This window comes from Gimesia sp., assembly GCF_048262075.1.
In the GTDB taxonomy this organism is placed as follows: domain Bacteria; phylum Planctomycetota; class Planctomycetia; order Planctomycetales; family Planctomycetaceae; genus Gimesia.
The window spans coordinates 1-41,654 of sequence record NZ_JBLXFK010000026.1; the positions used below are offsets into that span (position 1 = coordinate 1).

Below are 41,654 nucleotides of genomic sequence, written 5' to 3' on the forward strand. Positions count from 1 at the left end.
ATCGGTTCCCGTTGTGGTGTGATACTGGTGCGAAGCATGTCAGGCAGACAGGTGGTTCCGTCCTTATGGCTGGGTAGATTGGTTTCGTTGATCTGGTTTGAACGGCTGCTCTGACAGTTTCCTGTTGTCTGCGACAACCTCGGATTATATCCGAGGCTACCCGCTTTTTTTGTTCACATCAGCCGCGGTTCTGACATAGCTCGGTAAAAGAACCGGAGCTAAGGCTCTGCGGCTAATCTGGGACACACTTATTCATCTTCCAGCGGTTCGGGATTTTCATCTGCGGGGGGCGGATAAATAAAGGTGTCCGGAACGAAAAAATGTTTATGATTCATTGCCAAGACCAGGCTATGTTCCTGGCTCAGTCCATCTGTTTCGGGAGGTGGCTTCTAAGACACAGCGTATGGTGGATGTCAATTCCGCGGGCGGACATGTAAGTGCTAATGGCAGATTGATAGCCTGAGACCTGATTATGCGGTTTCACTGACAGCTTCCTGTTGTCTGCGACAACCTCGGATTGCATCCGGGGCTACCTCAATTCTGTTTTAGTGGTTCGGGGTTTTCATCTGCGGGGAGCGGGGCAATTCGTTGTGAAATGTGCAAGGGACGTTAGCACCAGCACTGTCCGGTCTAAATAGCTTGTCCGGCCGTGCCGAATGAGAATGAGAAGCCCGATTCTGGAAGTAACGTTTCAGCTGCGACCTCCTGCTCGCTGAGCTCGGCCCGAATTGCATTCGGGCTCACCCCCTGTTCCCTTTTGTTGTGAGACCTCTGATTCAGCACTACTGATTTATTTTCAGCTCGGTGTGTGCGCGGCGGATGGTTATGATGGGGCGTTTCACTTCGGAGGTCTCTGGACGCTTTTTACCAGGTGCCTGTGATGCGTGTTTTTTTCGCCGTGTGTCGGGAGGGTTTGATCGTGGGGTTCGGTTTATTTTTCTCTTTGTCGTTCACTTTGTTTCTGGCTACTGTCTGGGTTCGGGTGTGGGAGAACCTGGGTTTGACTGTGAATTTGACTGAGTTTGATTTTCGGGAAGGGCGTGAGGGGGTCAAGGGGGATCTGAAGAAAAGGAGGTGGCGATGTTTGTTGATATGGTCACGATATGAGGCCATGGTTTGGCGGTTTTGTGGTGAAGGGTTACGAAGTGTGGCGACCCGCAGGCATACATTGCGAACGGGTGCGGTTTCAGGCAGTGCAAATCTGGAAAAAAAGGACTCATTTGTAGTGAAGACCGGGAACAAATGCGTGGTGTTTCAGTGTCTGTAAAACTGAGCACGCGCGCGACTCAAAACAGCGCTTATCGCCAGCGGCGCGGCGGGGTCAAGTTCAGAATGGTCAGTATGACTTTGTGAATCCCCCGTTTGTGTGCGGAATTTACACTTTCCCTTGCAGGGGGCTTACCGTTAAGATGTGTAGTATATACTTGTATTGTTTAAGTCGAGACAAATGGTACATTTCGTACAAACGACAGGGGAAAAGGGGGTTCAGAGGGAGAAATCCTGAGAATGCCGTTTCTTCCGAGACTGTTATCGATTAAATTCAACTCCTTGTATCATCCCGTTTTATAGTGATCTTTGACTGGAATCCCGGTCGACCTGATTTGATTATCAGCCCAATTTTGAGGAACAACAGCGTGAAATCTATCTGGGCGTATCTGTTCGTCTTTTTATGTGTGGTGCTGTATTCGCTGGATCTACCTGCGCAGACGGAACCGAATGGTGATGGTGGTAATCAGGAACAGACCGCGCGGACTGCCACCGTTGCTGCTGCACAGGGGCAATATCCGCCGCTGCCGGTTCCTTTTTTTCGAGGGAATGACCCGCGGTATGTGAACATGCAGGGCTTTTATTTCAGCCTGTGGAAGTTCATACCGGTCGTGCTGCTGTTTCTGCTGTGGGCGAAAACTTCGTACTGGGTAGATGATGACAGCCGCAGTCTGAAGTGTAATACGGAATTCTGGAGTTCGCTGATTCTGGTTGTGGGTGCACTGGGTTTTCTGTTTGTGTTCTGTATGCCCAGTTTTGCATTTGGATTTTTAGTATTGATGCTGACCTATGGGGGGCCCCTGGGTTTTTATATCCATGAGCGCAATGGGAAAGTTCCTGCTTCGGGCCGGGTGATGACTCCCAACCATATTCGGAACATGACCCTGCGATATCTGTCAAAGATGGGAATTCGCGTCGGCGGCAAAAAGACGCAGCAGGCGGCGATGGGCCCTGATATCCGTTTCGTCGGCAGATCTGCTACCGGTCGCGGTGATGACCCGGCCAGTTCGCGGCGTGTGGAAAATTCACGTGGTTTTCTGGCTGCCAAGGAACTGGTTTACGATGCGATTATGCGACGTGCGACGGACGTGCATCTGGAGCCAAAAGAAGATGAGTTTGGCGTACGCCTGCGTATTGACGGGGTGATGTATCCCACCGAGGGTTTTGACCGGGGTATTGGCGAAGCGGTGCTGAATATCTGCAAAGTGCTGGGGGCGATGGACATTACCGAGAAACGGCGTCCGCAGGACGGGAGTTTCCGGGCGATCATGCCTGACCGTGAGATTGACTTTCGTCTGGCCAGCCAGGGAACGCGTCACGGCGAAAAGATGAGTTTACGTATTCTGGACCAGACAAATTCCATCGCATCGCTGTCCGAATTGGGAATCCGCAAGCAACTGGTCGACAAGCTGGGCGCGATCGTCAAGCAGCCTCATGGTCTGTTTTTATGCTGCGGTCCGACTGGTGCCGGTAAGTCAACGACCCTGTTTGCCGCTTTGCATGAGATTGATCCTTACCAGCGGAACATTATTACAATTGAAGATCCGGTCGAATATCGGATAGAGAACGTATCGCAGATTGAGATCAACCAGAAAGCCGGTCAGACGTTTGCGGAGTCGTTAAGAAGTATCCTGCGTCAGGACCCGGATGTGGTAATGATCGGGGAAATTCGCGATGCGGAAACCGCTCGGATTGCCTGTCAGGCAGCGAATACCGGTCATATGGTATTTTCGACGGTTCACGCGAATGATACGTTTACCGCCTTGTATCGATTGATTGACCTGGAAGTGGAGCCGTTCATGCTGGCGAGTTCGCTGTCGGCATTACTGGCGCAGCGTTTGGCGCGTCGGCTGTGTCCTGACTGTAAAGAAGAGTACCAGCCGAATCCCGAGTTTTTGAAGAAGGCCAATCTGCCTCCCGATAAAGTGAAGTCTTTTTACCGGCAGCCTAAAAATCCGGAAGGGGTCTGCCCGACCTGTGGTGGTCTGGGCTACAAGGGACGGATCAGTGTGGTCGAGCTGCTTGAGTTTAACGAGCGGATGCGAGATATGATCCGGGATATGGCGAACATTTCTCAGTTGAAAGCTCAGGCCCGGAAGAACGGCATGTTGTATATGAAAGAAGAAGGTTTAAGGCTGGTCGTTAAAGGGGTGACATCCATTGACGAATTACTGCGGGTCGTGAAGTGAAAAACGTTTATTGAGTTTTTCCTTGCATCGTCGCATTCATCAATATTTTCATTGAACTCACTGTTATTCATTCTGGACTTGAATCATGATCGACATCTTACTGCTGGCCATTCTGGGGATCGTGACCTGGTGTGTTGCCAGTGAAGGCGCCTGGGGAGCAGGTTTTATCTTTGTTTCCGTCCTGCTGTCAGGTCTGCTGGCGATGAACTTTTTTGAACCTCTGGCGACGTTCCTGACCAATAATATTGCGAGTTCCGGAGCCTGGCAGCTGCGCTGGGACTGTATTGCCTTGATCGGGTTATTTGTAGGCTTCATATTTCTGTTTCGCGAAATTACCGTTCGGATTGCGCCCGCGTACATGCAGGTGCATCCGCTGGTTCATGAAATCTCCCGCTGGGGTTTTGCCGTGATGACCGGTTACATTGCGATGGCGTTTCTGCTGACCGCATTGCACACCACACCACTGCCTCGCGAGTTTGCCGGGTTTACTCCTGAGCGGAAAAACTTTTTTGGCGTGATCGCGCCGGACCGGGAGTGGCTGGGTTTCACGCAGTATGTCTCTGAAAAATCCATGCGAAAAGGTGCGTTTGGTCATCTGTTTGACGGGCCGGAATACTCGTTTCCCCAGCAGGATAATCACGTCTGGCCTTCGTTTCCCATTCGCTATGCAACGCGAAGAGGAGAGGGTGGTGCAGTGGGAGCCGCAGCGAAACCGTTAACCGATGAGAAAGCAGAGCGTTCATTCTGAAGCAGAACTCCCGGAAATCCGGGTTTAACGGTGCGATCTAAAGCGCATCACATTTAAGTATCGCGTCTCTCAATTTAATATACTCGGGTCAAACAGCCCTGGAGACGCTACAGTAAAACTGGACACAGTCTAGCTCTGTTGATGTTGAAGCAATCGAACCAGTCGGGGGATGAAGCGTTCAAACGCACGGGCACGATGGCTGAGGTGCTGTTTGACAATTGGCGCCAGTTCTCCAAATGTTTTATGCAGCTCGATAATTTCGAAATAGGGATCGTAGCCGAACCCGTTCTGTCCGCGAGGGGCTGCAGTCATACGTCCCCGGCAACGGGCTTCGACCTGCAGTTGGATTTCTCCTGTGGGATCTGAGAGCGCGACGTGACAGACATAGGCGGCGGTTCGTTTTTCCAGGGGAACGCCACTCAGTTCCTGCAGCATCTTTTCGTTATTCTTTTCATCGGTTGCATCCTCACCGCTGAAGCGGGCGGAATAGATTCCCGGGGCACCATCCAGGGCATCAATCATGAGCCCGCTGTCTTCGCCAATCGTCCAGTGGGAAAGGGTGCGCGCGGTCTGGGATGCTTTTTTAGCAGCGTTCTCCCCGAAGGTACTGCCATCTTCGATGACTTCTTCTGCAGCCGGGAAATCAGCCACGCTCTGAACCTGAATGCCATGCGGGGCCAGCAGCTCTGAAATTTCACCCGCTTTTTTCTGATTACGACTGGCCAGAACGATGATGGGATAGTGAGACATGGAACCGTTTTCAAAAGAGACATCAATCCAGGAATGCGAACACGGGAAAGCACGGCGCAGAAAAAAAGCCTTCCCGAATTCTGGCACTTTATCATGCCTGATTAGTGGAGGGAAGGCTGCTGCGCTGATTGATCGACTGGATCCGGAAGCTTATTTTGCTTTGGGAACCTGCATCAGAGTTGGTTTGGGATCGAAGACCCAGGACGCCAATGGTGGTGCGCCCGCTGAATTGCCGGGAATGATGAAGTACTCGGAAGTCATGGCTTCGACACCTGTTTCCGGGTGTGGTCTCATTTTCGAGCCAAACAGTTTGGCATAGGCCTCAATGCGGGGATCGTCGGGACCTTTGAAAGAACCCACGGTGACAATGGAGCGATATTTTTCGTGCAGAACGTAGGCATCAATGTCTGTTGCATTACCGGCGGGGAAGCCATATTTTTTCGCTTCGCGTAAGGCCTTCGTTAAGAGCCACGCATTTTGTGCGGCTTTGTCCAGGCTGTTGCTGACTTCTTTTGATTCAGAAGCATTGGTGAATCGTGAAGTGGCTGTTTCTGTAACCGAATTTCCATAGAAGGAAGCGATGACCAGAGAGTAATTGCCTTTGTTATTCAGCAGTGAGTATTCCACGCCGGAGTTCAGCTTGGCGATCAGCGGATCCTGTTTTCGCTGGGCGACTTCCTGAGGTGAGAGCAGCGGGTTGATTGTGAGGAATGCCCCACTCAACGGTCCCGGTTGACCGGGAGTTTTTTTGTAGACGCCATTTTCGGTAATGACTTCCGGTTGAAAGTGCTTAATGTAATTGAGTGTTTTCTGTGCGACTTCGTCTTCGCTGTCAGAATAGTTACCGGCGATTACCGAAATCATGGCGCGCTGGGCGGCATAGCTGCGGCGTTCTTCGCGCCCCAGACGGTCAAGCGTATTGAACCGCTGGATGACCGATTCCTGGCTGAAGGTATAAGCTGGGATGCCGCGTTTACGAAGTTCGTAAACCAGTTCATCGGCTGCTTCCTGGGCACTTAAGCCTTTGGAACGCCTGCTTTCAGGAATGTCCCGCAGACTGGCGACCATGATCATCCACGGTCCATGCCGTTTGGTCAGCTTGTATTTCTTACCTTTGACAGCTTCGATCCGCGCCTCTGCGACAGGCAGAAAACTGGTCGCGCAGACCGTGATTGCGATGGTAATAATCAGACATTGTTTAAACAGTTGCATGGTCCGCATATCAGTATCCCTTCTGAACAGCGTCCGAACCGGATGGATGTAAATTGAATGATTGAGGCTTTGTTTCCGGCTTCATCCTGAAGGGAAACAGTTGTCTAAAGTTTAGACTGGGGTCGTGATAAAGTTGAGCTGCCTCAGACATGCGGCGGGAGTCTAGCAGTTCTGCAAAAACGAGTCCAGAGCTGATTTTTCCTGCTCGAATTCCGTAGCTGAGGGGGGTAAAAAGGAGCAGGATCGGAGTTGTCTGCTGGAAATGGTTTCCCATGTCTGGCGGCTTGTCTATAATCTAAGTAGCTGTGAAATAATAAGATAACGGATTTCTTCGTTCCGGGTGATGATGTATGCGTGTACTTGTAGTATCAGATATCCATTCCAACTGGGTGGCACTCTCCTCGATTCAGGAAGAGTTCGACTACTGTCTGTGCGTCGGGGATCTGGTCGACTACGGGACCGAACCACTGCCTTGTATTGAATGGATTAAAGAGCACGCCACTGCCTGTGTGCGCGGGAATCACGATCATGCTGTCGCTCAGAGGGTGGAAGCAAAAGGTTCCACCGGATTTCGCAGGCTGGCATGTGCGACACGGCCTTTGCATTGGGAGTTGCTGGATCGCGTCAGAATGAAATACCTGGCACGCTTGCCGATCTCACAGCAGATTACGATTGAAGGGGTCACCTTCTATCTGGTGCACGGCACACCCCGTGACCCACTGGATGAATATCTGGGGGATAATGAATCAGCGTGGACAGCTCGCCTGCAGGGCATCAATGCAAACTTCATCTGTGTGGGGCATACCCATATACCGTTTCACCTGGAGCTGGGTGACAAGCAGGTGATTAATCCCGGCAGTGTTGGACAGCCCCGGGACGGGGATCCACGGATTTCTTACGCGATCGTTGAGAATGGCACGGTGACATTGAAACGTCAGGAGTACGACATTCAGGCAGCCATTCGCCAGATGGAAACAGCGGGCCTGTCAGGAGAAACACTGGAGATGGCTTCCAGTGTGCTCCTTAACGGCCGTATGATTTCTTAGCGGTTGGCTTTTGTTGCTACGCTTGCGGTTCCGTCATGCTCATTGGATCCAATGCTTCCTTGAGCGTTTCTGCAGGCAGGATTTCCTGTTCGGTGCACAGTTCTCGAATCGTCTTGCCTGACTTGAACGCTTCTTTCGCTAATGCGGAAGCTTTTTCATAGCCGATGTGCGGATTCAGGCTGGTCACCATGGAAAGACTGTTTTCGACAGCTGCGTTACAGGCTTCCTCGTTGGCTTCCATGTTGTCGGAGCAGAGCCGCACGAACTCATTGCTGGAATTGGCCAGCAGGTGAATGCTTTCCAATGCGGTGAATCCCATGACGGGCATCATGATATTCAGCTGGAACTGACCACCGGCTGCCCCGGACATGGTAATGGTCTGGTCGTTGCCGATGACCCGGGTTGAGGCCTGCATCATGCTTTCGCACATGACCGGATTTACTTTACCAGGCATAATGGAACTGCCGGGCTGCAGGTCGGGAATTTTAACTTCATAAAATCCACAGCGGGGTCCTGAGCCGAGCCAGCGGATATTATTCGAAACATTAAACAGTGTTGTAGCGATGGTTTTTAAAATCGCGTGGCATTCTACCAGCCCATCCCGCTGTGCATTGGCTTCGAAGTGATCGGCTGCTTCGACGAATGCGATGCCGGTCAGCTTTGCGAGTTCTGCACTCACGCGGTGTCCAAATTCCGGATGCGTATTGATACCGGAACCAACGGCAGTGCCTCCCACGGGTAATTCATAAACAGCAGATGCTGCCTGATAGGCGCGTTCCACACTGAGTTCGAGTTGGCGGGCGAAACCACCAAACTCCTGCCCCAGTCTGAGGGGAGTGGCGTCTGCCAGGTGGGTGCGGCCGATCTTGATGATCTGATCCCAGTCTTTGGCTTTTTGCGCCAGGCTGGCGGCCAGTTTCTCCAGTCCTGGAATCAAATGATTGTGAATGCTGGAGGCGACAGCAACATGAATGGCGGTAGGGAAAGTATCGTTGGTGCTCTGTCCCATATTCACATGGTCGTTGGGGTGGACGGACTTTTCGGGGGCAAAGCGGTCCTGTCCCAGAATTTCGATCGCGCGATTGCTGATCACTTCATTCACGTTCATGTTACTCGAAGTTCCGGAGCCGGTCTGGTAGACGTCAATCGGAAACTGATCGTCCAATTTACCGGCGGCGACTTCGGTGGCAGCGTCGATCAGTGCTTTGATCTGCTCGTCATTCAGCGGATTCTTTCCAGTGCCGGAAAGCTTTCCGATGTCGCGGTTCGCATGGGCGGCGGCCAGCTTGACCTGCCCCATGGCGTGAATCAGACTGGGAGGCAGCGTATTGCCGGAGATCTGAAAATTCTCAACGGCCCGCTGTGTCTGTGCACCGTAGTACGCTTCTGCTGGAACCTGTACTTCACCCATCGAATCACGTTCGGTTCGAAACCCCGACATGGTCTGTTTCCTGTCTCGTTTAAAGTTGTCAATTGTGAAAGTAAAAAGAGCCGGCTCCCATTCAGTGGGAAAGCCGGCTTCAATTCTAGCAAGTTGTCCTGGTTTCTCAATCGCCGCCCGGTTCGGGGGGAGTAAATGCTTAAGGCAGAGGCTGGGAACTGCGGAGATAGCTGAATAGATCCCGAATTTCTTTCTCTGAAAGTCGATCGAGCAGACCTTCGGGCATCAGCGATTTCTTCTGCGGCAGCATTTCGTCAATATTGTCGCGTTCCACGGTAATACTTTGTCCGTCGGCACTGCGGATGACGATCACATTATTATCCTGGTCGGCAAGGAATCCGTTTACGGTTCGGCCATCTTCGGTGACAATCAGGTAGGTTTCAAAGCCTTCGCGGATTTCGTTGGAAGGGTTGATGATATTCACCAGCATACGGCCCACATCATCGCGTTTGAACGAGGTCAGGTCGGGTCCGATTTCTCCTCCGTCGCCGAACAGTTTATGGCATTTTCCACAATTCTTCTGGAACAGCTTTTCGCCCGCGTAGCGATCGGGCTCTTCCGTGGCTGCTGTCAGCATTTTCTGTTGCGCAGCGATCTGCTGCTGCATCTGTTCGGTCGTGGCGCCGGCGATGGAGCCGAAATGTTTTGTGATGAGAGCGGTAATGCCAGCATCACCGTAGACGGTCATTTTGCGGGCGGTCTCAACGGGCACGGTGTCTTTGTTGATTTTTCCCGCGTCGAGGGCCCGTAAAAATTCGATCGCCCAGGGTTTGCGGATGGAAACCAGGGTCTGGGCGGCACTGCGGAGATCGTCGGACATGTTCGGGTACTGCGCGGTCACCACTTTGCCGATTGATTCATCCGGGTATTGCTGCAGGGCGCTGATGGCGGCGATCTGCATTTGCAGGTCACTGGAATTCTGAATGATCTTCAATAGCAGGGGGACCGACTGGGGTACTTTGACTTCGCCGAGGATCTGGATCAGGTCGAGACGTTTCTGATTGTCCGCTTTTGAGTCGGCGACGATCTTCAACGCATTTTCCACGGCCTCCTGGTTACCCTGACGCAGACCCAGTGACAGCGATTGTCCGCCATACTTTGACATGGCCGTGATCAGCTCTTTGGGAAAGCTGGCCTGCGAGCGACCTTTCATGGCGGTTTCAAAACCCGACATCAGGATTTCTGCATGAGATTTTTCCGGGGCGAGTTCCAGCAGACGGGCACAGACCAGCAGATCATTTCTTGATCCGGTTGAAGCAAAGCGTCGCATCATACGCTCAAGAATGTACTTCTCCACCAGCGGATACTGCCAGACTTCCGGCTTTTCAAAATACGCGAGCAGCTCTCCCTTGTTTTCTGCGACCCGTTTTTCCAGAGACCACCAGAGGATCAAAGGCACGTGCACGTCATCCAGGTCTTCGGAACGGCTCAACAGATTAAAGGCGATGGGCAGGCCAGGTTCTGCCGGCAGTCGTTTCGAGGAACTTGCGAGCTGGCTGCGGACCTGCACGTGTGGTTCGGATAAGGCTAGTTCAGTGAGCTGCTGACCGATTTCAGGGGAGACGCGATGGTCATCACAGAGCAGGCGAATAGTCCAGGCTCTGACATATGGATCGGAATGCTGCAGTGATTTCTGCGCGACGCTTTCGTCAAAACCACCACTCAGGTTCAATGCCCAGAGTGCTTCCAATGCCGATTGGCCGTCGGAAGAAAACAGTTTTTGTTTGAGTGCCGGGATGACGCTGGCGTCTTTCCGATCTCCGAACAGACGGAGCGCCTGCTGGCGAAACCATTTGTTAGGATGATCGAGCACGGCGATCAGTTCCAGGGAAGACTTCTTGCCGAGGTCGAAAGGAGCCAGCGGTGTAGCGTCTTTGGCGGTGAGTCGATAGATGCGGCCATCCTCTTTTTCGACCTGGCCGGAATAATGCTGACCGTGGGCAATCTGATGTTCGTACATGTCACAGAAATAAATTGCACCATCAGGGCCCAGTTTAATATCGACGGGCCGGAAACGTTTGTCGGTGGTGGCGACGGGGCGTTGCAGGTCTTCTGTCTGATAGGAGGATCCGTCGGCGGTGATCTTGCTTTCCACCACGCGACCCTGTAGCGGCTCAATGCCAAACAGGTGTCCCCAGTATTTTTTCGGAAGTGTTTCGGCTTCGTAGATAATGAAGTTGTGAGTGAATCTTGGGACCTTCGCGTGTTTCATTGCCTGGAAATAACCGAAGGCATAGGGGTTGGAAAGCGGGCCGTGTTTGCCGAAGCCTTTCTGGTAGTAGCTGCCTTGTGTGTAATGGAAGCCACGGGTATTGCCGCCATTGTGTCCTGAGTAGAGTCGGCCTTTGTCATCGAATTCGACACCGAATGCGTTTCCACCTCCCTCGGAAAAAATCTCGTAGATCTGTTTCTCGGGGTGATAACGCCAGATCAGCTGGCCCAGTGTTTGAATAGCTTCCTTGTCTTTCTGTCCGGGCTTTTTCACCTTGCCGGAAACGGTACTTCCCTGCGATGAATAGAGCCAGCCATCCGGGCCCCAGCGAAGGCTGTTGACAACCGAGTGTGTGTCTTCCAGTCCAAAGCCTTCGAGGTGCACCACCGGATCGCCGTCGGGGATATCATCGTTATCTTTGTCTGGATAAAACAGGAGGTAAGGCGGGTTCAGAACCCAGACACCGCCACGACCTTTGACAAACGAGGAAGCTATATTCAACCCGTCAAGGAACGTTTTATGTTTATCGTATTTTCCATCGCCGTTGGTATCTTCGTGGATGGTGATTTTGTCGGCCCCCTTTTCATGGTGTGGTGGAGGCAAGGGGATTTTATCGTAAACCGCACGATGGTGTTTATCTTTGCTGAGGATTCTCAAGCCTTCGGGATACGGATATTGCAGGTAGTTAATGACCCACATGCGTCCGCGTTCATCAAAGTTCTGAAAGATAGGTTGCCTGACCTGGGGCTCGGAGAGCACTTGTTCGATTTTGAGATCATCGGGAACGGTGAACTGCTTGAGGGAATCAGACGGGCTGAAGAATTCACCCCCTGTATTATTCGGCGGTGGAACCGGGGGAGCAGCTTGAGTTGACGACCACACCGGCCAGAGGACAGGAGTGACAGCCAGAAACAAGTACAGGCGATGGTTCATTATGCTGAATCCTTCTTGATGGATATTGCAGTCGGTCTCAATCAGACGGAGGAGGGAAGAATTTTCGATCCCGCAGGAAGTTCTCCGGGGATTTATTAATCTCGTTCAGAATCTGATACCCAGTCTGAAGGGAGTGTATGTCAAAATCAAGTAACCAACACACATAGCAGTCGGGTTTCTTTGCCGGTTCAGCTAAATATCTTGTTACATCTGGCCGTTTTAAGGTATCTGAAGTGGTAATGGGCTCCTCTGTTTTCTTACGATAAAAGGTTGCCGATTCCTTAAAGGCAATCTGGAGTTTTTGTAAATCGTTCCCTTTCAGGACCAGATACTTATGTTAAATCGAATGATGCTGATAGCCGTCGTGTTGAGTTTATTGTTCTCTGTTCCAGTGGGAAGAGCACAGGAAAAGGAGACGCATCCCCTGCCTGAGACAGTGGCTGAAAACGCAAAGTTGCAGGAAGAGTATGCAGCAAAAGCATTTTTTGAAGGGCCGACCTGGGACCCGTTGGGCAAACAGTTGTACTTCACATCATTTGTGGATAAGGACACAAAGATTTTGCGGCTGGAAGAAACCGGGAAAGCGAGTATCTGGCTGGACAATACTAAAGGGATCAATGGAACCTGGCTTTCGCTGGATGGTCGAATGCTGGGGGCCCAGGCCTATGGCCAGCATGTAATGAGTTATGCCTTTGGCGAATCGGGGCCTGTGGATACGATGGTGATTGCCGCAGATCCAAAATGGAACCAGCCCAACGATGTCTGTCAGACACCCAAAGGGAATATATATTTTACCGACCCTGATTTCAAGAACCATAAAACCAGTGCCGTGTATGTGAAAACTACAGATGGTAAGGTGAAAAAGATTATCACCAGTATGCCGGTTCCGAACGGGGTGATCGCGTCGAACGATGGGAAAACCCTGTATGTAGGTGACAGTCACGAAAAGTTGTGGCGCAGTTTTCCCATCCTGGCAGATGGGACTGTGGGGGAAGGTCGGTTGTTTTTTGATCCCGAAACATCCCGCAAGGATTCTCCCGACGGTATGAGCATTGATGCGGAGGGCAACCTGTATCTTTCAGGTCGGGGAGGTGTCTGGGTTGCGAGTCCCAAAGGGAAATCACTGGGCCTGATTCCCATTCCGGAGTTCTGTTCGAATGTGACTTTCGGGGGAGTGGATGGCAAAACGCTGTACTTCACCTGTGCAAATAAAGTTTACAGTCTGCAGATGAAGGTGAAAGGCGGGCAGTTTCGCTGATCTTCTGAAGGAAATAGCGAAAAAACAGGCGCTGCCCGGAATTGACAGCGCCTGTTTTAAATTTGTGATTGGAAGTGAGCTTACAGAATCGCGGCCCCTTTAACGTCGATCCCTTTGAGCACCATTTTCAGTTCTTCCACATTCGGTGAGATTTCGAATGCGTCGGCACGGCTGATGAATTCACGATCGATGAAACCTTTCAGGCTGTCATTGAACTGCTGCATGCCTTCGTCTTTTCCGATACGGATGGCAGCGGCCAGTTTTTCATCCTGCTCTTCCAGTACGAGTTTGCGGACGGTCGGGTTGAAGGTCATGATTTCAACAATCGGGACGCGCCCCGGTTTGTCGACAATGGTTTTGAGCAGTTTTTGGGCGACGATGGCACGCATGTTGAATGCCAGACTGCCTCGCAGTGCTTTATGCATATCCTGCGGGAACAGGTCGAGAATACGACCGATGCAACTGGGAGCATTAGATGCGTGAATCGTTCCAAATACAAGGTGCCCTGTTTCCGCAGCGTGGATCGCAGTCGAGAAGGTTTCCATGTCACGCATTTCCCCCACCAGCATAATGTCAGGGTCCTGACGCACGGCGTGTTTCATCGCAATTTCGAAGTCTTTTACATCGATGCCGACCTCGCGCTGATTGATGAGGCATTTATTCTGTGTGTAAACGAATTCGATCGGGTCTTCAATTGTCAGGATGTGCTTGCGGTAGTTATCATTCACCCAGTTCAGCATGGAAGCAATGGTTGTTGACTTACCACTACCGGTCACACCAGCCAGCAGTACCATGCCCTGGTCGAACTTACATAAGGACTCCATCACGGGAGGCAAATACAAACCATCAAAGTTGGGAATCGAACGTTCGATTTTACGAGAGACCATGCCGGGAAAACCGAGCTGAATAAACAGGTTCACACGGAAACGCCAGGGTTCGCCATCATATTCGACCACATAAGAAAAGTCAGCTCCCCCTTCGTCGTGGAAGATTTTCTGATTGCGTTCATCCATCATTGGCTCGAACAATGCCATCATCTGATCCCGGTCGATGGGGTCCATCTGCAATTCCCGCAGGGTTCCTTTGACACGCAGGATCGGCGCTTTTCCGACCTGCATATGCAAGTCGGAACCGCCATGCTTGATCAACTGGCGGAAGACTTTGTCGACTTCATTTTCAACACGCCCTGTGATGGGATTGACGTCTTTGGGTTTTGCAGGAACTGTTGTCGCCATAACCAAACTCCACTTATTTCTAATACTGTATTCTGCTGCAAGAGCGTGCAGCGGAATTGACAGGAAATGCTGATCGGAAATGAGGTCTCTGATCAGAGACCTCGTCTACTCCACGGATGCAACTGGGGCTGCTATTACTATTTTGAGAACTCTGCAAGAACATGCAAGCTTCAATTCCCGCGTTACCGGTAAATTTGTTGCTCTCCCCTGTTAACGGGTAGACCTTTTCTGATTACCAGTTACACCCGATTCAGGGAGACTTCGCTTTTGAATCGAATCGGAATTCCCCGTTCCGCCAGATAGTGTTTTGTTTCATCAACAGGATGGGTTCCGTAGTGAAATATGCTGGCTGCGAGCGCGGCGCTGGCTTTGCCTTCGGTCAGAATCTGATATAAGTGTTCAGGGCAGCCGGCTCCTCCGCTGGCCACTACGGGGATGGTGACGGCTTCCGCAACGGCACGTGTCATTGGCAAATCGTAGCCGTCCTTGGTTCCGTCAGCGTCCATGGAAGTCAGTACGATTTCTCCCGCTCCCAGGTCTTCCACCTTCTGAGCCCATTCGATGGCTTCCAGGCCCGTGGGAACCCGCCCGCCGTTCACGTGGACTTCCCAGAATTCCTTACCGTCTTTCTGAACCCGTTTGGGGTCAATGTTGACGACGATACACTGACTGCCAAATCGCAGCGCCGCTTCGCGGATCAAATCCGGATCCTTGACGGCGGAAGAGTTGATGGAAACTTTGTCACAGCCTGCGTTCAACAAAGCACGGATATCCTCAAGTGTGCGAATTCCGCCACCTACGGTAAGCGGCATGAAGATGACTTCCGAGGTACGGCGGACGATATCCAGAATGATCTCGCGTTCTTCATGGCTGGCGGTAATATCCAGAAAGACGAGTTCATCGGCTCCCTGTTCTTCATATCGTGCAGCAACTTCCACCGGGTCTCCTGCATCCTGAAGATTGACAAAGTTAACCCCTTTGACCACCCGGCCTGCATGCACATCGAGGCAGGGTATGATTCGTTTCGCCAGCATTAATAACAGCCTTGAGTTTGAAATTGAAAGAGAGTGTGAAGCGTCAGAAGGGTCTGAAACAATAATTGACCTCTGAACTGTATCAAGATTAATCGACAGAGCCCGAATTTAACAGTCTGCCAATACGGAATCCTGGTATGCTAGTCAGGCTGATGTGTACAGGTCGGAATGCAGGATGAGCGAACTCATACGGGGATCCTGCGTCGTTTAGGAATGTGACAGGTCAGGTCTAAAAAAAATTCGCAGTACCATTTCTGTTACTGCGAATGAAATCGAATGGGTGAGTTTCAATCAATGTTCCAGGTGAAAACCAGACATTTTATCACCCTCTAGAGAGTCCCTGGATACCGTTTATTTTGACTTCAGATCAAAGTTAACGGTATTGTCTCCTGATGTGACATCAGCCTTTAACTCGGTTTTCGAATTGTATTTTGCAGGAATGGGGTCTGCATTCCCCTTTTTAGGCTTGGGAAGCGGCCTTCTCTGGGTGACATCCCCATCCGACTCAACGGGCGGAGTTTCGATGTCAGTCGTATCTGACATATCAACATTTGCTAAGTCTGCGTCCCCGCCTGCGGTTTCTTCCACCGGATCTCCCGTGGTAACTTTCACTTTGTGACTACCAACGATGGCTCCTTTGGAATCGCCCAGATAGGAGAGTTCATATTTACCACTTGAATCAGTTCGCCCTGTAGAAGGGTTCCCTTTTTCTGGCACAAAGACCACGATGGCATCAGGCAGTGGTGCTCCATCCATGGTGATCACGCCAGAAACCGTTCCGAGATCCACCGAATCTCCGCCAGAGCATCCCAGACAATAAACTGATAATGTCACCAGCAGGAATTTCGATGTCATACTTTTAATGCGATTCATGTTTCTCCTCATAGGACCTGATAACATAAGATTGATATTCTGGTGGCTTTGAATAAATCAAAGAATCCGGTTTCACCATGGGTAGTGAAACCGGAAACAAGAGTTTTCTGCAGTGCTGCTTTAATACTCGCCTAAGACATTTTTGTCATTGATGGCAGCGAGATAAACCAGGGTGTCGCCGTTCACGTTTTCGCTGATAAATTTGACTCTACCATCTCCGAAAACAAAATGGCAACCACCCGTGTGAGAGCTGCCTAGCGACCATTCATACTTGGTCCCCGTATTGTTATTGATCCCGTTGATCAGATAGATCGTGGAAGGATCCGGGGTTGCTGTTGCACCCTGCCAGGTTCGAACCAGCGCAGTGTGATAAGGCCAGTTTGCATAATTACCAGCTGAGCCATTTGAATTCGATGCACCAATCCAGAGACCGCCTGCAGGAACTCCTTCAGTGGTTCTTTCACCAACCATAATCACATTACTGACACCATCGGTAAAGTCACGCATTCGGGTCGGTGTATGATTGTTAAAAGGACCGGCATAGCATGACCCTGCGGTAGCGCCGGGTTTAATGTTACAAGGCGAATAAATCGCGGGATAATTCGACTTACCCCAGGATCCAATGTTGGTGTTGAGTCCTTCCATGGGGTCAGAGGGGCAGTTGAAGGCGGGGAGGACAGTTTTTACGAGATCAAGTTGTGGAGGAGTCCCCGTATAATTGGCACGCCAGGGAGCGTTCATATTAATCTGATTGTAAAGTGTGGACTGATCCATGAAGGGAAGCAGCATGACACTCCAGGCGAGGTAACTATCCGTATCGGGATCGTAAGTTGTATTTCGAATGTTTTCGACATGCATCTGCGGAAATGTACGATGCGTTTCATGGTAGTTGTGTAACGCCAGGCCAATCTGCTTGAGGTTGTTTTTGCAGGTACTCCTGCGAGCTGCCTCACGTGCCTGTTGCACAGCGGGCAATAAGAGTGCGATCAGAATCGCGATGATGGCAATCACCACCAGAAGTTCAATCAGGGTGAATCCCCGTTTTGCTGTGAGTCGTTTCATCATCACCTCCAACGTCGAAAGAATTTAAGAGAAAGGAATAAATGATTCTCTCGAACTCTCGTTTCAGTTTTCAATTTGATATTGAAAGCAGAGGTAGTTGCATCAAGGTGTAAAGCAATTTAGAAAAAATTCCGGTCCGAAAGGACAGAGCTTGGTGATGCTGAGTACCCAATTTGATAACAAGAGCGCGAAAAGATACTTAACCAGGTAATAACTGCCAAGAATTGCAGTTAGATGAACACAATAAGCGTACAGGCGAAAGCCTTAAAAAGAGTGGTAGTGAATTATTAACGAATTGTAAAAAACTAAAAACTAAAATGTCAAACAAATTATTTGAAGGATTCTTTTTTATTGCTAATTAGTTTCGTTAAGAAAACGGGAGAAGAGTCTGCATTTGGAATCCGAGGGCACGGCACAGGTCATGTTTGTTGAGCGAAGATCGCGGAATCAGAAGAGAATATTCTGAGGAGAGGATCACATAAATGCTTTATATTAAAGGAGTTTTACAGGTGAAAACACAAGTCCGTATATAAACTCATAATAAATGGATGCAGTCGGCGGTGTGAGAAGTGAAACCATTTCAGTGATTTAGAAAGGGGAGGAGGTGGTGCGGAAAAATTTGACGTGACATCGAATTATTAGAGAGAAGTGTCCCTGGAATTAATAATTCGATCCCTGTTTGAAGAATATGCACACCTGGGAGGTCGGCATTCCGCATTTCAGTGAAATTGATTTCGATTGCGACATACATAACCAGACAAACCTCGCGCTACGATTTTCATTTCAAATCTGCAGGTTCTCTACCTGGTGGAGTGTCATTTTTTAATTTTAGGTTGATAGCTATCACGAGAGTGCGACAGCGGGGCACGTCAACGACACTCCCAACCCTCAATTTCCAGCTTGACAAAGCACTAGTCTGTACCGTGATCGAGTACAAGACCACTGGAGGTCCCCTGAAATGAAAATCATTTCACGAATTGCTGTGAACGAGGTTCTTACTGTATTAAAGCCGACGGTTTACACGATTTCAGGTAATTCACTACGCTTATTGAGACGTCAGGGCTTTTGATACAGAATCACCGTTGGCTATTCTGATTTCAATTCAAAATCGATTGTGTTTTCTCCTGCCGTAACTTTCTTGATTAATTCTGTCTGAGAATTGTATCTGGCAGGAATGGGTTCTTTTTTACCTTTCTGGTTAGAGGTGGTTACAGGTCTTCTCTTGGTCACATCACCATCAGACTCTACGGGAGGACTGGCAATGTCGAGTGTTTCAGACATATCAACGTTTGCAAAATCCGTATCCCCATCAATTTCTTCGTCCAGCTCATCTGGATCGCGGGATGTTATTTTAACTTTGTGGCTGCCTACGATCGCTCCCCTGGAATTTCCCAGGTAGGTGAGATCATATTTTCCGAGTTCGTCAGTTCGTCCCGAAGAAGGATTCCCTTCATCCGGTACAAAAACAATAATGGCATTTGAAAGTGGCTCGCCATCCATGGTGATAACTCCAGAGACGCTGCCAAGAACAACATCGTTTCCACCCGTGCAACCCAGGCTGCAGGAAGTTAAAACGACCATGAAGAGATTCCATGGCATTTTAGAAAAGTAGCTCATCGTTTTCCTCTCAGACCTGGACTGCTTGAGGGAATTATTTCGAGGTTATCTGGTGGTAGTCAGAAATCCCGGTTTCACAAATCTGGATGTGAAACCGGGAGAAGGAAACTCAATTATTAAAGGTCTGTTAGAACTCACCAATGACATTTTTGTCGTTGATGGCAGCCAGATAAACCAGCGTGTCACCATTGATATTTTCACTGATGAAGCGTACACTGCCATCACCCAGTAAGAAGTGGCAACCGCCTGCGTGCGAACTGCTTAAAGACCAGGCATACCTCAGGCCATCATTGTTGTTGATGCCGTTGATGAGGTAGATCGTAGAAGGATCGGGTGTCGCAGTTGCTCCCTGCCACGTACGCACCAGAGCAGCATGGTAAGGCCAGTTGGCGACATTTCCTGCTGACGAGTGAACATAGCCCTGTGCACCAATCCAGATGGCTCCTGAACCACGGTCTTCGGTGGTTCGTTCACCGACCATAATCACATTGCTGGCACCATCGGTAAAGTTTTTCAATCTATTGATGTTGTGGTAATTAAACGCGCCCGTGTAGCAGCTCCCTGCTGTGTTGCCGGGTTTGATATTACAGGGGGAGAAAAGTGCCGGGTAGTTTGACTTACCCCAGGATCCGATATTGGTGTTGAGTCCTTCCATTGGGTCGGAAGGGCAGTTAAACACAGGGATTACTGTTTTTACCAGAGACAACTGTGCGACAGTTCCCGTGGGAGTTCGCCAGGGTTCATTCATGTTAATCTTGTTGTAGACGGTTGCCTGATCCAGGAAAGGTAGAATCATGGCACTCCAGGCGAGGTAATTTTCCCCGCCAGCGGGGTCATAAGTTGTATTCCGTATGTTCTCAATATGCATCGGAGGGAACGTACGATGTGTGTCGTGATAGTTGTGTAATGCGAGTCCAATTTGCTTCAGACTGTTCTTACAGGTACTTCTGCGGGCTGCTTCTCGTGCCTGTTGGACAGCGGGTAACAGCAGAGCAATCAGAATCGCAATGATCGCAATCACGACCAAGAGTTCAATCAGGGTGAAACCCCGTTTTTTTGTGAGTCGTCTCATCTTCACCTCCGGCATTAGTTAGAGAAATAAGAGAAATGATAGCCATTCCCCACTCTCATCCGGCCTTTAAGCGAATCGAAAACGGTAATGCGCACAAAACTAAGAAAGCTGTTGAGATAAAATCTGCGCACAGACAAAATTCAGTTAGCTGTAAAGAGCGACTTTAGTTAATTCAGATAAGAGTAAGAAATATGAATTTTATAACGACGAAATTAACTACCAGAATTAGTAGATTAAGTCTCACAGATTTAATGGCGAATGCCAGCTAGAGTTGTTCGAAAAGACATGTCTCATTAAAAGCCAGATAATTAATTTGTCAACATGTTTCTATTTGTATTTATCGAATATTTCAGCTGGAAAATGAAGAAAAATTCATATCTGCAGCGATATACTATGGTTATGGGAAAAGAAATTCTTTAAAAAATAATAGAAATAGCGAAACATTAAGGGCGATTCAGTGTTGTCGTTCATCACTGTACTCTGATGAAGTAAAAGTGGAGGCGAATCACGCTCGTTGCAGACGGGAAAATCATATCCGTCTGCAACGGAATGGTTTCTCAGTCTTCGATACCAAGTCGAAACATTTCTAAAGATCCAATACTTATTGACGCATACCAGCTTGATGATCACCCGGCACTGTTGTTCAATCAGAGTCTCCCATCGTTTTCTCAAGATGGATCATTTGTAGTGAGAGCATCGAAGTTTTGCACTGGAATTGGAATGCAAGACACGACCGATTTTCAAAGCCGGAAAAATAAAGAGGATCAGATAATGAATCAAAGTCGCCTGCGTCATCCTGTTGTATTCGTCGTTCTTGTATTTATTGTATTACCCGTCAACATTCTGCTGGCGGGAGAAGATCTAAACTCAACCGTGACAGAATCGGGAACAATTGAACGTGTTTTGCGATTGCCCTCAAGTAAGAATAATCCCCGGAACAGTGAAGGGGATTTTATCACTCTGAAAGATGGACGCATTCTGTTTGTCTACACTCATTTCACGGGAGGCGCTGCAGATCACTCTTCTGCGTATCTGGCGGGCCGTTATTCATCTGATGGCGGTAAGACCTGGACCCAGAAAGATGAGACGATCATCGAAAATGACGGCAAGCAGAACATCATGTCGGTCTCACTGCTGCGGTTGCAGGACGGACGAATCGCTTTGTTTTATGCCCGCAAAAATTCGCTGCATGATCTGTTGCCTGTCATGCGCATCAGCGCAGATGAGGGAGCTCACTGGAGTGAACCGATTGAGATCATTCCTCAACAAGAGGTCGGCTATTATGTCTTGAATAATGATCGTGTTGTGCAGTTGAAGAATGCTCGGATTGTAGTGCCGCTGGCGCTGCACCAGAATCTGCCTGGATCAGATCGATTTAATCCGAATGCAAAATTTCTCTGCTATTACTCTGACGATCAGGGAAAAACCTGGCAGCGTGGAAACAAAGTTGCTGTCGAAACGCAGCCGAGTGGCAAGCAGCCTTACATGCAGGAACCCGGCTTGATTGAACTCAAAGATGGGACGTTAATGGGGTTCTGCCGTACGAATGGAGGCAGTCAGTATGTCGCGTTTTCTAAAGATGACGGTCAGACATTTTCAGAACTGAAACCGTCAAATATGATCTCGCCTGTTTCACCCGCCTCCATTGAGCGCATTCCGTCGACTGGTGATTTACTGCTGGTCTGGAATAATCACCAGGGAATCGACGCCAAGTTGCGCGGTAAGCGAACGCCGTTATCACTGGCCATTTCCAAGGACGAAGGTAAGACGTGGCAGCAGATTCAGAACATCGAAACCAATCCGAATGGCTGGTACTGTTACACGGCGATTGAGTTCACAAAAGAGGGCGTACTACTGGGGCACTGTGCCGGCGATCGCACGAAAAATAATGGGCTGGCAGAATCACAAATCACTCTGGTTCCCCTGTCTGTCATCTACGCGAAATAAGTTAATCAGAAAAAGTGTCCGCATCTAACAGGAATGAACCCGATAGTACCAGAAAAGGAACCGATCTGATTGATCTCTGAAATAGAGCTTGAATTCGTCGAATGAATCAGGGAAACTGATTTTAAAGAGAGTTAAATAATCCCCGCAGAATTCATTCCTCTTGCCCTTTCCCGGAGTCAACTGATGAAATCATTGCCCCTTTCTCGTCGTGGTTTTTTAGGTACCGCTGTTGGCAGTGGACTGGGGATGCTCTCATTGAGCCAGCTAATCAACGCAGGACTGCCGACTGTGAAGGACCCGCGCGCTACAGACGGTGATTCGCGATTTGAACCCGACTGGGAAGAACGCCTTTCTATTTCCGTTGGTCCGAAATCAGGAGACATTATCGGTACGGGTGACAAAGCGCTGCAGGCGGCGATTGACTACATCACGGGTAAAGGGGGAGGCACGGTCCGCCTGCTGCCCGGTACCTTTACGCTGCGAAATGCGTTGCATCTGCCATCGAAGATTCGGTTGCAGGGAAGTGGACCGGAGACGATCATTACAAAAGGGGCCTCAGAAACGGTGGCGCTCTCAGAAGATTCGGACTGGTATGATCAGGAGATCACGCTGGAGAAGTCAGCGGGCTTTCAGGTCGGCGATGGGGTGGTCCTGGTTACGAAGAACCCGAGTACCGGCAGTCGGGAGGTCATTAAACGCACGCTGGTGGCACGTTCCGGAAACCGGTTCAAGTTAAACGAAGGGCTCCGCAAAAATTTGTGGCTTTCCGGCAAGCCCACAGTGTCATCTCTGTTTCCGTTATTAACCAGCGAATACACGAAAAATGTCCTGATCGAAAATCTGACGCTGGATGGAAATCGGGAAAACAATACCAATCTGAATGGCAACTACGGTGGGTGTATTTTTCTGCAGGACTGCAATCGTTACACGATTCGCAATGTGACCACGCGGAATTACAACGGGGACGGAATCAGCTTTCAGATCTGTCACGATGTCAAAGTCGAAAACTGTCACAGCCACGACAATGCCGACCTGGGAGTCCACCCCGGTTCCGGCTCACAGCGACCATTGCTTGTGAACAGTCGCTTGGAGAATAATCACATTGGCTTGTTCTGGTGCTGGGGCGTGAAATATGGCCTGGCTGAAAAGAATCAGTTGAAAGGGAACGACATCAGTATTTCGATCGGCCATAACGATACTGATAACGTGATGCGCGAAAATGTCATCCGGGACAGCAACCAGGTGGGCATTCTATTCCGCAATGATGTCCGTGGGAAAAATTTCTGGGCAAATCGGAATACGGTGGTCAAGAATCAGATCATCAACAGTGGAGCCGCAGATGGGGTCGCCATTGATGTGACCGGCAAGACTTCCGATCTGACGATTACGGATAACGTCATCAGGGAAGAACGCCAGCCTATGCAGCGCACCGGGATCCGCATTGGACCCGATGCGGGCACGGTCTTACTAGCCGAGAATCAGATTCAAGGGTTCATGAAATCGGTCGATGACCAGCGACCGACGACCTGAGCATTCTGATTCCGGATGGATCGGAGTGCGTGGTCTGGAGTTTTTCTGTCGGATTACTTGTCTGTGTTATTTCTCTGCGGTGATTTCTTCCGACTTCATCACTTTGCCGATCTGCTTAACGGCCTGTCGCAATCGCTGTGAGTTTTCGACGATCGCCATCCGCAGGTAGCCTTCGCCGTCTTCACCAAACCCGCGTCCGGGGCTGACTGCGACGCCCCCTTCATCCAGCAGTTTCATTGCGAAATCGATCGATCCCATCTGAGCCCAGGGTTCCGGGATTTTGGCCCAGACGAACATGCCTGCTTTGGGACGTTCAATCTCCCAGCCCAGGCGCTCCAGTCCACTGCAGAAGACATCGCGTCGCTGTTGATACTCGGCAGCAATACTGTCTACGGCAGCTTCACAATGCCGCATGGCGACGATGGCGGCAATCTGTACGGGCTGGAACAGACCATAATCGTAATAACCTTTGATGGTCGCGAGGGCACGCACCATTTCGGAATTTCCAGAGCAGAAACCGATACGCCAGCCAGCCATGCTGAAACCCTTACTCATGGTCGTGAATTCCACGCCGACTTCAGTCGCACCGGGGGTCGCCAGAAAACTAGGTGCTTTATAACCATCAAAGCAGATATCGGCGTAGGCAAAGTCGCTGATGACCAGGAACGAATACTTGCGTGCCAGTCGAACCAGTTCCACATAAAAGTCCTGTTCAATGACCGTGGCACTGGGATTGTGTGGAAAATTCACGACCACCACACGCGGTTTCGGATAAAGATGCTCGCAGGTGTAAGCAATGTTTGAGAGGAACTGATCGGGTTGCCGTACATCCAGCTCAATGACGTTGCCAGCAGCCAGCATGACAGCATACACATGTACTGGAAAAGAGGGGGAAGGTACGATTGCAGTATCTCCCGGCCCCATTAATGCCAGACACAAGTGGCTGAAACCCTCTTTGGATCCGATGCAGGTGACGACTTCCGAATCCGGGTCGAGGCGGACGCCATATTTTTTCCAGTAGCGGGACGTCACTTCTTTTCTCAGATTGGCAATCCCGTTGGCGACGGAATAGCGGTGGTTCCGCGGGTCAGCGACGGCTTCAGTCATCTTCTCAACAATCAGCGGGTCCGGAGGATCAGTCGGGTTCCCCATCCCCAGATCAATCACATCCACGCCCGCCACACGTTTCTGGTATTTCAGTTTATTGATTTTTCCAAAAAGGTAAGGGGGTAAACGCTTTACTCGTTCAGCGACGGGGATGGTAAAGCCGTCATCTGAAGAAGGAACTTCCGATTCGCCACGCATAATGAAAAGACTGCCTGTAATACAAGGAATATTTGTCGACTATCGGTCAGGGCTTCAAATTCGCTCCAGAAGCGGGATTTGGCCTGACCGAAACCATTTTACGCGATCACAACAAAAAATGCGCCTGATGAATCCGACATATTTTTCTCAGATCGATCAGGACATAAAAAAACGTGTGTCAGTAAATCAGGACTGACACACGCTAAGTCTATCTGGTTCTCGATTTCAGTCGTGAAATTACCGGGGAGAGCCGTTCAGTCCCAGTGTCGGGCTGGGACCGCCTGACTGACCTGGCTGACGGTTGCTGAAGTTTGTGCCCGAAGTCTGCGAGACACCACCGGTCGTCGAACCAGTGATATAGTTGTCGACGCGGGTCTGTTCTTTCAGTTTGGCAAACACGCGGGCAACCGCTTCCTGAGTCTGTTCTTCAGTCAACTGGTCAACCAACTGATTTTCCACTTCTTTAATGCTGTTCACGATAGGCTCGGTCCGGCCTTCGCAAAGCAGAATTGCATAGCGGCTGAGTCCGATCTGCACGATTCCGGAGACTTCTCCTTCTTTGAGTTTGAAGGCGGCTTTCCAGAGGCTTTCATTTTCGGAAAACTGTGGAATTGGCTGAATGGCACCACCCAGAGCGCGGCTGTTTGGCTCGATTGAGTATTCCCGGGCCTGCCGTTCAAAGTCACCTGGGTTCTTTTTAACATCATCCCAGACTTTCTGAGCCCGGCCCAGGTTGTCCATCATGATCATGCGAGCCTTCACGCGTGGGCCGTAATCCCGGACGAAGGCTTTCTGCACCTGCTCCGGGGTCAGCTTCGTGCGCTGTCCGGCCAGTTTTCGCAGTGCCAGCATTGGCCAGATCACATTGCGGCGATACTGGTTGGGATTCATTTTGCGCTCCGCCTGCAGCATTTCATACCAGGTTTTGGTATCCAGGTTAAAGCGTTTGGCGATCTTTTCTACTTCGGCGTGAACTTCTGCCTGTTCGACGTTAATGCCGGCTTTCTGGCAGGCCTGTTCGATAATCGCCCGGTTGATCACATTTTCCAGAACTTCAGGTCCATATAAGGCGATGCACTCGCGGGCCAGTTCATCTTCACTGATCACCACACTGCCGACTTTGGCAACAGGCTGAGTACGAGCAGCTGGCTGATTTCCGGAAATACGGACCGTACCCGCTGATTTGTCTTCTCCAGCGGCTCCCGTTTTGGCGTTGAATGTCTGGAACAAGAGCACGCCAGCTAGTAGCACCAGTCCTGTACCGGCTGCGAAAAACATAATTTTTCGATTTGAGTTTGTCTTGGCTTTGGTCGCATGCGGGTTTGGGAATGGGTCGCCCATTGTTTAAAATCTCCATGTTTTGTATCCGACGCGGGGGAATCATGTGATTGCCTGATTTCAGCCACCAGCGTTTTGTGCTGGTTGTGACGATCCGGGTTGGGGTCTTTTGATCGTCAGGCAGCGATTCCGATTCGGTGTGAAACAAACAACCTCGGAGCCGCTAATCACGTTGATACTTTATCGTCAGAAGATTTACGAAACTTCCATGTCTCAAGCTCTACCATAAGAGCGCGGCGGAAATGTAAAACTTTCAACAAAACAGGTCAACAGCAATTTATGGACCCTGCTATCTGTATACATGCAGGGGACTCATTTTGGCTCTCCTGGTACGGAAAAACGCTGCGGATACTGTTTTTTTGGGATTATTTGATCCCCAGGCTGCTCAACTACGTTCTCCAGATATGCATTGCCTTCAAAGGGATTGGCTCAGCATGAAGATTCAGAACTGGAAGCGAGCCCGATTTGTAATTATTCAGCAGGTCGGTGTTTTCTTTGATTGCGATCAAAGTTGAGAGAGGGTTACAATCAGGATACAGGCAGCCCGGCTGTCGGCATTTCCCAGTTGCGCCATGCAGGCAGACTCAATCAGGCAGATCAGACGAACAGATCAGATTCAACAATCAGCAGTAACAGAGACGAGGGACATCAATATGGGATTCTGGATGGATAAACTGCGAGCCGAACTCGTAGATATTATTGAGTGGATCGATGATTCGAAACATACCATGACCTGGCGGTTTCCCCGTTATCAGAATGAAATCAAAAATGGCGCACAACTGATCGTCCGCCCCGGGCAGATGGCTTTGTTCGTGCACCGCGGACAGGTGGCCGACGTGTTCGAGCCAGGGCATTACGAGCTCAAAACCGATAACCTGCCGATCCTGGCGACACTGCAGGGCTGGAAACATGGTTTCAACAGCCCTTTCCGTTCGGAAGTCTATTTCGTCAATACCACACAAATTACCGACCTGAAATGGGGGACCCCCAATCCGATCATGCTTCGCGACCCGGAGTTCGGTCCGATTCGTTTACGGGCCTTTGGGAATTATTCACTCAAAGCCAATGATCCACGAATCCTGGTGAAAGAACTGGTGGGCACCAATGCGGAGTTTCATTCAGAAGAAATCAACGAACTGTTACGCTCAATCATCAACAGTTCGTTCGCCGATCTGATTGGGGAGTCAAAATATGCGGCACTGGATCTCGCCTCGAAATACACCGAGATTTCCACTGAACTGAAAAAAATAGTTAATGAACGAATCGATGATGAATATGGTCTGGAGACCCCGCAGTTATTGATCGTGAATATTTCCCTGCCGGAAACGGTGGAGAAAGCACTGGATACTCGCACCAGTATGGGCGTGATTGGAGATATGAACAAGTTCCAGCAATTTCAGATGGGACAGGCGATGCTCTCTGCTGCTGAAAACCCTGCCGGGGGAGGCGCAGCTGACGGAATGGGACTGGGGATGGGGTTTGCGATGGCGAATCGGATGATGCAGTCTCCCGGAATGGGGGCACCCGGTCAGATGACACCACCGCCACCACCACCGGCAGCCTGGCACATCGCCGTAAATGGTCAGTCACAGGGACCGTATTCTCTCGAACAGATTTCACAGGGGATCGCCGGGGGGCAGATCACCGATCAGACCCAGGTCTGGTCAGCCGGAATGTCAGGCTGGTTGCCCGCGAGTCAGGTGCCTCAACTGACAGGTTACTTTCAGGCGACACCACCGCCACCGCCACCGGCTGGTTAGTCGAACATGGTTCCTGTATACATTGATGACATGAACGCGATACCAATAGTGAAATCAGACTGCCCCGGGCAGAGAGACCAGAGGCTGGTGTTTGCGTGAGGGTCGCACATATTATCACTCGTATGATTATCGGCGGCGCGCAACAGAATACGCTTTATACGGTCGAAGATCAGTATCAGGATTATCAGGATGAAGTGGTCCTGATGACTGGCCCCACCGATGGTCCGGAGGGCACCCTCATTCCCCGCGCGGAACAGGGGGGCTTTGATCTGCAGATCCTCCCCCATCTGACGCGCAGTATCAGTCCGCTGAATGACTGGCGTGCTTATCGGGAACTGATTGCAGCGCTGCGGAACTATCAACCTGATCTGGTTCACACGCACAGTTCCAAAGCAGGCATTCTGGGACGGGCCGCCGCCTGGAAACTGAAACTGCCGACCGTACACACGATTCATGGTGCCGCCTTTCATTTTGGCCAGTCCCCGGTTAATTATCATGCTTACATCGCTGCAGAGAAGTGGGCGTCCCGGCGTTGTGATCGGCTGGTCAGCGTCTGTGATGCCATGACCGACCAGTACGTCGCCGCAGGGATTACAACCAGAGATCGCTGCGACACCGTCTATAGTGGTATGGAAGTGGAACCGTTTCTCACGCCATCGCGACCACCGGAAGAAATACGTCGTGAACTGGGAATTAAACCGGGGCAGATCGTGATCGGTAAAGTGGCGCGGCTGTTTCATCTCAAAGGACACAAATATCTGATCGAAGCCGCGAAGCAGGTTGTCGCTGCTCAGCCTGAGGTCCGTTTCTTACTGATTGGTGATGGCATTCTTCGAGCGGAATTCGAATCACGGATTGCCGCGCTGGGACTGTCGGAGCATTTTATTTTCGCCGGACTGGTGCCCCCCGAACGGGTACCGGAATTGATTCATGCGATGGATATTGTCGTACACACCAGTGTCTGGGAAGGACTGGCCCGCGTGTTGCCTCAAGGTTTGATCGCCGGTAAGCCCGTGGTTTCCTATGATGTGGACGGGGCGCGCGAAGTGGTGATTCCCGAGGAAACCGGTTATTTACTGCCTCCCGAATCGATCGAGCCACTGTCGCAGGCGCTCATTGAACTTGCCGCGGATCCCGAGAAACGACGTCGGTTCGGCGAGACAGGTCGCGAACGGTTTACCGATCAGTTCCGTCATCAAACCATGACCCGCCGATTACGCGAAATTTATCAGCGGGTCCTGGATGAACGTAAGACAGATTAAGGGCGATTGTCCGATTTACTCCTGAATCAGGACATTCACTCCTTTTTTATTGGACAGGATAATATCGGGGCGGCCATCGCCGTTCATGTCTGCCATCGAAAACTGGGTGCCCACGCCCGTGTCATTGCCGGCTTCAATTTTGTGCGGAATGATTTCCGGTGCGGCATTTTTGTTACGTTTGATTTCGTACCAGTACATCACGACCGGTTCTTTTCCACCCGGGTCTTTGCCGTTGTGGGCATAGAACCGTTTACCGGTGACCATGTCCCGCTGTCCGTCGCCATTCATGTCTATGAAGTGCATGGCATGTGTCTGGGAATAACTTTTATCAATCAGGTGTGCTTTGAACTTTGGCTCATCTCCCCCAGTGAGATTTTCAAACCACCAGACGCCAAATTCATGGGCAGAACTGCCGATGATGTCGTTATCCCCATCCATGTCGAGATCTTCCACATGCAGGTCAGCCATTTTTTCTGAGGGCTTTGAGCCATTCACGCTGAGGGTAAAGGGGTGAAATTCCCACAGGCTTTCTCCCAGCACTTCCGGGGCTTCCCACCAGCCATTGGGGATCAGTACATCCTGTCGACCATCCTGATTGAAGTCACCGACTCCCAGCCCATGGTAATATTTGAACGTTCCATTTTGCATTGGATCGCCGGCTTTGCTGATGGGTGTGAAGGTCCATTTTTTATCGGCCAGATCGGTAGAGGGGATTTCCAGGTAGCCCATCTGCTGTTCGGGTTGAGATCCAAAAATCAGTTCCGGTTTACCATCACCAGTCAGGTCAGCGAACTGTGGTGACTCATTACAGATACTGTGCCAGATCAGGTGTTCTTTCCAGTGTCCAGATTCGTTCTTGGGGTTTTCATACCAGTAGAATTCTTTGCCGGGAAAGCTGACGTAAATGAAATCAGTCCAGCCATCCTGGTTGATGTCGTAAGCAAAATTACAGAAGCTGTCACTGTAGCCCACACCGGCAACGAATTTTCCCGGTGTGCGAACCTCGTGCATTTTCCAGTCGGGGGCTTCGTACCAGACATCGCCGGCAATCACATCCATCTTGCCATCTTTATTCACGTCGGCGGCCGCAGAACCTTCTGAACGGAAGGCGGCATCCAGTTGCTGGCGCTGCCAGGTTTCACCGGCGGAAAGTGACAGCGGAGCAGTCAGCAGAGTCAGCAGCGCCAAGACTGAGGCACAATTCAGTCGATGGTAGATATGATGTTGAATGTTCATTTATGAGTTCCTGTTGTTAACTTGCGAACGCGGTAAGTTTCACTGTCTCCAATATAGACATTCCCGTTTGGCCCCACATACACGCCATGCGGGCGCGCCATACGACAGTGGGCTGGATCACCATCGGGACCATCCCCTTTTTTGCCGTCTCCAACAGCCGTCTCAATCGTGCCATCTTTTTTACGGATGACGCGAATCGTATGGCTTTCCGTATCAGCCAGATAAATATCGCCATTCGGGGCGACAGAAATTCCTTTCGGGCCGGATAGAGTCGCTTTTTCAGCGGGGCCACCATGTCCCGTATATCCTTTTTTACCAGTGCCGGCGATGTGATGTAAAGTCTGATCATCCAGATCGATGCGATATACCTTATTTCCTTCACGCAATGCGAGATACAGAGAGCCCTTGCCGGAGCCATCGGCGAAAAAATCCAGTGCCCGTGGTCCGTTCAGGGGAGTGCCTTCGACTTTCGCACCATCGGGAGTCGCCTTGCGTTCACCCGTACCAGAAAATGTGCTGACGATGCCTGTTTTTAAATCGACCCGGCGAATACGGTGGTTGCCGATATCGCAGATGTAGAGATTATCGTTATTGTCCAGAGCGATCGAGTGGGGACGCGAGAACGTGGCTTTCGTTGCAGGGCCACCATCCCCGGAGAAGCCCTTTTCGCCTGTGCCGGCAACGGTGGAGATCTGACCGGTTTTCGCATCGACGCGGCGAACGATGTTATTGATCATTTCAACAAAATACATATTGCCTGCTTTATCGAAGCGAACTTCATAAGGCTCACTAAGCTTTGCTTCCAGAGCCGGTCCACCATCGCCACTGTAGCCTTTTTTACCGGAGCCAGCGACTGTCGAGATCTTCCCCGTTTTTTCATCGATACGACGGATGACGTGGCTTTTGATTTCGCAGACATATAGTGCGCCATCCGGTCCCAGAGTCAGGCCATAGGGTTCGCCGACCTGGGCTTTCACTGCGGGACCACCATCGCCGGTATGGCCGACTTTTCCCGTGCCGGCAATCGTCTTGACGGTTTGTGCAGAAACAGACGTTGTCAACAGGCTGAGCAGCAGGACTGCAGGTAACATCAATCGGTGCATGTTGTTTTTCCAGATGAAGAGTATTTTTATTGTTGAGGAAGATCGTCAAATGGTCGTTCCGGATCATCGTGTTTAAAGATCAGATAGCGGCCTGCGTTCGGATTCTGCTTTAACAGTTTTTCCGGCGAGACCAGCGACTGCGCTTTGGTCTGCTTATCGATCGCCAGTATTTTAACACCTTCTGGATGATCTTGCTGCTTGAAAAACTGTTCAAGCATAATATTGCCAGGTTTGCCATCCGCGTCCAGTATGACCACATATTCCGCGGAGGGTTGCGGTACAAACGGACGTTCCTCGGCACAGCTCTGAAAGATAATCAGGCACACGGTTAGCAGGCTCAGAGGATAGAAATACGAGTCAGTGAGACGCATTTAATGCACGCCTCCCATCTCGGTTTCCAGCTTGTCTTTGTTGTTGAAAAGAATATTACTGTCCATGGGACCAAACCAGCCAAGCTGGAATTTTTTGGGGTCTCCTCCATAGGCAGATGTTCCTGTTCCCGACATCACGGCTGACGTCACGCGACCATCTGCCCAGCCGATATTCGCCACAGTCCCCGTATGTCTAAAATGAATAGACGGGTCGGGACGATATGTTGATTCTTGATAAGTGGGAGGCGAGCCCCAGTTGTCAACAAAGAAAGGGGGTTCGATAAAGCTGTATTCAATGATGTGTAAATCAGGAAAGCCTTGTGCTAATGCTGCGTCAGAAAATGCGACAGTCCGAGCAAGGCTGCCGATCTCCCGCATGTTCGTGGCTACCATGTTGTTGGTAGGATATGTGTATTTCCAGGACGTTCCACCCAGATAAGCTTGATTGTACCCATAGCCTCCGGTTCCCCCTTCAAAAGCATTGGGAACGGTTGCGTGTGCGGCAAAGTTACCAAACGTAGGGCATTTTTTAATACTAGTACTTTGTTCGAGGAAGGGAGCCAATGGTCCCAGGTGCGCCTGAAATTTAGTGGTTGCGTCATTTGTGGTTCGTTCCCCATGCCAGCGTTTTTTGCCTCCAAAGCCATCATGGTGGTCGGCTGCAGCGCGTGGCCAGTAACCGCCGTTGGAATCGGCATACATATGACAGGCCAGAACAATCTGTCGCAGGTTATTCTTACACTGGGCCATCCGGGCTGATTCGCGTGCCTGCTGAACAGCTGGGAGCAGTAATGCGACCAGAATTGCAATAATGGCGATGACGACCAGGAGTTCAATCAGGGTAAAACCACGTTTGCGGAGCGTTCTGGTATGCTGCTGGGCGATCAGTGGCGAGGCAGAGGGAGGATTCGAAAAAAACATTCTGTAGGGCTACTTTGTGGTTAGAGTGAAGCGTTGCAGGTGAATAACATCACTCAGCATTCTAACCATTCGCCGTCTTCACTGTCTTGTCAGTCAACGGACTTCAAGTGTGGTAAACCACATTTTTACCGAAAAAGCAGTCTGAAAGTGAACGTTTTCGGAAATTATTCTGTCGCCGCGTCTGCCTGATTTTGCTTTGCGATGATTTCGCGTTCTTTTTTCAGGCACATGGTGATGAAAGTTCCCGAGATCACGGCCTGGGCGATCAGATAGACCAGAATCTGTGGTCCATTTAGGATAATACAGGCGCCGAAGGCAATGACGAACAGCGTAATCAGACGTGCTTTCAAGCTCATGGACTGGACCTTACTTTATTTCGAAGAAAGGAATCTCTTGTCTTTGGTTACACAAAGTATAGTCCTGTATGATACATTGATCAATTCAGATTTGATATAGCCAGAGAACCAGCAATGTGTTTTCTGGAAAACAGACAGTCTTCAGGAGACCCGGAGTAGAAATCACCATGACGGATGTTGCAGAAATTCAGGAATACCTGGGACACCTCGCGCCCCCGGATCTGGCAGAGAGCTGGGATAATGTCGGTTTATTAACGGGTGACCCGGCACAACCAGTCAGTCGAATTCTTACCTGCCTGACGTTGACTCCGGATGTGGCTGCAGAAGCGATTTCAGGAAAAGCAGACCTGATCATCAGTCATCACCCGATCCTGTTTCGCCCGATACAACAGATTACATCGAATACTGTAGAAGGCAAAATGCTGCTGGACCTGATCCAGGCGAATATTTCTGTTTACAGTCCCCACACGTCGTATGACAGTGCCGAACAGGGCATTAACTGGCAACTGACTCAATTACTGGGACTGGAAGACGTGGGAATTCTCAGGCCTCTGAATTCCAGTTCGGATCCAAACCTTCCGGAGCAGGGGGCAGGCCGCTTCGGCTCTCTGCCGGCGGAATTCACGCTCGCGCAGGTGAATCAGTTAATCAAACAGGCTCTCAAGATCGACGCGCTGCAGTTTGTGGGAGATCCAGAAATGAAGGTGACAAGGGTCGGCATTGCCTGTGGGGCCGCTGCGGAATTTCTGGGGGATGCACATCAGCATGAATGCCAGGTCCTGTTGACTGGCGAAGCTCGGTTTCATGCCTGTCTCGAAGCCCGTTCACTCGGAATGGGGCTGATTTTACCTGGCCACTATGCGACTGAGCGTCCAGCGATGGAGCAGATGGCAGAGTTGCTGCAGCAGAAGTTTTCTGAGTTGAAGATCTGGGCGAGTCAAAAAGAGACAGATCCGCTGCAATGGGATTGTGAAGCCGAGTGAAAAGGAGTGAAATCAGTGAATCAGGGGCGATTTAGATGTCTCTATGTATATTCCACACTGGTTGCCATTGACCTGATCGGCAGATTTCGCCATTATCCCCCCTCTCTCAGTCGTAAAGATCCTCATTTTTGACACGCTCTCTGAACACCGTTTGGTTTTTGAGTGTCACAATCTGTAACAACCAGCTCACATAAGACTTAAAAAATTTCGATGTCCAAAGTGAAACCCAACCGTTTTGAAGCAGAACGGATTAAAAAATTAGAGAAAATACAGTCACTCGGATTTGATCCCTGGGGTCAGCGGTTTGACGGCCATATTCCGATCGCTGATGCACGTACCCAGGCTCCCGAAGCTTCCGGCGAAGATGGGGAAGAAGTACGAATCGCGGGTCGTATCATGCTGCGTCGTAAAGCGGGAAAGCTTCGCTTTTATGATATCAAGGACTGGACCGGCAAAATCCAACTGCTCTTTTCCCGAGGCGATCTGACCGAAGCCCAGTGGGAACTGATGGGAACTCTGGATCTGGGCGACCTGATCGGCATCGATGGCTGTCTGCGACGAACCGAGACAGGCGAGATTTCCGTCTTCGTCAAAGAACTGACCGTACTCTGTAAATCCCTGGCACAGCCTCCGGAAAAACATCACAGCGTTAAAGATGTCGAACTGTTATTGCGACAGAGGTCACTGGATCTGATCTATACCGAGGGCGTGCTGGAAAAGATGCTCAAGCGGAGTCAGATTATTGACTCGGTCAGACAGACACTCCGCAACCACAAGTTCGCAGAAGTCGAAACACCGGTGTTGCACGCCGTCGCTGGTGGCGCCGCCGCGCGTCCTTTTACTACGCATCATAATACGCTCGATATCGAGCTCTACATGCGAATTGCCCTGGAACTGCATCTCAAGCGATTGATGGTCGGCGGGATTGAACGCGTGTATGAAATCGGCCGCGTCTTCCGCAATGAAGGAATTGACGCGACGCATAATCCCGAATTCACGATGATCGAAATCTATCAGGCTTACGGTAACTATGAAACGATGATGGATCTGACCGAAGCCATCGTCACCGACGCCGTCAAAACGATCAGCGAAACGATGGAACTTCCCTGGGGCGATGAGGAAACGATTGATTTCAGTGGTCCCTGGGAACGGAAAAAATATCTCGATCTCGTCAGAGAACATGCGGGCTGTGATCCTGCTGATCCGGCTGCCGTTGCGGCAGTGGCAAAACAGCATGGGATTGAAACCGAAAATGTGCATCCCGATGTGGTTCTGAATGAAGTTTTTGAAGCCACCTGCGAAGAACACCTGATCGGGCCGGTCTTCGTCATTGATTACCCCGCTTCGATCTGTCCGCTCACCAAGCGGAAGCAGGATGATCCTAACATTGCCGAGCGGTTCGAACTGTTCGTCAAAGGGATGGAACTGGCGAATGCCTACACAGAGTTAAATGACCCGCTGCTGCAGGAAGAACTATTCCAGACACAACTCTCGGGGCTTTCGGATGAAGACTCGATGGCGAAGATGGATACAGATTTTATTAAAGCGTTAAAGGTTGGTATGCCGCCGGCTGGAGGCCTGGGAATCGGGATCGACCGTCTTGTGATGTTGCTGACGAACAGTCACAGCATTCGCGACGTCATCTACTTCCCACTGCTTCGACCCGAAGGACAGCCGTCACAGCCTGAGTAAACCATGGATGTATCCGGCAATCAACCTTATGATTGTCGATAGAAAATCAGCCAAAGGATTGGCCGTATGTACAAATCACTGCTTTGCCTGCGTTATTTGAGAACCCGGTATATTGCGCTGGCCAGTATCATCAGCATGACCCTGGGTGTGGCGACCATGATTGTCGTCAACAGTGTGATGGATGGTTTCAGTACGGATATGCGAACCCGTCTGCGAGGCATCCTGGCGGATGTGATCGTGGAAACCAATTCGCTGGATGGCGAACCCATTACCAAAGATATCAAAAACAGCATCCAGCGTGCTGTCGGAGATGATATCGAAGGGATGACGACGACCGTCGAAATTTACGCCATGCTCAGTGTGCAGTACGGTTCGCAGTGGCAAAGCAAGCCGGTAACTTTGATCGGCATTGATCCTGCCACCAAAGCTACTGTAGGCCCGCTGGCACAATATCTGGAACACACCAACGACAATGATGTTCCCAACTGGGAACTTTCGCCGGAAGCGATGGCCTACCGTAAAGAATGGACCACGCGTGCCCAGTGGATGGTCGATCGTTGGAATCACAATCCCCCGGCTTTAGAAGAGAACGAACAGGTTTCATTCGAAGAGTCTGCCGAGTCGAAAGAGCCAGTGCCGGCCCCGAAATTTGCCAATGATCCAGGAACGGCCTCGCCCTTTGATCAGGCACCGAAACCTAAAACAACCAACAAAGCAAACCCGAATGCCGATCCATTCAGCGGAGACCTGAAAGTATCCACTTTCGAGGAAAAGGTCCAACAGGATCCCAGCAGCCCACTGAAGGGGCGTGTCTATATCGGGTATGGGCTGGTGAGTTTTCCTTATGAAGATCCGGAAACCGGCAAGACGGAAATGTTCCAGATTGTCAAGCCGGGTGATGATGTCAAAATCAGTACGGTGACCGCCGGGCAGCCACCAGAACCGTCACACTTTAATGCCACGGTCGTTGATCTGTTTAAGAGTAACATGAGCGAGCATGACAGCAGCCTGGTATTCTGTAATCTCGAATACCTGCAGGAAATGCGTGGCATGATCAGCGACCCTGAAAGCGGGGAGAAATCGATCACGTCGATTCAGATTAAGCTGAAGCATCCGGAAGACGCCGCCATGGTCGTCAGTAAGTTGGAAAAAGCCTTGCCCGCAACTAAGTTTCGCGTGCGGACCTGGGAAGACAAGCAGGGGCCTCTGCTGGCCGCCGTCGAGGTGGAGTCTGCAATCCTGAATGTGCTGTTGTTTCTGATTATTGCGGTTGCCGGTTTTGGAATCCTGGCGATTTTCTTCATGATCACAATCGAAAAAACACGCGACATTGGCGTTCTCAAAGCATTGGGTGCCAGCTCAAACGGCATCATGTCCATCTTTCTGTCTTACGGACTGGCCCTGGGGCTGGTGGGCAGCGGTGTCGGTGTGATTGTCGGTCTGCTGTTTGTGCGATATATCAATGAAATCGAAAAAGCGATTACCTGGATCACCGGGCGGAAGGTGTTCGACCAGCGTATTTATTACTTCCCCGAAATTTCGACGCATGTGAATCCGATGATGGTCTTCTGGGTTGCCCTCGGTGCGATGGTGATCGCCGTCCTTGCCAGTATTTTACCAGCAAGAAAAGCTGCACGGTTCCATCCGGTGGAGTCACTGCGTTACGAGTAAGGTTCTCTGATCCAGAACCGTTTTTGAAATACGGAAAAGTATCAGCCACAGTTGTTTTCCCGTTTATGTTGAGTATGAATTCATGACTGAGACCCTATCCATGCCTCATCCACAGTTAGCGGCGGTTGCCATCGAGAAGGCTTATCGAAAAGATAAGCACAAAGTCCCCGTTCTGCGGGGCATTGATATGGAAGTTCAGAAAGCTGAGTTTCTGTCGATTGTGGGGCAGTCCGGGTCCGGGAAAAGTACGTTGATGCATCTGTTTGGGCTACTGGATTCGCCCGATATTGGAGAAATTCATCTGGAAGGCCAGCGGATCGATGATCTGCCCGACCATGCGCGAGATCAGATTCGCAACCGGGTATTCGGCTTTATTTTCCAGTTCTACCATCTGCTGCCCGAATTGAATCTGCTGGAAAACGTACTTTCTCCGCTGATGATTCGATACTCGACATGGGAATACTGGAAGCAGAAAAAGCAATTTCGGCAGGACGCTTTGGAGATTATCGAAAAAGTAGGCCTGTCACATCGAATCAAGCACCGTCCGTCAGAAATGTCAGGTGGAGAAATGCAACGGGCCGCCATTGCCCGGGCCCTAATTGCCAAGCCTCAGATCCTGCTAGCTGACGAACCTACCGGAAATCTGGATAGTAGTACCGGGAAAGAGATTATGGACCTGCTGACCAACTTGAATGAGCAGGAACAGCTGACTATCATCATGGTGACGCACGACAATTCGATTGCCGCCAAGGCGCATCGAACGGTTCGTTTACTGGAAGGTCAGATTGAGGTTCTGGGGAAATCCCACGCCGCTTCCGTTCCCGCTTAGTGACAAACGATCAGCGTACCGCTGCTGGTTTGAACCACTGTCGCCTGCGTTGTGTCAATGGCGTATGCCGTTGCTCGTGATGCTTCTGACTGAAATGGATTTCACCGAATTCAACGTCGGATTAATCTTCCGCCAAAACCAGCCAGCCGTGCCTCGGCCTATTTTGAGAATGGTACCAGATTCCAATGTCGCTCCAAGTTTATATTGACGGAAAACTGCTTCCTAAGGAAGAAGCAAAAATCAGTGTATTCGATCATGGTCTGCTGTATGGTGACGGCGTCTTCGAAGGCATTCGCGTCTACAATAAAAAAGTGTTTCTCATGCAGGAGCACATTGACCGCCTCTATGAAAGCGCCCTGGCGATTCGCCTGGAGATTCCTCTGGCGAAGGAGGAAATGGTTTCGGCCATCAACGAAACTGTGGCTGCCAACAAGATTGAGAATGGCTACATCCGACTGGTGATCACACGTGGAGCCGGCTCTCTGGGACTGGATATCCGCCGGACCAGCAATCCGCAGGTCATCATCATTGCGGACAATATCTCCCTCTACGATCCGCAGTTGTATATCGATGGCCTGAAAATCATCACGGCTGCTACAATTCGCAATCATCCAGCGGCATTGTCTTCCCGGGTGAAGTCGCTCAATTATCTGAACAATATTCTCGCGAAGATTGAAGGCACCGATGCCGGCTGCATTGAGGCATTGATGTTAAATCATAAGGGCGAAGTCGCGGAATGCACGGGCGACAATATTTTTATTGTGAAAAATGGTGTGTTGAAAACCCCGTCCGTGGATGCAGGGATTCTGGAAGGCATCACTCGTAATGCGGTGATCAGCCTGGCTGAGAAGTCAGGAATCACCGTCGATCAGTCGCCATTTACCCGACACGATATTTTCGTAGCTGACGAATGCTTCCTGACTGGGTCAGCTGCGGAAGTGATCCCTGTGGTAGAACTGGATGGTCGCCAGATCGGGACCGGCAAACCGGGGCCGATGACGTTAGATCTCAATGAAAAATTCAAACAACTGACGCGGGAATAGCAGTGGTTCAATTCGTGCTGTGATCAGCGATGAGCGGAATTCGGCCTCCGATCTGAATGCCTGTTGCATGAGCCTTTTCCTGTGATACGATAAGAATTTACCGATTGCTGCGACCGGTTCGCACTCCCGGTGTGTTTATTCTCTCAGCGAAATGAATTTGATCTGTCCCGTCTGGAAACCTGTTCATGCGAATTTCAACACCTGCTGCTGTCGGTATTCTATGTGTTTTCCTGCTATTGCTGTGTGTGACTGGCGCGCAGGGCGAACCAGCCAGTAATACGGCTCCCGATGCGAAAAAAGATCCCCAGGCGGTCAAGCAGGCATTAGCGGAATTCAATTCCCTGATTGGTGGCTGGCGTGGCGTCGGGATGATCAAACGCAACTCGCGTAAAGGGGCCTGGTCCGAAAATGCAGAGTGGATCTGGAAATTCAAACCCGGGACCGCCAGCATTGCCTATGAGATCACCGATGGGAAATTCCTGAAATCGGCAACACTCAGTTATGATCCAGGGCAGAAGCATTATCAGCTTGCTACCGTTCTTCCGGATGGAACAAACCGCGATTATGTGGGGACATTAAATAAGGATACGCTCGTTTTGGAATCAGCCCCTGATCCGGAAGGTGATATCTATCGGATCTCAATTCGCCGCCTGAATGAGAAACGGACCCTGGTGCTGTTTGAACAGCGTAATAAAGGGCAATCATTTTATTACAGGCTGGCAGAAGTAGGATATACCCGAGAAGGGACACGACTTGCCGATCCCGGGAGTGGTGGCCCTGAGTGTATTGTGACTGGAGGTGCGGGCACGATTCAGGTCAGCCATCAGGGAAAAACGTATTACGTCTGCTGCAGCGGCTGTAAACAGGCTTTCGATGAAGATCCGGAAACTTATATTGCGGAAGCAAAACAGAAAGCGGAAGCCCGCCGGAAGCAGAAGTCGAACTAAACCAACCTGGCGTTAAGCAGGATCCCGGTTAGAAATTTTCCAGTGAAGAACCGAGTTCACCCGATGTTTTATCTTCGGGAGCTTCTTCCAGAATGACTTCTGTTTCAGCCAGATCCGTACGAGGCAGGGGAATTCGTTCTCCCGTTGCCGATTTTTTTGACATCGGATTCAGCCACTTGGGAAGTCGTGAAAAGCGGGATGGTTCTTCCGCTTTGGTTTGCAGAATGGCCGGTTCAAGTTCTACCGGTTGCTGTTGAGAGACATTTTGCACCGGAGTCGCCTGTCTGTCTTTTTTCGTATAAAATTCCAGCCCGAAAAAAGGTGAGCGGCTGTTACTGTCCATCTGGAACCATTTGTTTCCCAGACCCTGACATCCCGACTGTGTACAGAATATGAGCATTAAGATGCATAATACCCTGGTTAATCTTAGCCCGTTCATTGGTTGACTTATTCCATCCTTGTCCAAGTCAAATACTCTTTGCTGTGTTGATGACCGAAATCTGAAACAGCTCTCTAGAGAGCATCACATTTAACGATCGCGTCTCTCAATCTAATCTACTCAGGCCCAACAGCCCTGGAAACACTACAGTAAAACTGGACACAGTCTAATCTGTGGCTGAACTGGATTTCGTCCTTTATCGTCATCGGCTGAATCTAAAGTCAGAATTCCTGTTTTTCCCGGTTCTATAAAACTTGCAGGGAAATACTCCGTCGCAGAACGATTTATCTTTCCAGTTTGCCGGTTTACTCCTGTGCGGTTTCTTCAGAGCGTCGGATTTCGATTTCTTCTTCCGATTCAACAGGAGGCTCACTCTGTTTGGGTACGCCTCGAAATGCGAGTTTACTTGTGATCGGCGCGTCAGTTCCCATCTGGCAGCCAGTCCAGGTCATGACGCACATTAGAGAACTACAGACAGCAAGGTGTAATTGTTGACGCATTGGGATTCCCTTCCCAGTAAATATGAACAATACCCCCTACGATTTTCGGGTGCGTTTCATAGCAGGAAACGTCTTACAGGTGAAGAGCGTTTTTCGGATCCATGGTATCCAATTCATATTTTCAACCGGTTTTTCAAGACTCGCTCCAACCATGTTGCCGATTCGCCCCGTGTTGACTTACTGCATCTTTGACTTAACTGAATATCATGAAACAGGTTACGTATAGTCTGCGGTTTCAGGTCCCAGGCGTGTTGCTTTTTTACCTCAAGTGGTTGTGCCCCGTTTCAGAGTGGTGCCGAAAATATTCTAACTGGTCTGATATTTCTATCTCCCTTTACGACAAGCACTTACGATTCTGATTCTGAACAGTTTGTAAAAAAAGATTTACGGTTTGGTCCCTTTGGTATTCAGCTTGCTTTACATCCCTTTATCAACTTGGAAACACAAACAACTCGATGCAAACTTTTCATAAC

General features: G+C 50.3%; 33 protein-coding genes. 14 read left to right on the forward strand and 19 right to left on the reverse strand.

The window, feature by feature from the left end:
- The first annotated feature begins 1,634 nt into the window (after positions 1–1,634).
- Both ACN0YH_RS27020 and ACN0YH_RS27025 read left to right on the forward strand, forming a co-directional pair.
- Entirely contained in the window at positions 1,635–3,455 is a 1,821-nt protein-coding gene (locus tag ACN0YH_RS27020) for a GspE/PulE family protein (protein WP_417382720.1), read from the forward strand.
- An 85-nt stretch (positions 3,456–3,540) separates the two neighbouring features.
- Positions 3,541–4,203, forward strand: a complete 663-nt coding sequence (locus ACN0YH_RS27025) for a CvpA family protein (protein ID WP_417382721.1) — start codon at positions 3,541–3,543, stop codon at positions 4,201–4,203.
- Between the two features lie 129 nt (positions 4,204–4,332).
- Here the strand turns inward: ACN0YH_RS27025 and rdgB are convergent, their stop codons facing one another.
- Complete coding sequence (rdgB, locus tag ACN0YH_RS27030; RefSeq protein WP_417382722.1) at positions 4,333–4,953, reverse strand: RdgB/HAM1 family non-canonical purine NTP pyrophosphatase; 621 nt, start codon at positions 4,951–4,953, stop codon at positions 4,333–4,335.
- 150 nt (positions 4,954–5,103) lie between these two features.
- A complete protein-coding gene (locus tag ACN0YH_RS27035; RefSeq protein WP_417382723.1) occupies positions 5,104–6,174 on the reverse strand; it encodes a hypothetical protein in 1,071 nt (356 codons plus the stop codon).
- A gap of 341 nt (positions 6,175–6,515) precedes the next feature.
- Here ACN0YH_RS27035 and ACN0YH_RS27040 point away from each other — a divergent pair, with 341 nt between their 5' ends.
- A complete protein-coding gene (locus tag ACN0YH_RS27040) occupies positions 6,516–7,211 on the forward strand; it encodes a metallophosphoesterase family protein (protein WP_417382724.1) in 696 nt (231 codons plus the stop codon).
- 16 nt (positions 7,212–7,227) lie between these two features.
- Here ACN0YH_RS27040 and ACN0YH_RS27045 read toward each other — a convergent pair whose 3' ends face one another.
- Positions 7,228–8,652: a class II fumarate hydratase gene (locus ACN0YH_RS27045; protein ID WP_417382725.1), complete on the reverse strand. Its 1,425-nt coding sequence runs from the start codon at positions 8,650–8,652 to the stop codon at positions 7,228–7,230.
- A 139-nt stretch (positions 8,653–8,791) separates the two neighbouring features.
- Complete coding sequence (locus ACN0YH_RS27050; RefSeq protein ID WP_417382726.1) at positions 8,792–11,797, reverse strand: PVC-type heme-binding CxxCH protein; 3,006 nt, start codon at positions 11,795–11,797, stop codon at positions 8,792–8,794.
- A gap of 334 nt (positions 11,798–12,131) precedes the next feature.
- On the opposite strand from ACN0YH_RS27050, the gene ACN0YH_RS27055 reads away from it, so the two are divergent.
- Complete coding sequence (locus ACN0YH_RS27055; protein WP_417382727.1) at positions 12,132–13,055, forward strand: SMP-30/gluconolactonase/LRE family protein; 924 nt, start codon at positions 12,132–12,134, stop codon at positions 13,053–13,055.
- Positions 13,056–13,135: 80 nt separating this feature from the next.
- On the opposite strand, the gene ACN0YH_RS27060 is transcribed toward ACN0YH_RS27055, so the two are convergent.
- From ACN0YH_RS27060 to ACN0YH_RS27085, 6 genes are all read right to left on the reverse strand, one after another.
- Positions 13,136–14,290 (reverse strand): type IV pilus twitching motility protein PilT, encoded by a 1,155-nt coding sequence (locus tag ACN0YH_RS27060; RefSeq protein ID WP_417382728.1) that lies wholly within the window; start codon positions 14,288–14,290, stop codon positions 13,136–13,138.
- A gap of 239 nt (positions 14,291–14,529) precedes the next feature.
- Complete coding sequence (gene hisF / locus ACN0YH_RS27065) at positions 14,530–15,324, reverse strand: imidazole glycerol phosphate synthase subunit HisF (protein WP_417382729.1); 795 nt, start codon at positions 15,322–15,324, stop codon at positions 14,530–14,532.
- 351 nt (positions 15,325–15,675) lie between these two features.
- On the reverse strand, positions 15,676–16,197 hold the full coding sequence (locus ACN0YH_RS27070; RefSeq protein ID WP_417382730.1) for a carboxypeptidase-like regulatory domain-containing protein: 522 nt from the start codon (positions 16,195–16,197) through the stop codon (positions 15,676–15,678).
- 120 nt (positions 16,198–16,317) lie between these two features.
- Positions 16,318–17,259 (reverse strand): DUF1559 domain-containing protein, encoded by a 942-nt coding sequence (locus ACN0YH_RS27075; RefSeq protein WP_417382752.1) that lies wholly within the window; start codon positions 17,257–17,259, stop codon positions 16,318–16,320.
- A gap of 1,086 nt (positions 17,260–18,345) precedes the next feature.
- Positions 18,346–18,876 carry a carboxypeptidase regulatory-like domain-containing protein gene (locus tag ACN0YH_RS27080; protein ID WP_417382731.1) on the reverse strand — a complete coding sequence of 177 codons (531 nt, stop codon included), beginning with the start codon at positions 18,874–18,876 and terminating at the stop codon, positions 18,346–18,348.
- Positions 18,877–19,003: 127 nt separating this feature from the next.
- Positions 19,004–19,948, reverse strand: a complete 945-nt coding sequence (locus ACN0YH_RS27085; protein WP_417382732.1) for a DUF1559 domain-containing protein — start codon at positions 19,946–19,948, stop codon at positions 19,004–19,006.
- 771 nt (positions 19,949–20,719) lie between these two features.
- Here ACN0YH_RS27085 and ACN0YH_RS27090 point away from each other — a divergent pair.
- Together ACN0YH_RS27090 and ACN0YH_RS27095 are read left to right on the forward strand one after the other, a co-directional pair.
- Positions 20,720–21,895 carry a sialidase family protein gene (locus ACN0YH_RS27090; RefSeq protein ID WP_417382733.1) on the forward strand — a complete coding sequence of 392 codons (1,176 nt, stop codon included), beginning with the start codon at positions 20,720–20,722 and terminating at the stop codon, positions 21,893–21,895.
- Between the two features lie 183 nt (positions 21,896–22,078).
- Positions 22,079–23,425: a right-handed parallel beta-helix repeat-containing protein gene (locus ACN0YH_RS27095; RefSeq protein ID WP_417382734.1), complete on the forward strand. Its 1,347-nt coding sequence runs from the start codon at positions 22,079–22,081 to the stop codon at positions 23,423–23,425.
- A 66-nt stretch (positions 23,426–23,491) separates the two neighbouring features.
- Here ACN0YH_RS27095 and ACN0YH_RS27100 read toward each other — a convergent pair whose 3' ends face one another.
- Complete coding sequence (locus ACN0YH_RS27100; RefSeq protein WP_417382735.1) at positions 23,492–24,730, reverse strand: aminotransferase class I/II-fold pyridoxal phosphate-dependent enzyme; 1,239 nt, start codon at positions 24,728–24,730, stop codon at positions 23,492–23,494.
- 237 nt (positions 24,731–24,967) lie between these two features.
- Entirely contained in the window at positions 24,968–26,071 is a 1,104-nt protein-coding gene (locus ACN0YH_RS27105; protein WP_417382736.1) for a peptidylprolyl isomerase, read from the reverse strand.
- 650 nt (positions 26,072–26,721) lie between these two features.
- On the opposite strand from ACN0YH_RS27105, the gene ACN0YH_RS27110 reads away from it, so the two are divergent.
- Together ACN0YH_RS27110 and ACN0YH_RS27115 are read left to right on the forward strand one after the other, a co-directional pair.
- The gene (locus ACN0YH_RS27110) at positions 26,722–27,828 is read left to right on the forward strand and encodes an SPFH domain-containing protein (protein WP_417382737.1); all 1,107 of its coding nucleotides are present in this window, start codon (positions 26,722–26,724) and stop codon (positions 27,826–27,828) included.
- Between the two features lie 95 nt (positions 27,829–27,923).
- Positions 27,924–29,090, forward strand: a complete 1,167-nt coding sequence (locus ACN0YH_RS27115) for a glycosyltransferase family 4 protein (RefSeq protein ID WP_417382738.1) — start codon at positions 27,924–27,926, stop codon at positions 29,088–29,090.
- A gap of 15 nt (positions 29,091–29,105) precedes the next feature.
- Here the strand turns inward: ACN0YH_RS27115 and ACN0YH_RS27120 are convergent, their stop codons facing one another.
- The 5 genes from ACN0YH_RS27120 to ACN0YH_RS27140 all read right to left on the reverse strand — a co-directional run bounded on the left by ACN0YH_RS27120 (position 29,106) and on the right by ACN0YH_RS27140 (position 33,077).
- Complete coding sequence (locus tag ACN0YH_RS27120) at positions 29,106–30,326, reverse strand: FG-GAP repeat domain-containing protein (RefSeq protein ID WP_417382739.1); 1,221 nt, start codon at positions 30,324–30,326, stop codon at positions 29,106–29,108.
- Positions 30,323–31,429 carry a hypothetical protein gene (locus ACN0YH_RS27125; RefSeq protein ID WP_417382740.1) on the reverse strand — a complete coding sequence of 369 codons (1,107 nt, stop codon included), beginning with the start codon at positions 31,427–31,429 and terminating at the stop codon, positions 30,323–30,325. Before ACN0YH_RS27125 ends, ACN0YH_RS27120 begins: the two co-directional genes overlap by 4 nt.
- A 26-nt stretch (positions 31,430–31,455) precedes the next feature.
- Positions 31,456–31,800, reverse strand: coding sequence for a hypothetical protein (locus ACN0YH_RS27130; RefSeq protein ID WP_417382741.1), 345 nt, complete (start codon positions 31,798–31,800; stop codon positions 31,456–31,458).
- Positions 31,801–32,721 (reverse strand): DUF1559 domain-containing protein, encoded by a 921-nt coding sequence (locus ACN0YH_RS27135; protein ID WP_417382742.1) that lies wholly within the window; start codon positions 32,719–32,721, stop codon positions 31,801–31,803.
- Between the two features lie 164 nt (positions 32,722–32,885).
- Positions 32,886–33,077, reverse strand: a complete 192-nt coding sequence (locus ACN0YH_RS27140) for a hypothetical protein (RefSeq protein WP_417382743.1) — start codon at positions 33,075–33,077, stop codon at positions 32,886–32,888.
- 167 nt (positions 33,078–33,244) lie between these two features.
- Between ACN0YH_RS27140 and ACN0YH_RS27145 the strand changes: the two genes are divergently transcribed.
- The 6 genes from ACN0YH_RS27145 to ACN0YH_RS27170 all read left to right on the forward strand — a co-directional run bounded on the left by ACN0YH_RS27145 (position 33,245) and on the right by ACN0YH_RS27170 (position 40,242).
- The gene (locus ACN0YH_RS27145; RefSeq protein WP_417382744.1) at positions 33,245–34,060 is read left to right on the forward strand and encodes a Nif3-like dinuclear metal center hexameric protein; all 816 of its coding nucleotides are present in this window, start codon (positions 33,245–33,247) and stop codon (positions 34,058–34,060) included.
- Between the two features lie 210 nt (positions 34,061–34,270).
- On the forward strand, positions 34,271–35,752 hold the full coding sequence (lysS, locus tag ACN0YH_RS27150) for a lysine--tRNA ligase (RefSeq protein WP_417382745.1): 1,482 nt from the start codon (positions 34,271–34,273) through the stop codon (positions 35,750–35,752).
- Between the two features lie 66 nt (positions 35,753–35,818).
- Positions 35,819–37,423 carry an ABC transporter permease gene (locus ACN0YH_RS27155; protein ID WP_417382746.1) on the forward strand — a complete coding sequence of 535 codons (1,605 nt, stop codon included), beginning with the start codon at positions 35,819–35,821 and terminating at the stop codon, positions 37,421–37,423.
- 82 nt (positions 37,424–37,505) lie between these two features.
- The gene (locus ACN0YH_RS27160) at positions 37,506–38,252 is read left to right on the forward strand and encodes an ABC transporter ATP-binding protein (RefSeq protein WP_417382747.1); all 747 of its coding nucleotides are present in this window, start codon (positions 37,506–37,508) and stop codon (positions 38,250–38,252) included.
- A 185-nt stretch (positions 38,253–38,437) separates the two neighbouring features.
- Positions 38,438–39,295: a branched-chain-amino-acid transaminase gene (gene ilvE / locus ACN0YH_RS27165; protein WP_417382748.1), complete on the forward strand. Its 858-nt coding sequence runs from the start codon at positions 38,438–38,440 to the stop codon at positions 39,293–39,295.
- A gap of 185 nt (positions 39,296–39,480) precedes the next feature.
- Entirely contained in the window at positions 39,481–40,242 is a 762-nt protein-coding gene (locus ACN0YH_RS27170) for a YHS domain-containing protein (protein ID WP_417382749.1), read from the forward strand.
- Between the two features lie 28 nt (positions 40,243–40,270).
- Here the strand turns inward: ACN0YH_RS27170 and ACN0YH_RS27175 are convergent, their stop codons facing one another.
- Together ACN0YH_RS27175 and ACN0YH_RS27180 are read right to left on the reverse strand one after the other, a co-directional pair.
- On the reverse strand, positions 40,271–40,642 hold the full coding sequence (locus ACN0YH_RS27175; protein ID WP_417382750.1) for a hypothetical protein: 372 nt from the start codon (positions 40,640–40,642) through the stop codon (positions 40,271–40,273).
- A gap of 344 nt (positions 40,643–40,986) precedes the next feature.
- The gene (locus tag ACN0YH_RS27180) at positions 40,987–41,181 is read right to left on the reverse strand and encodes a hypothetical protein (protein WP_417382751.1); all 195 of its coding nucleotides are present in this window, start codon (positions 41,179–41,181) and stop codon (positions 40,987–40,989) included.
- Between the last annotated feature and the right edge of the window lie 473 nt (positions 41,182–41,654).

What these genes read in the sequence shown, in the direction of transcription:
- ACN0YH_RS27055 (WP_417382727.1), top strand. Translation starts at nt 12,132, where the DNA reads ATGTTAAATCGAATGATGCTGATAGCCGTCGTGTTGAGTTTATTGTTC.
- ACN0YH_RS27095 (WP_417382734.1), top strand. Translation starts at nt 22,079, where the DNA reads ATGAAATCATTGCCCCTTTCTCGTCGTGGTTTTTTAGGTACCGCTGTT.
- ACN0YH_RS27135 (WP_417382742.1), bottom strand. Translation starts at nt 32,721, where the DNA reads ATGTTTTTTTCGAATCCTCCCTCTGCCTCGCCACTGATCGCCCAGCAG.
- rdgB (WP_417382722.1), bottom strand. Translation starts at nt 4,953, where the DNA reads ATGTCTCACTATCCCATCATCGTTCTGGCCAGTCGTAATCAGAAAAAA.
- ACN0YH_RS27110 (WP_417382737.1), top strand. Translation starts at nt 26,722, where the DNA reads ATGGGATTCTGGATGGATAAACTGCGAGCCGAACTCGTAGATATTATT.
- ACN0YH_RS27080 (WP_417382731.1), bottom strand. Translation starts at nt 18,876, where the DNA reads ATGAGCTACTTTTCTAAAATGCCATGGAATCTCTTCATGGTCGTTTTA.
- ACN0YH_RS27035 (WP_417382723.1), bottom strand. Translation starts at nt 6,174, where the DNA reads ATGCGGACCATGCAACTGTTTAAACAATGTCTGATTATTACCATCGCA.
- ACN0YH_RS27130 (WP_417382741.1), bottom strand. Translation starts at nt 31,800, where the DNA reads ATGCGTCTCACTGACTCGTATTTCTATCCTCTGAGCCTGCTAACCGTG.
- ACN0YH_RS27085 (WP_417382732.1), bottom strand. Translation starts at nt 19,948, where the DNA reads ATGAGACGACTCACAAAAAAACGGGGTTTCACCCTGATTGAACTCTTG.
- hisF (WP_417382729.1), bottom strand. Translation starts at nt 15,324, where the DNA reads ATGCTGGCGAAACGAATCATACCCTGCCTCGATGTGCATGCAGGCCGG.
- ACN0YH_RS27175 (WP_417382750.1), bottom strand. Translation starts at nt 40,642, where the DNA reads ATGCTCATATTCTGTACACAGTCGGGATGTCAGGGTCTGGGAAACAAA.
- ilvE (WP_417382748.1), top strand. Translation starts at nt 38,438, where the DNA reads ATGTCGCTCCAAGTTTATATTGACGGAAAACTGCTTCCTAAGGAAGAA.
- ACN0YH_RS27075 (WP_417382752.1), bottom strand. Translation starts at nt 17,259, where the DNA reads ATGAAACGACTCACAGCAAAACGGGGATTCACCCTGATTGAACTTCTG.
- ACN0YH_RS27180 (WP_417382751.1), bottom strand. Translation starts at nt 41,181, where the DNA reads ATGCGTCAACAATTACACCTTGCTGTCTGTAGTTCTCTAATGTGCGTC.
- ACN0YH_RS27125 (WP_417382740.1), bottom strand. Translation starts at nt 31,429, where the DNA reads ATGCACCGATTGATGTTACCTGCAGTCCTGCTGCTCAGCCTGTTGACA.
- ACN0YH_RS27060 (WP_417382728.1), bottom strand. Translation starts at nt 14,290, where the DNA reads ATGGCGACAACAGTTCCTGCAAAACCCAAAGACGTCAATCCCATCACA.
- ACN0YH_RS27145 (WP_417382744.1), top strand. Translation starts at nt 33,245, where the DNA reads ATGACGGATGTTGCAGAAATTCAGGAATACCTGGGACACCTCGCGCCC.
- lysS (WP_417382745.1), top strand. Translation starts at nt 34,271, where the DNA reads ATGTCCAAAGTGAAACCCAACCGTTTTGAAGCAGAACGGATTAAAAAA.
- ACN0YH_RS27105 (WP_417382736.1), bottom strand. Translation starts at nt 26,071, where the DNA reads ATGGGCGACCCATTCCCAAACCCGCATGCGACCAAAGCCAAGACAAAC.
- ACN0YH_RS27090 (WP_417382733.1), top strand. Translation starts at nt 20,720, where the DNA reads ATGAATCAAAGTCGCCTGCGTCATCCTGTTGTATTCGTCGTTCTTGTA.
- ACN0YH_RS27025 (WP_417382721.1), top strand. Translation starts at nt 3,541, where the DNA reads ATGATCGACATCTTACTGCTGGCCATTCTGGGGATCGTGACCTGGTGT.
- ACN0YH_RS27040 (WP_417382724.1), top strand. Translation starts at nt 6,516, where the DNA reads ATGCGTGTACTTGTAGTATCAGATATCCATTCCAACTGGGTGGCACTC.
- ACN0YH_RS27045 (WP_417382725.1), bottom strand. Translation starts at nt 8,652, where the DNA reads ATGTCGGGGTTTCGAACCGAACGTGATTCGATGGGTGAAGTACAGGTT.
- ACN0YH_RS27050 (WP_417382726.1), bottom strand. Translation starts at nt 11,797, where the DNA reads ATGAACCATCGCCTGTACTTGTTTCTGGCTGTCACTCCTGTCCTCTGG.
- ACN0YH_RS27140 (WP_417382743.1), bottom strand. Translation starts at nt 33,077, where the DNA reads ATGAGCTTGAAAGCACGTCTGATTACGCTGTTCGTCATTGCCTTCGGC.
- ACN0YH_RS27160 (WP_417382747.1), top strand. Translation starts at nt 37,506, where the DNA reads ATGACTGAGACCCTATCCATGCCTCATCCACAGTTAGCGGCGGTTGCC.
- ACN0YH_RS27070 (WP_417382730.1), bottom strand. Translation starts at nt 16,197, where the DNA reads ATGAATCGCATTAAAAGTATGACATCGAAATTCCTGCTGGTGACATTA.
- ACN0YH_RS27155 (WP_417382746.1), top strand. Translation starts at nt 35,819, where the DNA reads ATGTACAAATCACTGCTTTGCCTGCGTTATTTGAGAACCCGGTATATT.
- ACN0YH_RS27100 (WP_417382735.1), bottom strand. Translation starts at nt 24,730, where the DNA reads ATGCGTGGCGAATCGGAAGTTCCTTCTTCAGATGACGGCTTTACCATC.
- ACN0YH_RS27170 (WP_417382749.1), top strand. Translation starts at nt 39,481, where the DNA reads ATGCGAATTTCAACACCTGCTGCTGTCGGTATTCTATGTGTTTTCCTG.
- ACN0YH_RS27120 (WP_417382739.1), bottom strand. Translation starts at nt 30,326, where the DNA reads ATGAACATTCAACATCATATCTACCATCGACTGAATTGTGCCTCAGTC.